Annotated in this window: 50 protein-coding genes (2 of these 50 only partly in view); 16 read left to right on the top strand and 34 right to left on the bottom strand. The window is 59.4% G+C overall.

Annotation, left to right across the window (positions count from 1 at the left end):
* On the bottom strand, nt 1-541 hold the 5' portion of the coding sequence (locus ACR0KJ_RS01545; protein ID WP_170451653.1) for a LysR family transcriptional regulator. 434 nt of this gene lie to the left of the window's left edge; 541 of the gene's 975 nt are visible here — the first part of the coding sequence; its start codon is at nt 539-541; its stop codon lies beyond the left edge, outside the window.
* 127 nt (nt 542-668) lie between these two features.
* A complete protein-coding gene (locus tag ACR0KJ_RS01540; RefSeq protein WP_480625822.1) occupies nt 669-3,104 on the bottom strand; it encodes a GcvT family protein in 2,436 nt (811 codons plus the stop codon).
* A 185-nt stretch (nt 3,105-3,289) separates the two neighbouring features.
* Between ACR0KJ_RS01540 and ACR0KJ_RS01535 the strand changes: the two genes are divergently transcribed.
* Together ACR0KJ_RS01535 and speB are read left to right on the top strand one after the other, a co-directional pair.
* Nucleotides 3,290-4,810, top strand: coding sequence for a trimethylamine methyltransferase family protein (locus ACR0KJ_RS01535; RefSeq protein WP_480625821.1), 1,521 nt, complete (start codon nt 3,290-3,292; stop codon nt 4,808-4,810).
* A 69-nt stretch (nt 4,811-4,879) separates the two neighbouring features.
* Complete coding sequence (gene speB / locus ACR0KJ_RS01530) at nt 4,880-5,848, top strand: agmatinase (RefSeq protein WP_480625820.1); 969 nt, start codon at nt 4,880-4,882, stop codon at nt 5,846-5,848.
* On the opposite strand, the gene ACR0KJ_RS01525 is transcribed toward speB, so the two are convergent.
* From ACR0KJ_RS01525 to ACR0KJ_RS01495, 7 genes are all read right to left on the bottom strand, one after another.
* Nucleotides 5,845-6,819, bottom strand: coding sequence for an arginase family protein (locus tag ACR0KJ_RS01525; RefSeq protein ID WP_480625819.1), 975 nt, complete (start codon nt 6,817-6,819; stop codon nt 5,845-5,847). The genes speB and ACR0KJ_RS01525 overlap by 4 nt on opposite strands.
* A gap of 53 nt (nt 6,820-6,872) precedes the next feature.
* Nucleotides 6,873-8,462 carry an ABC transporter permease gene (locus tag ACR0KJ_RS01520; RefSeq protein WP_480625818.1) on the bottom strand — a complete coding sequence of 530 codons (1,590 nt, stop codon included), beginning with the start codon at nt 8,460-8,462 and terminating at the stop codon, nt 6,873-6,875.
* Nucleotides 8,455-9,492, bottom strand: coding sequence for a quaternary amine ABC transporter ATP-binding protein (locus ACR0KJ_RS01515; protein WP_480625817.1), 1,038 nt, complete (start codon nt 9,490-9,492; stop codon nt 8,455-8,457). Before ACR0KJ_RS01515 ends, ACR0KJ_RS01520 begins: the two co-directional genes overlap by 8 nt.
* Before the next feature lie 83 nt (nt 9,493-9,575).
* Nucleotides 9,576-10,526 carry an ABC transporter substrate-binding protein gene (locus tag ACR0KJ_RS01510; protein WP_170517634.1) on the bottom strand — a complete coding sequence of 317 codons (951 nt, stop codon included), beginning with the start codon at nt 10,524-10,526 and terminating at the stop codon, nt 9,576-9,578.
* Nucleotides 10,527-10,898: 372 nt separating this feature from the next.
* Nucleotides 10,899-11,612 (bottom strand): hypothetical protein, encoded by a 714-nt coding sequence (locus ACR0KJ_RS01505; RefSeq protein WP_480625816.1) that lies wholly within the window; start codon nt 11,610-11,612, stop codon nt 10,899-10,901.
* Nucleotides 11,613-11,642: 30 nt separating this feature from the next.
* Nucleotides 11,643-12,425, bottom strand: a complete 783-nt coding sequence (locus ACR0KJ_RS01500) for a hypothetical protein (protein WP_170621550.1) — start codon at nt 12,423-12,425, stop codon at nt 11,643-11,645.
* 9 nt (nt 12,426-12,434) lie between these two features.
* Entirely contained in the window at nt 12,435-12,995 is a 561-nt protein-coding gene (locus ACR0KJ_RS01495; protein ID WP_170451674.1) for a hypothetical protein, read from the bottom strand.
* A gap of 230 nt (nt 12,996-13,225) precedes the next feature.
* On the opposite strand from ACR0KJ_RS01495, the gene ACR0KJ_RS01490 reads away from it, so the two are divergent.
* Together ACR0KJ_RS01490 and ACR0KJ_RS01485 are read left to right on the top strand one after the other, a co-directional pair.
* Nucleotides 13,226-14,008: a thioesterase II family protein gene (locus tag ACR0KJ_RS01490; RefSeq protein ID WP_480625815.1), complete on the top strand. Its 783-nt coding sequence runs from the start codon at nt 13,226-13,228 to the stop codon at nt 14,006-14,008.
* Entirely contained in the window at nt 13,974-19,259 is a 5,286-nt protein-coding gene (locus tag ACR0KJ_RS01485) for a beta-ketoacyl synthase N-terminal-like domain-containing protein (protein ID WP_480625814.1), read from the top strand. Before ACR0KJ_RS01490 ends, ACR0KJ_RS01485 begins: the two co-directional genes overlap by 35 nt.
* On the opposite strand, the gene ACR0KJ_RS01480 is transcribed toward ACR0KJ_RS01485, so the two are convergent.
* Nucleotides 19,252-20,058, bottom strand: a complete 807-nt coding sequence (locus ACR0KJ_RS01480; RefSeq protein WP_170621547.1) for a hypothetical protein — start codon at nt 20,056-20,058, stop codon at nt 19,252-19,254. The genes ACR0KJ_RS01485 and ACR0KJ_RS01480 overlap by 8 nt on opposite strands.
* 39 nt (nt 20,059-20,097) lie before the next feature.
* Nucleotides 20,098-21,222: a radical SAM protein gene (locus ACR0KJ_RS01475; RefSeq protein WP_480625813.1), complete on the bottom strand. Its 1,125-nt coding sequence runs from the start codon at nt 21,220-21,222 to the stop codon at nt 20,098-20,100.
* 167 nt (nt 21,223-21,389) lie between these two features.
* Between ACR0KJ_RS01475 and ACR0KJ_RS01470 the strand changes: the two genes are divergently transcribed.
* Together ACR0KJ_RS01470 and ACR0KJ_RS01465 are read left to right on the top strand one after the other, a co-directional pair.
* The gene (locus ACR0KJ_RS01470; protein ID WP_170517619.1) at nt 21,390-22,409 is read left to right on the top strand and encodes a hypothetical protein; all 1,020 of its coding nucleotides are present in this window, start codon (nt 21,390-21,392) and stop codon (nt 22,407-22,409) included.
* An 81-nt stretch (nt 22,410-22,490) separates the two neighbouring features.
* On the top strand, nt 22,491-23,567 hold the full coding sequence (locus tag ACR0KJ_RS01465) for a pyridoxal-phosphate dependent enzyme (protein WP_170621542.1): 1,077 nt from the start codon (nt 22,491-22,493) through the stop codon (nt 23,565-23,567).
* A gap of 101 nt (nt 23,568-23,668) precedes the next feature.
* On the opposite strand, the gene ACR0KJ_RS01460 is transcribed toward ACR0KJ_RS01465, so the two are convergent.
* Complete coding sequence (locus ACR0KJ_RS01460) at nt 23,669-26,812, bottom strand: efflux RND transporter permease subunit (RefSeq protein ID WP_480625812.1); 3,144 nt, start codon at nt 26,810-26,812, stop codon at nt 23,669-23,671.
* A gap of 12 nt (nt 26,813-26,824) precedes the next feature.
* Complete coding sequence (locus ACR0KJ_RS01455) at nt 26,825-27,985, bottom strand: efflux RND transporter periplasmic adaptor subunit (protein ID WP_480625811.1); 1,161 nt, start codon at nt 27,983-27,985, stop codon at nt 26,825-26,827.
* 87 nt (nt 27,986-28,072) lie between these two features.
* Here ACR0KJ_RS01455 and ACR0KJ_RS01450 point away from each other — a divergent pair, with 87 nt between their 5' ends.
* Entirely contained in the window at nt 28,073-28,714 is a 642-nt protein-coding gene (locus ACR0KJ_RS01450; protein ID WP_480625810.1) for a TetR/AcrR family transcriptional regulator, read from the top strand.
* Nucleotides 28,715-28,737: 23 nt separating this feature from the next.
* On the opposite strand, the gene ACR0KJ_RS01445 is transcribed toward ACR0KJ_RS01450, so the two are convergent.
* From ACR0KJ_RS01445 to ACR0KJ_RS01430, 4 genes are read right to left on the bottom strand one after another with little or no spacing between them, the layout of a single operon-like run.
* Nucleotides 28,738-29,508: an SDR family NAD(P)-dependent oxidoreductase gene (locus tag ACR0KJ_RS01445; RefSeq protein ID WP_480625809.1), complete on the bottom strand. Its 771-nt coding sequence runs from the start codon at nt 29,506-29,508 to the stop codon at nt 28,738-28,740.
* A complete protein-coding gene (locus tag ACR0KJ_RS01440; protein ID WP_480581797.1) occupies nt 29,505-30,443 on the bottom strand; it encodes an SDR family oxidoreductase in 939 nt (312 codons plus the stop codon). Before ACR0KJ_RS01440 ends, ACR0KJ_RS01445 begins: the two co-directional genes overlap by 4 nt.
* Nucleotides 30,440-31,342 (bottom strand): bile acid:sodium symporter family protein, encoded by a 903-nt coding sequence (locus tag ACR0KJ_RS01435; protein WP_480625808.1) that lies wholly within the window; start codon nt 31,340-31,342, stop codon nt 30,440-30,442. The genes ACR0KJ_RS01440 and ACR0KJ_RS01435 overlap by 4 nt, the downstream gene beginning before the upstream one ends.
* Complete coding sequence (locus ACR0KJ_RS01430; protein ID WP_480625807.1) at nt 31,339-32,715, bottom strand: flavin-containing monooxygenase; 1,377 nt, start codon at nt 32,713-32,715, stop codon at nt 31,339-31,341. The genes ACR0KJ_RS01435 and ACR0KJ_RS01430 overlap by 4 nt, the downstream gene beginning before the upstream one ends.
* A 47-nt stretch (nt 32,716-32,762) precedes the next feature.
* Here ACR0KJ_RS01430 and ACR0KJ_RS01425 point away from each other — a divergent pair, with 47 nt between their 5' ends.
* Entirely contained in the window at nt 32,763-33,443 is a 681-nt protein-coding gene (locus ACR0KJ_RS01425) for a TetR/AcrR family transcriptional regulator (protein WP_480625806.1), read from the top strand.
* On the opposite strand, the gene ACR0KJ_RS01420 is transcribed toward ACR0KJ_RS01425, so the two are convergent.
* Nucleotides 33,440-34,780, bottom strand: a complete 1,341-nt coding sequence (locus ACR0KJ_RS01420; RefSeq protein WP_170621527.1) for a serine hydrolase domain-containing protein — start codon at nt 34,778-34,780, stop codon at nt 33,440-33,442. The two genes, ACR0KJ_RS01425 and ACR0KJ_RS01420, sit on opposite strands and share 4 nt — an antisense overlap.
* Before the next feature lie 155 nt (nt 34,781-34,935).
* On the bottom strand, nt 34,936-35,370 hold the full coding sequence (locus ACR0KJ_RS01415) for a MarR family transcriptional regulator (RefSeq protein WP_170517589.1): 435 nt from the start codon (nt 35,368-35,370) through the stop codon (nt 34,936-34,938).
* 166 nt (nt 35,371-35,536) lie between these two features.
* Here ACR0KJ_RS01415 and ACR0KJ_RS01410 point away from each other — a divergent pair, with 166 nt between their 5' ends.
* Genes ACR0KJ_RS01410 through ACR0KJ_RS01400 form a run of 3 tightly spaced genes read left to right on the top strand, consistent with a single transcriptional unit; the run spans nt 35,537 to nt 38,323 of the window.
* Nucleotides 35,537-36,487 (top strand): MBL fold metallo-hydrolase, encoded by a 951-nt coding sequence (locus ACR0KJ_RS01410; protein WP_480625805.1) that lies wholly within the window; start codon nt 35,537-35,539, stop codon nt 36,485-36,487.
* Nucleotides 36,488-36,523: 36 nt separating this feature from the next.
* Nucleotides 36,524-38,137 carry an FAD-dependent oxidoreductase gene (locus ACR0KJ_RS01405; protein WP_480625804.1) on the top strand — a complete coding sequence of 538 codons (1,614 nt, stop codon included), beginning with the start codon at nt 36,524-36,526 and terminating at the stop codon, nt 38,135-38,137.
* A gap of 3 nt (nt 38,138-38,140) precedes the next feature.
* A complete protein-coding gene (locus ACR0KJ_RS01400; protein WP_480625803.1) occupies nt 38,141-38,323 on the top strand; it encodes a DUF2783 domain-containing protein in 183 nt (60 codons plus the stop codon).
* A gap of 36 nt (nt 38,324-38,359) precedes the next feature.
* Here ACR0KJ_RS01400 and ACR0KJ_RS01395 read toward each other — a convergent pair whose 3' ends face one another.
* From ACR0KJ_RS01395 to ACR0KJ_RS01365, 7 genes are read right to left on the bottom strand one after another with little or no spacing between them, the layout of a single operon-like run.
* Entirely contained in the window at nt 38,360-39,088 is a 729-nt protein-coding gene (locus ACR0KJ_RS01395) for a metallophosphoesterase family protein (protein WP_480625802.1), read from the bottom strand.
* 14 nt (nt 39,089-39,102) lie between these two features.
* Complete coding sequence (gene hpaH / locus ACR0KJ_RS01390; RefSeq protein WP_480625801.1) at nt 39,103-39,903, bottom strand: 2-oxo-hept-4-ene-1,7-dioate hydratase; 801 nt, start codon at nt 39,901-39,903, stop codon at nt 39,103-39,105.
* A complete protein-coding gene (locus ACR0KJ_RS01385) occupies nt 39,900-40,754 on the bottom strand; it encodes a fumarylacetoacetate hydrolase family protein (RefSeq protein ID WP_480625800.1) in 855 nt (284 codons plus the stop codon). The genes hpaH and ACR0KJ_RS01385 overlap by 4 nt, the downstream gene beginning before the upstream one ends.
* Nucleotides 40,751-42,148, bottom strand: a complete 1,398-nt coding sequence (locus ACR0KJ_RS01380; RefSeq protein WP_480625799.1) for a pyridoxal phosphate-dependent decarboxylase family protein — start codon at nt 42,146-42,148, stop codon at nt 40,751-40,753. The genes ACR0KJ_RS01385 and ACR0KJ_RS01380 overlap by 4 nt, the downstream gene beginning before the upstream one ends.
* 10 nt (nt 42,149-42,158) lie before the next feature.
* The gene (gene hpaD, locus ACR0KJ_RS01375; RefSeq protein ID WP_480625798.1) at nt 42,159-43,142 is read right to left on the bottom strand and encodes a 3,4-dihydroxyphenylacetate 2,3-dioxygenase; all 984 of its coding nucleotides are present in this window, start codon (nt 43,140-43,142) and stop codon (nt 42,159-42,161) included.
* Between the two features lie 41 nt (nt 43,143-43,183).
* Nucleotides 43,184-44,692: a 5-carboxymethyl-2-hydroxymuconate semialdehyde dehydrogenase gene (gene hpaE, locus ACR0KJ_RS01370; RefSeq protein ID WP_480625797.1), complete on the bottom strand. Its 1,509-nt coding sequence runs from the start codon at nt 44,690-44,692 to the stop codon at nt 43,184-43,186.
* Nucleotides 44,689-45,078 (bottom strand): 5-carboxymethyl-2-hydroxymuconate Delta-isomerase, encoded by a 390-nt coding sequence (locus ACR0KJ_RS01365; RefSeq protein ID WP_480625796.1) that lies wholly within the window; start codon nt 45,076-45,078, stop codon nt 44,689-44,691. Before ACR0KJ_RS01365 ends, hpaE begins: the two co-directional genes overlap by 4 nt.
* Before the next feature lie 108 nt (nt 45,079-45,186).
* Here ACR0KJ_RS01365 and hpaR point away from each other — a divergent pair, with 108 nt between their 5' ends.
* A complete protein-coding gene (gene hpaR, locus ACR0KJ_RS01360) occupies nt 45,187-45,663 on the top strand; it encodes a homoprotocatechuate degradation operon regulator HpaR (RefSeq protein ID WP_480625795.1) in 477 nt (158 codons plus the stop codon).
* A 12-nt stretch (nt 45,664-45,675) separates the two neighbouring features.
* Here the strand turns inward: hpaR and ACR0KJ_RS01355 are convergent, their stop codons facing one another.
* Together ACR0KJ_RS01355 and ACR0KJ_RS01350 are read right to left on the bottom strand one after the other, a co-directional pair.
* On the bottom strand, nt 45,676-47,028 hold the full coding sequence (locus ACR0KJ_RS01355) for an aminotransferase class III-fold pyridoxal phosphate-dependent enzyme (RefSeq protein ID WP_480625794.1): 1,353 nt from the start codon (nt 47,026-47,028) through the stop codon (nt 45,676-45,678).
* Nucleotides 47,028-47,840: an IclR family transcriptional regulator gene (locus tag ACR0KJ_RS01350; protein WP_170621502.1), complete on the bottom strand. Its 813-nt coding sequence runs from the start codon at nt 47,838-47,840 to the stop codon at nt 47,028-47,030. The genes ACR0KJ_RS01355 and ACR0KJ_RS01350 overlap by 1 nt, the downstream gene beginning before the upstream one ends.
* A gap of 161 nt (nt 47,841-48,001) precedes the next feature.
* Here ACR0KJ_RS01350 and ACR0KJ_RS01345 point away from each other — a divergent pair, with 161 nt between their 5' ends.
* Nucleotides 48,002-49,486, top strand: coding sequence for an aldehyde dehydrogenase (locus ACR0KJ_RS01345; protein ID WP_480625793.1), 1,485 nt, complete (start codon nt 48,002-48,004; stop codon nt 49,484-49,486).
* Nucleotides 49,487-49,504: 18 nt separating this feature from the next.
* Nucleotides 49,505-50,740 (top strand): Tm-1-like ATP-binding domain-containing protein, encoded by a 1,236-nt coding sequence (locus tag ACR0KJ_RS01340; RefSeq protein ID WP_170451739.1) that lies wholly within the window; start codon nt 49,505-49,507, stop codon nt 50,738-50,740.
* Nucleotides 50,741-50,803: 63 nt separating this feature from the next.
* Here the strand turns inward: ACR0KJ_RS01340 and ACR0KJ_RS01335 are convergent, their stop codons facing one another.
* From ACR0KJ_RS01335 to ACR0KJ_RS01310, 6 genes are all read right to left on the bottom strand, one after another.
* Nucleotides 50,804-51,946 (bottom strand): aromatic ring-hydroxylating oxygenase subunit alpha, encoded by a 1,143-nt coding sequence (locus tag ACR0KJ_RS01335; protein ID WP_480625792.1) that lies wholly within the window; start codon nt 51,944-51,946, stop codon nt 50,804-50,806.
* Between the two features lie 11 nt (nt 51,947-51,957).
* Nucleotides 51,958-52,890, bottom strand: a complete 933-nt coding sequence (locus tag ACR0KJ_RS01330) for a DMT family transporter (RefSeq protein WP_480625791.1) — start codon at nt 52,888-52,890, stop codon at nt 51,958-51,960.
* A 162-nt stretch (nt 52,891-53,052) separates the two neighbouring features.
* Entirely contained in the window at nt 53,053-53,517 is a 465-nt protein-coding gene (locus ACR0KJ_RS01325) for a GNAT family N-acetyltransferase (RefSeq protein WP_170451743.1), read from the bottom strand.
* A 58-nt stretch (nt 53,518-53,575) separates the two neighbouring features.
* Entirely contained in the window at nt 53,576-54,097 is a 522-nt protein-coding gene (locus ACR0KJ_RS01320; RefSeq protein WP_480625790.1) for a GNAT family N-acetyltransferase, read from the bottom strand.
* A 9-nt stretch (nt 54,098-54,106) separates the two neighbouring features.
* Nucleotides 54,107-54,364: a YjhX family toxin gene (locus tag ACR0KJ_RS01315; protein ID WP_170517540.1), complete on the bottom strand. Its 258-nt coding sequence runs from the start codon at nt 54,362-54,364 to the stop codon at nt 54,107-54,109.
* Between the two features lie 196 nt (nt 54,365-54,560).
* The gene (locus tag ACR0KJ_RS01310; protein ID WP_480625789.1) at nt 54,561-55,514 is read right to left on the bottom strand and encodes a GlxA family transcriptional regulator; all 954 of its coding nucleotides are present in this window, start codon (nt 55,512-55,514) and stop codon (nt 54,561-54,563) included.
* Between the two features lie 103 nt (nt 55,515-55,617).
* Between ACR0KJ_RS01310 and ACR0KJ_RS01305 the strand changes: the two genes are divergently transcribed.
* Together ACR0KJ_RS01305 and ACR0KJ_RS01300 are read left to right on the top strand one after the other, a co-directional pair.
* Nucleotides 55,618-56,793: a TauD/TfdA family dioxygenase gene (locus ACR0KJ_RS01305; protein ID WP_170451751.1), complete on the top strand. Its 1,176-nt coding sequence runs from the start codon at nt 55,618-55,620 to the stop codon at nt 56,791-56,793.
* Between the two features lie 94 nt (nt 56,794-56,887).
* Nucleotides 56,888-57,671: the beginning of an acetate--CoA ligase family protein gene (locus ACR0KJ_RS01300; protein ID WP_480625788.1), read on the top strand. Its footprint extends 1,271 nt past the window's final position; 784 of the gene's 2,055 nt are visible here — the first part of the coding sequence; it begins with the start codon at nt 56,888-56,890; its stop codon lies off the right edge, out of view.

Here is a 57,671-nt window from a genome sequence, read left to right as displayed (position 1 = left end):
ACCCACCGAAGGATTTAGGCAGAATGACAATGAACGGATCCCGCAGCAGCGGGTATTCGACCAGCCCATCGGTCTTGCCCGGTGGCCGGGTCGCGACGCCTGCATCCAGCTTATGTTCCTGCAGTTTCGCGATGATTTCGTGGCTGGGGCGGGTGAAATGGCGGAAATTGCATCGCGGCAGGGTTTGGGCGAGATAGCGAAACAGCTCGGGCGCGACCTGATTGTCGAAATCGTCGATCAGCGCCAACCGCAGGGATGTGGCATGCAGCCAGTTGCCGGATCGGATTTCCGCCTCTCCCCGTTTCAACACGGTCAGACCTTCGCGTACGTATCGAGCGAACACCTCTCCGGCGGGGGTCAGGCTCATGGGGCGTCGGGTGTGGTCGACCAGATCAATCCCCAACGCGGTTTCCAGACTACGCAAATGGTTCGAGACAGTGCTGATCGATAACCCGGTTTCCGAAGCCGTCTGTTGGATGGACCCGGATTTGGCAATCAGCTGGAACACCTCCAGCCAGCGCAGGCTCAGCGATTTCGACATAGGCGCGCCTCCTCCCGCCCCTTTCTTTCGGTAAAATCGAAACAGAGAATCGTCGGATCGGCAATGTTCAATTCGGAGTTCGGCCACCGAATGCAGCACGGTTGGCCAAAAACCGGGCCGTTTTCGCCTAGCTGCGCATCCGCTCGAACTGTGGATCATAGGGGGACGGGGCGATGATCTTTGCCTCGGCCCGCGTTCCGCACATGTCGATGTCAAACGTGGTATCGACGCTGGCCAAGGGCGCATCGACGAAGGCATAGGCCAGGTTCAATCCCGTCCGATGCCCCCAATCGCCCGACGTCACCGTCCCGACCACACGGTCCCCTTGCATTACCGACGCGCCTCCATGCGCCGGGGCGTGGGTGGCGTTGACCGCGAGGGGCACAAGGCATCGCGACGGCCCCTTGGCGTGTCGCTGGGCCAATGCCTCCCGCCCGATGAATTCACCCTTGTGCGGTTTCACAAAACGGGCCAATCCCGTCTCATAGGGATCAAATTCGGTGATCAGGTCGGCTTTCCAGTGCAGAAATCCCTTCTCCATCCGCATCGAGTCAACCGCGCGCGCCCCGAACAGGCGCATGTCAAACGCGGCACCTGCCTGTTGCAAGGCAAGGTATGCGGCATAAAGCGAAGCGTTGGGCACGTGAATCTCATAGGCCAGTTCACCCGAGAAACTGATATTCATCACCATCGCGGGTGCGATGCCCACGAAACACTCTCGCACGCTAAGCCAGGGGAAGGCGTCCGCCGACCAATCGCCCCGCGCGCAGGCAGACAGAACCGCGCGCGCGTTCGGGCCCGCCAGCACAAGGATCGTCTGGTCATTGGTCAGGCTTTTCAGATGCACATCCTCGTCCGTGCGCAGATGTCGGATCAGCCAGTCCATATCATGAAACTCGCTAGCCGCCGCCGAGCCGTACCAGACCCGCGCAGGGCCGCGATCGCTGGCGGGCAGGTTCGCAACCGTCGCTTCGCCTTTGATCATTCCGTGATGGTTCAGCAGATAACCCAGCCCGACCCGCCCCTCGCGTTTCGTCACCGTGCCGCAGAACATGCGATCCAGAAAGGCATGGCGATCCGCGCCGGTGATCTCGATCCGGTTGAACCCGTTTACCTCGGCCAGTCCGACATTTGTCTGGATGTTCTGCACTTCTGCGGCGACAACGTCGAACGTTTCGTCAAAATCGAAGCCAAGCGTCGGCTCAAACTCAGAACTGGGTTTTATGTAATCGACACGTTCCCACCCATTCACCACCGTGAATTCGGCACCAGCCGCAGCCAGAACCGGGGTCAGAGGCGTGGTCTTAGCTGGACGACCGGCAGGGCGGTGTTCATGCGGAAAATGAAACCTGAATTCGTTTTGATAGTCCTCAATCGCCTTCAGCGCCGTGAGTTCGACATTCGCGTGCCCGGTAAACCGGCGCGGATCGAGGCACCATGTGTCATAACACGCCTCACCATGCACGATCTGCTGGGCCAGCAGCCAACCGTGCCCACCACCCTCGCCCAACCCGGCGCGTAGCCCGATGATGCAGAACGCGTTGCGCTTGCCGGGTATCGGCCCGACTAAGGGCGCGCCGTCTATGGTGTAGGTGATCGGGCCATTGACGACCGTATGAATACCGACCTCCATCAAGGCGGGCATCCGCGCAAAGGCCCCTTCCAGAACGTCCGTCACCCGGTCCAGATCATTTGGGCACAGAGCATTGACGAAATTGGGGTCGATCCCGTCCATGCCCCAGGTTTTGCAATCCTGTTCGTAAAACCCCACCAGCAATCCGTTCTTTTCCTGACGGCAATAATAGTCGCTGATCGAACATCTGAGCAGCGGCATTCGGTGCCCGGCATCGCGAATGGCCGCGATCTCTTCGGTAAGGAAATACTGATGCTCCATCGAGGAAACCGGATGATGCACCCCTATCATCGCGCCAACCTCGTTCACACGATAGCCACAGGCATTCACGACGATATCGCAGTCGATATCACCATGTTCTGTCTTAACGGTCCAGGTGTCGTCGCTGTGCTGGATCAATCCGATCACGGGCGTGTTGCGATAAACCTCGGCCCCTGCTTTCCGGGCGCGTCGCGCCAAAGCCTGACACAGTTGCGCCGGGTCAATATCACCATCCAAAGGGTCCCATAGCCCGCCGATCAGGTTATCCGTGGAAATCAAAGGGTGCCTGCGGGCGCATTCCTCGGCATCGATCACCTCAAACTGCACATCCATCCCCCGCGCCATTGAGGCAAAATGGCGATAGCCCTGCATCTGCGCCTCGGTATTGGCCAGCCGAATGCCGCCATCACCGTGGTGGTAGTTGATCGGGTAATCGGGGTCTTCTGCCAGCTCTTTATACAGCCGGATCGAGTGGGATTTCAGCCCGACCATCGTCTGGTTCATGCCGAAATTCGTCACTTGCGCGGCCGAGTGCCATGTGGTGCCCGATGTCAGTTCGTTCCGTTCAACCAGAACCACATCACTCCACCCCTCTTGCGTCAGATGGTACAGGGTGGAACACCCGGCGATCCCCCCTCCGATCACAACGACCTTTGTGCGTGACTTCATCGCGCGCTCCTTCCTGCGTCGGTCAGATGGTGGGGACAAACAGGACTTCTCAGCAACGCGCCTTTTGTTGCTTTGAAAAAAACGAAACTGTGGTTTTAGATTTCGAAAGGCTGATTTCTGGTTTTGCGGGCCGCGATATGTGAGTTTTACGGTGGGACCAGACACGACGGAGGAGCGCCCCGCGCATGGCATCGGACGGAAACAGAAGAAGCGGTCGCAAGGCCCGTCATGCCCAACGCGCGGCCAAGCCCGAGGTTGATCCCTGCGCGCCCGGTCAGGTTGGTGGTTTCTACAAGCCGCTGACCGAGGGTGAGATTTCCCGGATCTTCGACACCGCGCTTCGTCTGCTGGAAACGCTTGGCATGGGCGAAGTCCCGGATCGTTTGCGCAAGGACCTGCTGGCAGCAGGCGCGTTGGAGGCTGAACATGACCGCGTTTTGTTCCCGCGCGCGATGGTCGAACGTGCAATCAACACGGCGGCAAAAACTTTCACCCTGCATGGGTGGGACGAGGCCCGCTCGATCGAAGTCGGAGGCGATCGGGTGTTTTTCGGAACCGGAGGGGCTGCGGTTCAGACGCTGGACCTTGAGAGCGGTGTTTATCGCCCTTCAACCCTTGCCGATCTGCATGATTTCACCCGCCTGCAGGACACGCTGGCCAATGTCAGCTGGTTCACCCGTTGCTGCGTCGCGACAGATGTACCCGATGTTTTGGATCTGGACGTGAACACCGCTTACGCGCTGGTCAAAAACACCACAAAACCCGTCGCGACATCGTTCACTCTGGCCGAGCATGTCGCACCTATTGTCTCGCTTTTGGACATTGCCGCAGGTGGCCCCGGCGCATTTTCCGAACGGCCGTTTCTGAAGGCGCATATCAGTCCCGTAATTTCTCCGTTGCGATACGGTGAAGATGCGGTGGACGTGGTTTATGAATGCGTCCGGCACAACATCCCGATGTCCTGCATCACCGCCGCGCAGGCCGGCGCAACAGCCCCTGCGACGCTGGCCGGGTTTCTGGCGCAATCGCTGGCCGAGACACTGGCCAGTCTGGTGATGGTCAATACGATCCAGCCCGGCTTTCCCATGGTGTTTTCCAACTGGCCCTTCATCGTGGATCTGCGGACCGGGGCATTTGCGGGCGGCAGTGGCGAGACCGCCATCCTGAACGCGGCCTCGGCCCAGATCATCAACTGGCTGGGCCTGCCCTCGGGCGTTGCGGCCTCGATGACGGACGCCAAGGCCATTGACGCGCAATATGGGGTTGAGAAGGGCATGACCTCGCTGGCGGCGGCTTTGGCGGGCGGCAACCTGATCTATGAAAGCTCGGGCATGACCGCGTCGCTATTGGGTGCGAGTTTTGAAGCCTTTGTGCTGGACAACGAAATGCACTCTCACACATATCGCGCGCTAAGGGGGATCGAAGTGACCGAGGAAAATCTGGGCTTCGAGGCGATCTGCCAGTCGGTTCTGGGTGATGGTCACTTTCTCGGCAGCTCTCACACCTATGAAGCGATGGAGCGGGACTATTTCTACCCTGCCCTTGCAGATCGAACCGAGCCGCGCACGTGGCAAGAGGACGGTGCAAAGGACGCCTGGACCAACGCCCGCGAACAAGCCATCGAGACCTTGCAAACACATCACCCCACCTATCTGACGCCCGAGCAGGATGCAGAGATTCGCAAGCGGTTTCGTATTCTCTACTGACCGCAAACTATGGATTGGCGACACACCGCCAGCCGGTTAGGGTCACACCGACACGGATCAGGGGGCACCATGGCAGGCGCATTTTTTCAACCGGTATCGGCGATGGACCTTGCCCGCTTTGCGGGTGTTCCAACCTTCATGCGCCTGCCGAACTTGACACCCGAGCATGAGCGATACAAAGACGTCGATCTGGCACTCGTCGGCATCCCATGGGACGGTGGCACCACAAACCGACCCGGCGCGCGGCATGGTCCCCGGCAATTGCGCGACTATTCCACCATGATCCGCGCCATGAACCCGGTGACCGGCGTCAGCCCATTTTCCTTGGTGAACTGCGCCGATCTGGGCGATGTTGCGCCCAATCCGGTCGACATTGACGACACTCTGGATCGCGTGACCAGCTTCTACGGTCGTCTTGTGTCGGATGGCATTACACCGCTTACCGCTGGCGGGGATCACCTGACCACCCTGCCCGTGCTGCGTGCGCTTGCTGCGTCCGGTCCGCTGGGTCTGATCCAATTCGATAGCCATACCGACCTGTTCGACACCTATTTTGGCGGCCACAAATTCACCCACGGCACCCCGTTCCGCCGCGCCGTCGAAGAAGGTCTGGTCGATCCGAAACGCTTTGTGCAGGTCGGCATTCGCGGCACCGCCTACAATACCGAGGATATCGAGTGGGGCGAGGCGCAAGGCATTCGTATTATCCGCATCGAGGAACTGTTCGACCGCGGCATCGACGATGTCATGGCCGAGGTCCGACAGATTGTCGGCACAGCCCCGACCTATTGCACCTATGACATAGACTTTGTCGACCCGACCTACGCCCCCGGCACAGGTACGCCTGAAATCGGCGGACCCAACAGCTTTCAGGCGCAGCAGGTCATTCGCCAGATGTCCGGCGTGAACCTTGTCGGCGCCGATCTGGTCGAGGTCGCACCCCCGTTCGATCCAAACGGGGGCACAGCGTGGCTTGGTATTTCACTGATGTTCGAACTGCTCTGTGTGCTGGCGCAGGCCGTGGATGCGCGGCGCTAGCTGACGTTTTCGGCAATCATCGAGATCATCTCGAACATCACCGCCGCAGCCGTCAGCGCGGTGATATTGTTCGGGCTGTCCTTGGTGGGCATCATGCAGACCACGTCTCCTCCGATGATGTTCAGCCCACGCGCGGCATGCAGAAGGCCCACTGCCTCATCAATATCGAAACCCTTCTCGCCGGGTTCCAGATTGGACACGGCAGGCGCAACGGTCGGGTCAAGGCAATCCAGATCGAAGGTGATATAGACAGGACGGTCGCCCAGCACCTCGCGCGATTGCGCCACCACTTCGGCAAGACCGCGCTGCCGAAACTCGCGCATTGTCACGATGTTATAACCGTAGTCATAAGATGGCTGGAGCCAGTCCAGACTGCGCGGATGCCCCCGCAGACCGATCTGCATGGAGCGGCTTGGGTCGACTTGCCCCTGATCGGCCAGATACGCCCCCCAATGCGCCGCCGATTTCTTGGCACCCAGAAAGTGATCCACCTTGGTAAACACATCCGTGTGGGCGTCGACATGCAGGAAACTTACGGGCTCGCCCCCCGCCAGCTTGCCACAGCCCAGCGCCTGAACAATACCACCGGTGATCGAGTGATCGCCGCCAATGGAAACCGGGCGCGCACCGGCGGCGTCAATGTCTTTGTAGAACTTGGTGATCTGCTCGATACAGGCTTCGTTGTCATTGGCGCGGGGAAAGGGCACGTCGCCCACATCCGCGATTTTCGCACTGGTCCACGGGTCGATCTGAAACAGGGAATGAACCCTGCGCTGCACGGCCGAGACGTGGCGCAAAGCGCGCGGCCCCAGATGCTGGTCCCGCTCGGTCGTGCCGTTACCCGTGGAATGCGGGACGCCGACCAAGGCGATGTCCTGCCCCTCGGGGCCTGTGTTGGGGCAGCGAAACAGCGTCGGCACACCCCACCAGTACAGATTATCCATCATGGATTGTTCGTAGCGATCTACCATTCCACTCTCCCTAAAAGAAAAACGCCCCCGGCGGGAACCGAGGGCGTTTGCATTCAGATTTTCTCGTCTTCTCGCCGGAAGGCACCCTGCACGATGCGGTCGATGACCATGGCGCAGAACAGGATGGCAAAGCCGCCCAGCAGGCCCGGCCCCTTGGCCGCGTATTGCAGCGCTTCAAGGATTTCCTTGCCCAGGCCTCCGCCGCCGATCAGTGAGATGATGACTACCATCGACAGGCACATCAGAATGGTCTGGTTTACCCCGGTCATGATCGAGGGCAAGGCCAGCGGAATCTCCACATCCTTCAGCAATTGCCATTTCGAGGCACCAAAGGCGACCGCAGCCTCTTTGATGCTGTCAGGCACCCCGCGCATCCCCAGCGCCGTCAGGCGGATCACAGGGGGCATGCCGAAGATGATCGTGGCCAGAATGCCCGGCGGGTTGCCGGTGCCAAAGAAGGCGATGATCGGGATCAGGTAGACGAACGCGGGGAGCGTCTGCATCAGGTCCAGCACCGGTTCCGCCGCACGGTAGGCGCGCTGAGATTTACCGAACCAGATGCCCAGCGGAATGCCGAACACCACGCACAAGATCACCGCTGCGCCCACCAGCGCAACCGTCTCCATCGCCACGTCCCAGTATCCCAACAGCGCGATATACGCCAAGGACGCCGCCGTGAAGATCGCGACCCGAGGGCCAGCCGCCCGCCATGCGGTGACGCAAATGACGAGCATGACCACCGGCCAGGGCGACCCGATCAGGGCAATGGTCAGCGCATCCAGAACGGATCGGACACCCGCCACGATCCCGTCAAAGACATCACCCCCGGCAGCCGCGGCGGCATCAATCTGCGCCTCCATCCAACTGGCAAGCGCTGAGAACAGCGTCCCACCATCCTCGCCCAAAAAGACAGCCGAGACCTCCTGTTCCGGGAAGGCGTCCAGCAAGGGCAGCGATGCGTTCACGGTGAACTTGTAGACGATCAAAGGCCCGATGGCGGCGATCAGGATCGCGCCCATCACGATATTCCGTGTGGACCGCCCACTTTCCGTCTTGTCAGGATTGATCCGCCAGTTCGAATACTGTTTCTCGTACACGCGGTCGGCGTAGAAGCCCTGAACCACCTTGAAAACCAACAGCATCAAAAGCCCGGTGATCAGGATGCCCGTCGCCTCGGATTGCGCGGCAAGCGCGCGTTCCAGGCTCGTGTCCGCCGCTTTCTGAATATTCTCGGCCAGTTTGGTGAAGCGGTCGATATCAGCCTGCTCAGTCGCCTCGGCAGCCCGACCCAGCAACTCGTCCGCGCGTTCCTGCTGACGTGCTGCCCGGTCGGCAAACTCCGCGCCCGGATTGCCCCAGGCTCCGCGCCCGATCTGGACCCAGGCGATGATTTCAAGGATCAGGAAGGTCCAGAACATGCCCCAGATGGCGCGCGACGCCGACCAGAACGGCCCCAGCACGGCGGCCCACAAGTTGAAGGTGTTCGGGATCGCGCTGGTCGCGTCGTGGATCTTGTGAAACGCGTTGACGTAATAGTCGCCGTTTGGCCCAGCGAATTCGTGGATCGAGCGATCCAGAGTCTCGCGGTCGACTTCGATATCCGAGGCGGCGGTGACCTTCACTTCCATGGCTGCATCAGTCATTTTTGCCCCCCTGAATTCCGCGCAGCAAGCGCGGCTTGGTAACGACACCCACATCCGAGCCTGCATCGGTGATGACCACCGGCATATCCGTGTTCACAGCCAGATCGATCAACTGATCCAGATCGGCCCCTTCATCTGCACGCGGCGCGCCATCCAGCGGACCGGAATAGCAGGCGACCGGCTCCATGATCGAATGCGCCTTGACCAGTTTCAGCTTCGAGATGCCCTGCACGAACTCGCGCACATAGTCGTCCGCGGGGTTCATGACGATATCTTCGGGCGTGCCGATCTGAACGATCACGCCGTCCTTCATGATGGCGATGCGGTGGCCGATGCGAATGGCCTCATCCAGATCGTGGGTGATGAATAGGGTCGTTTTCTTCAACTGCGCCACAAGCGCCTTGAACTGATCCTGCAATTGCAGGCGGATCAGCGGGTCCAGCGCCGAGAACGGTTCGTCCATCAACAAAATCTCAGGGTCCGAAGCCAGCGCCCGCGCAATCCCCACGCGTTGCTGCATCCCGCCTGACAGCTCTTTGGGCAGGCGGTCTTCGTAGCCGGTCAGGTCCACAAGGCCCAATGCGTGATCTGACACCGCCCAGCGTTTGGACTTCGACACTTTGCGAATTTCCAGCGGATAGGCCACGTTATCGCGGACAGAGCGATGCGGCATCAGCGCCATATGCTGAAACACCATTCCGATCTGTTGCGCGCGAATGCGGCGCAGTTCTGTTTCGGAAATGGCTGATACATCCTTGCCCAGAATTTCAATCTTGCCCGCCGTGGGTTCGATCAGGCGGTTCACGTGCCGGACCAGAGTGGATTTGCCCGATCCCGAAAGGCCCATGATGCAGAAAATCTCGCCGCGCGAGACCTCGAAACTGGCGTCCTGCACGCCGACCACACAGCCAAAACGCTCCAGAACCTGCGCTTTGGTCAGACCCTCTTTCAGGACGGCCTCCATGGCTTCGGGCGCGCGGTTACCGAAGATTTTCCAGACATGTTCAAGTTTAACGACAGATTCGTCCATTTGCCCCCCATAAGGCGCGGTTTCGCCAGGCAGATAGGAAAAGGGCCGTCGCGATCTGTCGCAACGGCCCGGGTTTCATCGGCTTAGTTGGTCAACCAGCCAATTACCGTGTCTTCGTTGTCGGCCACCCATTGCTGAGCGAAATCCGATGCTTCCATATTGTCCACGGCCAGCGCCTTGCCCATAGCGCTCAGGTCGTCGCCCTGCATCTGATAGTTGCGGAACAATGCGGCCACTTCGGGGTAGGCTTCTTCCAGTTCTTTCGCATAGTGCAGGTGCAAGGTCGCACCGTTCCAGGCTGTTGATGCCTCGGACTTGGCCAGCCAGTCCGGATCATCGGTCGGCTGGACAATCGTCCAGGTCGCCGGATCATGGGCGGGTTCTTCCAGCACAGTCAGGTCCTGCGTCACGAAGATGTAGTGCGGGCTATAACAGAATCCGATCCACGGATCGCCTGCCTTGGTCGCGTTGGCCAGATTGGCGTAAGCGATGGTCTCTTCGTATTCGGTCAGGTCGAAGATCTGATCATAGCCATATGATTTCGCACGAATTTTCTCGACCACGGTCGAGGCCCAACCGGGCGCGCCAATCCATACCTCAGGCGTGCCGTTACCGTCTGTGTCGAAAATGGCCATCTTGTCGGGATCGCTCAGGTCATCAATCGAGGTGATGCCGTGCTGTTCCGCTATATAGGTCGGGATACACATGCCCTGTTCGGCCTGAACCGGGTTTTCGTTCATCACGACGGTGCCGTTATCCTTGACATATGTGTCATGCAGGTTCTGCTGGTTCGGCATCCAGACCTCGGGGTGGACATGCATTGAACCGCTGTCCATCGCCTCGAACACGATGGGGTTGGTGCCGTTTTGCAGTTCGACATCCAGGCCCAGATTCTCTTCGATGACAACCTCAAGGATATGCGCCGTTGCGTTGACAGAGGCCCAGTTTGGTACGCCAATCACGATGTCGGCCGCAAAAGCCGGCAGGGCGACGACTGCAGAAGCACCACCCAGTAGCAACGATAGTTTTTTCATTAGATCTCTCCATGTTGAACTTTATGGGGCACGGTGTTTCAGCAGGTCCCACCCACCCGCGCCTGTTCTTTTTTGACAACACGTGTGTTTGCAGCTTGTTAGCCTGCACCCAGTGGCGATACACGTGTTGGAAAAGTGAAACATGCGAATGTATTGCGCATCAAGCGCGACACAGCAGAAACGAAGTTTGTTCGAAATTACGAAAACCAATATTCGAGATTTTCGGAATTACTTGCCGAATTGCGTAAGTCTTCGGCGAAAACCTCAGGGCAAAGGCAACGCTTTCCACAATTACTGCAGGTAAAGCGCAACGCGCCATGCACGCAAGGCACAGCTTATATCATGCAGTTGTCTGATTGCAGCGCGACCTGATCAGCAACAATCGCATTTGCACGTCGCGACGTAGCTGTCGCAATGGTTCGGCAATACGGCGACCGCAACCAGAACCGGGCGCGAAATGCAGCCATCGGCACTGACGCGGGCATAGGCGACCTCGCACCTGTCCACGTCCACAAGGCGTTGGTTATTGTCATCCTTGCGGGCCTTGGCGGCTGTACTTGCCGTACCTGCCGTGCTTGCGGGATCGTCTTTGTGGAAAACCGAACAATCGATATTTACGACAAGTTGAACCACCTTTTCCTCGCAAGGACCAAGCGTGAACTTTGTGTCCGACAGGGCCGCCGCCCAGCCAAGATCGCGCCCGCTGGCGGTTGAAAAGCTGCTCAGCGAAACGGTGACGTCACGGGTGCGGCGCGAGTCATTGGAGAAGGTCAGCGAGATAGCGCGTCGTTCAGAACAGCGCGCTTCGATCAGCACATCGCCGTCGCAGATACAGCAGTCGCAGCAACTGTCGTGCCCGCACGGGTCACAGTCGCAGCCACAATCGTCGTAATAGGACCGCCGCGCATCTGGGACGCCGTACAGGCTTTGGGTATAGGCTTGTATCTGCGTATACCCCTCGCGCAGGTTACAGAGATAGTCGTCGACGGTCATCATCCGCATGCCCTGCGTCCGGTAGCAGTAGCCATAAAACACCTCGGGGTTTCTGCCCTTCCCACTACCGCGCCGTGTCATGGTTCTTTGCATTTTCTTGCCTCCTCATCACAGACAGAGCGTTCAAACCGCCAGAATGTGCACTGTCACTGTTTCAGACAAAATCCGGATGGCCGCGTTGGCCTCGACCCCTTTGGGGATCGTGCCCGGTATCGTGAATTCCCACATTTGCGAGACCGTCTGCCCCGCAGCCACCGTTACCGGATCGTTCTTGACCTTGAGTGGTGTGAAGCTTTCCAACTCGGCATCATAGCTCAGCGACATGGCCTTCATGACGTCGTCCAGCGTCCGATCCGTATCGCGCAGTTTCTTCAGGGTCTCGCGCTGCGCCCGGCAATGCAACAGGTCCAGATCCAGTTGCACGGCCCCAATGGCGGGAACATCGACCGGCACATTGCCGTGGTTTCGAAACGCCATCAGCTTTTTGACCTTGGTTCCGGCGGCGCCGACCAGAAACACCTCATCTGGGTTGATCTCGAAATCCACCACCTCGGTCACGATAACCTCGGCCGGGTGGTCGGTGCCATCAACGGGCAGCGTCATCGCGTAGATACCCGGCGGGGTCGTCGGGCTGAGCGATACTGTAACCGGCACGGACTTGCTGGCCCCGGCCCGCAGTTTCACCCGCGGCAGGTCCACGGATAGTGTGGGTTTCGCTGCCGCAGCCCGCGACCCCCGGCCCGATGTGGGTTTGACCTCTGTCAGTTTCAAATCACGCAGGGCTTTGCGTTCCGCACTTGCGTTGCCCAGGTTCAAGGTGCCGTGCACCGCGCCGGGTGCGCCCACCAGAACAAGTGGCTCAAGAAGTGTGACATCCGGCGTCTTGGTCTTTGCAGCCCTGGCCATATCGCACCCCTATTTGATGTGAATTTTGACGCCGCCCGAGGATGGGCTGGGCTTAGCCGTTTTCGACCCACCGGACGGGGCCGAGCTTTGCGCAGGCAATTGGACCGAGGGGCGGAAGGGCAACTCTTCGTAGACCTGCTTGCTTTCGCCGCTATAGGTTACGCCGTAATATTCGACGCCCATATAAGTCACGCCGATATGGTGGTGATAGGGCTGGCGGATGATACCGGTCGGAAGCTTGCCGTAATTGACGGTCGTGCACAGATCCAGCGCCACAGGTTTCAGATCAATCGACAGCGGCTTGATCTCAAGCGTCAGGTCGGTGGTGTTTTCGCTGACGATGGGTTCCGAGATTTTCAGGTCCTGAACGCTCTCGGTCTTGATCGGATCGCCGCCTTCCAGCTTGGTCTCGGTCTTGATCGGGGTCTGCCCCCCGTTCAGCGTGACACCGATATCGTCGAGGCCGTTGATGGTCACATCGGCATCGGTGTCCGAGTCGATTGTGATGGGTCCGTTATTGACGTTTACGGTGCTGCGGCCACCGCCACCTTTGCCTCCGCCCCCTGGCATAGTCACCTCCAAATCCATTCCGGTGCAAGCCGCACCTGAGTAAGCGCTTGGCACGAAAACTGTGCAAAAAGTATCGCCAAGGTAGCATATTTTGGCCTCTGATTCACGGGTGAACCTGTGATCCGGCGGCTTGGACAGCGTCAAACCCCTGAATTCGTGATATGATAGGCGCTGACCAAAACGACGTCTGCGCGACGCGAACGAGGGTATCACCAAAGGTGACAGACGCTGTGAGTGTAGAAATCGCATTGACTCCGCAGAACCCTACCCATGCCGGGCTGTCGGGTCGGTTGGTCTGTTTCCCGCATGCAGGCGGCGCGGCAGAGCGCTTTCACGACTGGATGAGCGGATTTGCGCCGGTTCTGGATGTTCGGGCCGTCACCCTGCCGGGCCGGGGACGGCTTTTGGACCAACCGCCAGTGTATCAATGGCCGGATCTGATCGAGTCGGTTTTGGCCGGGATTCAACCACTGACAGATCGACCTTTTGCCGTTTTCGGTCACAGTTTCGGGGCCTTGCTGGCCTATGAAATCACCCGCGCGCTTGATCATCAGGGCAAGCCGCCCGACCTGTTGGTCGTGGCCGGGTCTGCACCGCAGATGGCCCGGCGTGATCGTGCTATTTCCGGGCTGCCAAGGTCGAGGTTTCTGTCCGAGATTGAGGCCATCAACGGCACGCCGCCCGATGTTCTGTCCAACGCAGACTTGATGGATCGGTTTCTGCCTGCCTTGCGCGCGGATTTTGCCCTGCTCGAAGCGTATGACGCGGACCGCGCCAGCAAGCACCCCCCGTTAAGCTGCCCAATCCTTGCGGTCGGCTCGGACAATGACCCGCAGGTTCCGTTCCACAGCATTCTCGGCTGGCGGCACCGCACGCGCAGCCGTTTTGAATGCCGCCTGTTTGCAGGCGATCACTTCTTTCCCTTTTCCAACCCGGATTTCGCCGACACTCTTTTCGACTATGTTGATGATGCCCTGAATGAACACTCAAAGGACCTCCATCGCGCCGGATGAGGCGTCGATTGCCATTATCGGCATGCAGGGCCGCTTTCCCGGCGCGGCCAGTGTGGATGAGCTGTGGCAAAACCTGCTGGCCGGGCGCGAGGCCGTCACGACGCTGAGCCCCGAACAAATGGAAGGCGCGCAGGTCCCGAAAGAGCTGCACGAGCTGCCGAACTACGTCAACAAAGCCACCCTGCTGGATGACGTTGATAAGTTCGACGCCGAGTTCTTCGGCTTCAGCCCGCGTGATGCGGAACTGACCGACCCCCAGCACCGCCTGTTTCTGGAATGCGCCTGGCACGCGCTTGAGGATGCGGGCTATGTACCCGACCGCTACAAAGGAGACATTGGTGTCTTTGGCGGCTGTGAGTTGTCGGGCTACCTGTACCTGATCAACCGCAATCTTGACCGTCTGGGCTTTCTGGACGGCATGCAGTTGATGATCACCAACGACAAGGACTACATGGCCACACAGGTGGCCTATAAGCTGAACCTGACCGGGCCTGCGATCACGGTTCAGACCTCATGCTCAACCTCGCTGGTTGCGACCTGTCTGGCCTGTCAGAACCTGCTGGAAGAAAGTTGTGATATCGCTCTGGCGGGCGGCGTTACGGTCAAGGTCCCGCAGCGGCGCGGCTACCTGTTTGCCGCCGGGGGCATCCTGTCCCCGGACGGTCAGTGCCGCCCATTCGATGCGGCGGCGCAAGGGACAATCGTGGGCAGCGGCGTGGGTCTTGTGGTGCTCAAACGGCTAGACAAGGCCCTTCGCGACGGTGATCGCATCCGCGCCGTGATCCGGGGGTTTGGGCATAACAATGACGGATCGAACAAGGTCAGCTATGCTGCGCCCAGCGCCGAAGGTCAGGCCCGTGCAATTGAAACCGCGTTTCAGATGGCGGGCATCCCGCCCCGCTCGGTCGGCTATATCGAGGCGCACGGAACCGCGACCATGCTCGGCGACCCCATCGAGGTGGCCGCCCTGTCGCGCGTGTTCCGCAAATCGACCGAGGACAAGCAGTTCTGCGCGATCGGATCGGTCAAAGCCAATGTCGGCCATCTAAGCTGCGCTGCCGGGGTAACCGGGCTGATCAAGGCCGCTTTGGTGGCCGAGACCGGCACGATCCCCCCCAACCCCCATTTCAACGTCCCTGCCCCGGGCATCGATTTTCCAACCAGCCCGTTCTACGTCAACCGTGACGCGACAAAGGTGGCGGCAAGCGACGGTCCGCGCCGGGCCGGTGTCAGTTCGTTTGGGGTTGGCGGAACCAACGCGCATATCCTGCTCGAGGAGCCTCCGAAACAGGCCCCATCCGGGCCGGGGCGCCCGCAGCAATTGATCGTCATGTCCGCACGCAACAAAGCCGCGCTGGATCGGTTGGCGCTGTCACATGCACGCCGCATCATGAGCGCCGCGCCCTCGGACCTGGCGGATATTGCCTACACAACCCAAACAAGCCGCGCGCGGTTTGCCCTTCGGCGCTATGTGCGCGTTGATGCCAAAAACCCTGCGGGCAGCGCTTTGGCCCTGTTGGCGAATAACAGCGACAAGGTCCGCACGATTGAGTCCAGCGGCGAGGATCGCCCCGTCGTTTTCATGTTCTCGGGCCAAGGCGCGCAATACCCTGACATGGGCAAGGGCCTCTATCGATCGGAACCAGTGTTTCGCAAAGCCTTCGACCGTTGTTGCCGCGCCTTTCGGGACAGCAGCGGGCTGGACCTGAAGCCCATCGTTTTCGCCAAAAAAGCGGATCGCGAACGCGCGGCTGAGCAATTGAAGCAGACGCAATACACCCAGCCTGCGCTGTTTGCCGTAGAATTTGCGCTGGCGCAGCTTTGGATGTCGTGGGGCGTTCGACCACGCGCCATGATCGGGCACAGCATCGGCGAATATGTTGCGGCAACGCTGGCCGGGGTAATGACATTAAAGGACGCGGCAAAGCTGGTGGCCCGGCGTGGAGCTCTGATGGCGTCATGCAAGCCCGGCTCGATGCTGGCAGTTCCGAAAGAGGAAGCCTATCTGCGCCCGTTGCTTCCCGACGATATCGCGGTTGCGGCTGTGAACGCCCCCGGAATGACCGTTGTGGCCGGACCGAGCCCGGCAATCAAGCGACTGGTGAAGCGGCTTGAGAACCAGAAGATCAAAGCGACGGTTCTGCGAACCTCACACGCGTTCCATTCAGCGATGATGGATCCGATTCTGGACGACTTCATCGACGCATTTCAGGGCATTCGCCTACGCGCGCCTCAGATTGACATCTATTCCAACCTCACCGGCACCGTCCTGACCAAAACCGCCGCAACCGACCCGGCCTACTGGGCCATGCACTTGCGCAGCGCGGTGCGGTTTGCTGACTGCGTCAAAGCCGGGCTGGACCTGCCTGACGCCGTTTTTCTTGAGGTCGGCCCCGGCCGATCCCTGACCAACCTTGCCGGGCTGCAACTGAGCGGAACCGGCTCGGTCGCCCTGCCCTCGATGGACAGCAAATCCGGCCCGCAGGTCGAGGCTGACATGGCCACCGACACGCTCGGCCAGCTTTGGGCGCATGGGGCTGATATCGACTGGCATCGCTATTATGCGGACGAAGCGCGATGCAAAGTATCCGTTCCGATCTACCCGTTCGAACGGGACAGCTATTGGGTCGGCGGTGCGGAAGATCCCAGCGTGGACGCGGCGGCAACGCGCAAAGCGATGGTCGATTGGGGGTATGTGCCCCAGTGGATGGACGCTCCGATCACAGACACGGAAGGTCTGCCCGACGATGCGCGTGTCCTGATCTTCAGCGACAAGGGGCAAGCAGCCAGAGTTTTGCAAAAAACGTTACGATCCAAGGGGATCGACGCTACCATTGTCACCGCATCTTCGCGGTTCATGCACCGCAAGGACGGGGCGTTCTCGGTTGATCCGAGCAATCCAACACACTTCACCCGGCTTGCAAGCGAACTGCGGGACAACGACAAGCCGATCACACATATCGTTTATCTCTGGCCTCTCGCGCTATTGGACGCCTCGGCCAATGTCATGGCGATGCAGAGCGCGGCTTTGGCCATCGCCAAAGCCAACGGACTGGCCAAGGTTCGGATGCTTTCGGTCACATCCCAGGCGCAACCTGCCCGAGCGGACGAGACTACGGGCGTCGAGGCCTCGGCAACACTTGCCTTGGCGAAGGTGCTGGGACAGGAGGTCCCCTCGCTGCGCGTTACCTCGGTCGACATTGCGGAAAACGACCGGAGCAAACCTGCCGCAGATCGCCTCGCAGGCTGGCTTTTGAACGAATTGCAAGCGCCAGAGTTCGCCCCTTCGGTTGCCTATATCGACGGGAAACGGTGCCGCCACAGCTATCAGGCGCAGCAGTTGGAACCCGTCGAAACGTCACCACTGTTCAAACGCAAAGGTGTCTATGTCATCACCGGCGGCTTGGGCAATATCGGGCTGGCAATGGCCGAGATGCTGGCCGAACGCTACAAGGCCAAGCTGGTCCTTCTGTCCCGTTCCGGCGGACCTGCGGAATCCGAATGGGAGGCGCTGGCCAACGGCCCCAACGAATTCGACAAAACCGCGATGCTGGCGCGCAGGCTGCTGGACTTGTCGCGCAAAACCGAAGTTACGGTTTTGAAAGCAGATGTGTCGGACGAAAAGACGATGCGCAGCGCCTTGTCCGAAGCCGCCCGAAAGCTTGGCCCTATCAATGGCGTCTTCCACATGGCCGGAAATGTTGGCAGCGGGTTTGGCAAACTCAGCGATCTGACAGCAGACGATCTGCACAGCCAGACTGACCCAAAGATCGGCGGGGCCCGCGCAGTTGCAAAGGTTTTGCAGGATCACAGCCCGGATTTCGTCATGCTGGGCTCGTCCCTGTCCGCTGTTCTTGGCGGATTGAACCTTGGATATTACGCCGTCGCGAACCAGATGCTGGACGCGTTCGCCGCCTCGCGCCCCTCCGATACCCGCTGGATTTCGGTCAACTGGGATCAATGGGCCTTTGCCGATCAGACGCATGGAGAGGACGCGATCTCGCCCGCAGATGGGGTCGAGGCGCTGCACCGTTTGTCTGCATTGAATACCAATCAGATTGTGATCTCAGCCACCCCACTGCAGGCACGTCTGGCGGAATGGGTCGAGTTCACGGCCAAGCCCAAAGCCACCGAAACCACTGCCACAGGTCATAGCCGCCCCAACCTCAGCAACCCGTTCGAAGCACCAAAAACGGATATGGAGACCATCCTCGCTGGCATTTGGGAAGATCTGCTGGGTCTCAGCCCCGTCGGCATCCATGACAAGTTTTTTGAGTTGGGCGGGCATTCGCTGCTGGCCATCGAAATGACCATGCGGATCGAGGAGCGCTTTGGCTTTAACCCCGAGGTCGGCCAGATCTTTGATACGCCCACAATCGCGGGTCTGGCCCCGATCATCGAAGCCAATATCGGCAAGACCACCGAAAAACCAATCCAGCCGGACATTGCGGCCCCACAGCCCGAGCCTGATCTGGACCTGGAAGGGGCCAAGAAAAGCTTTCAGGACATGTATGACGGCGTGACCAACCAGCTTGATAGCTCGGCCTTTGGGACTTTTGCGCATTTCCTGAACTACGGCTATGCGCCCAACGGTGCGCCCGAGGCGTCGGATGTTCGGCTAAGCGACACGATGATGAACCGAAACTCGGTCAAACTTGCGTTGGAGGTGATTGGAGCGCATCCAATTGACGGCACTTCCGTTCTGGACGTGGGATGCGGTCGCGGCGGTACCGCGCGGACTTTGGTGGAGTTCTTTGAGCCCGCCTCTGTCACCGGGCTGGATTTATCCGGGGCCGCCATCGCGTTTTGCCGGAAAACGCATACCGATCCCCGCCTGACCTTTGTGCAAGGCGACGCCGAGAACCTGCCTTTCGAGGATGGCCAATTCGACGCGATTACAAATATCGAAAGCTCACACACCTATCCGGCGATCCAGAAATTCTATGCCTCGGTCCTGCGCGTCCTGAAACCCGGAGGCGCGTTTCTTTACACTGATCTGCTGCCCGTCGGGAAACTGAACCAATGTCTTGAACGTCTGAAAGACCTTGGCTTTGACATCGAAGATGAACGCGACATCACGCCGAATGTTCTGCTGTCCTGCGATGAGATTGCCGCGTCGCGTCTTGGTGCCTTCGGCGGCGATCAGGAGATGAGCAACTTCCTCGCCGCGCCCGGATCGGCGGTTTACGAGTCGATGAAATCCGGGGAATGGAGCTATCGCATCTGGCGGCTCAGGAAGCCCTCTAACTGACGTCGATTTCCATGGAAATCAACTGATTGCGCGCCTGTCCTAACCCTACGATGACCAACGCTGTAGAGTAGCTATGCCCTGCGCGGTACAGTTCGGCGTCGACGGGAACCATGACCTTGACCAGTTGCTTTTGACCCGGTGCCAGATTGATCAGATCGGGGATCACGTCGATCATCGCGCCTTCAACTGCAACGCCGTCCTCGTCCAGAACCGGGGTGGTCGAAATCCGGGGGCTGACACTTGTCGCGGTGCTGTTCTCCACCTCGAAACTGGCCGACAGGGTGCTGCCAGCCGCGCCGCTCAATGAGATCGTGGCCGTCTGGGGTTGCGCGGGCTGCTCGGCAGCAAGCCCGTTTCTTCCCCGATTGTTCAGAAACTGGAACAGTTCGTCCGTATAACGCTTGGACAGGACCTGAGCCGAGGCCGCATAACGGATGGCAAGCTGCAACCCCTCTTGCGCAATCTCGGCCCCGCGCGTTTCGGTGAATTCCTTGTAGAGATCGGCCATGTCAGGGTCATAGCCCTGTTCCGACAATCGCTGATATTGCGTACCTGCGTCGGTGTATTGCTGCGTGAAGGCGGTATAGATCGATTGAAGCTGGCGATAGCTTTCCTCCATCGCTGCCTGCAATTCCGCCTGTTTGCCCAATCCGTGATGCGTGGGCGGTTCAGCGGCATGCGCAACCTCGACCTCCGGCTTAACCTCAACCGGTTCCGGCTTGGGTTTGGGCTTGGGCGCCGTTTGCTTTGCTTTGGGACGCGGGCGTTTTGCGGGTTGCTTGCCGGTTGCTTTAGCCATCTCAGCCCTCTGTCTGCTGCACTCGCCAATGCGGCCAGCTTACACCAAACTGTTGAAATTCGCCAATTTCGCCTCACCCGCCCGGCGGATAGCGGCCTGATACCAGGTTCCAAGCAGGGCGATATATCCCGTCAGATTGGTCGATGTCACGGTTCCGGCGGTATCATGCGGCCCGCGCAGCCCCCGTTCAACCGCCAGTTGGCTGTAATGTTCGATGACGCGCAGGATCATGGTGGGTTCGGCATAAGCCAGCGACAGATGCTCGGGCTCCCACACCGTGTTGAAATACAAAACCGCGCCCAGATCGTCGGTGAAATCCATCAGTTCGGACAGCTCCTGCCAGTTCACCGTCATGATACAGGCCGAGATGCCGATGGGCCGGTTATGATGGTGCGAATAGTCAGCCAGCCAGCGGGTGTTTTGGATCACCTCATCAAAATCCGCGTTGCGCCGGATCGAGCCATAGGTGTCACGCCGGACCGTATCGAGGGAGATACCGATATGCACGTTACCCCGCTCCAGCACGGACAGTGCCTGATCCGGCAGCAGGGTTGCGTTGGTCTGTATGGTAATCTCACAGTCCGGGTTCAGATTGATCATCTTCTCCCAAATCCGGTAGTAAAGCCGCATCAGGAACGGCTCACCACCATAGAAGGTCGTGCCTTCGAGGTACGGGATGAAATCCTCTAATTCCTCGACAAAACCATCGCCATAAGCTTGCTGCATGGGCGCACGCAGTTCCCTGTAGCGGCGAATGCGCGAGGACAGCTCGCCATTGCACATGATGCATTCAAGATTACAGGCATTGTGCAATTCGAAGGAAAACGAGGTCGGGTGGTCGGGATCAACGCTCCAACGATCGAAATGCTGCGCGACGACCGCGCCGTAGTTCCCGATTTCAATCTGCGAACCGCATCCGTTGCACCCTCCGCCAAGTTCGCCTTTTGCCACGCGCTGGCACAGTGTCTGACGCGGACGCCCCTGCCAGATTTCGTTGATGGACTGATCAGGGTACCGGCCCAAAGGCTCGCGATTGTAGCAACAGCTTGAGACATTGCCGTCCGTGCCGAAATACAGGCTGGTCGATGGGCTGTAACACAGGATGGGCCGGGGTCCGGCACGGCGCTGTTGATTGTAGTGATAGTTCTGAATCGGGTTGATCATGGCCCCACCAAAACTTGCTCGGGCTTGATCATAACACACCGTGGCCAAGCCATGGCCGAAAACTGCCGACATGCGTGGCCCGTGGGCTGAACCTCAGAAACGATGAAGCTGCTTCAAATCCGTGATATGCTTTGTTTTGTCATGATTTTTCACGCAGGGGGTCTGGCGTGCGCAAACGTCGAGTTGAACTGGTTTACTTTTCCATTGTCGCGCTGCCCATTTGCGTCTTTGCGGTCCATGAACTGATCCAGACCCATATGCTGTCAAAGGATCTGGACCTTTCCCCTGACATTCTGGTGCAGGACAAGGACTGGTTGGAGACGGTCGGCAGGTACAGGTTTCTTGCCGCCGCCTGGTTCTTTGCCGCGCTGGCCATTCTGCCCGTCGCAGTGCTGGCCCGCAACCTGATGCGCCCGACCGAACGGAACACAAGAGTTGCGGCGGTTCTGACCGTTCTGGTCGTATTTTTGCTGGCCATGATCCCGGTGATCCAACAGCACCTGACCGGAACGCCGCCGCAAATTTACCGGCAGGTGGGAAAAGAAGTGTTCGAGATGACCCTGTCCAAAGGAACCCTGCCCGGCTGCCAGAGCGTCGGCGATCGCTGGCTGATGGGCACATGCGGGGAAATTCCGGTGTTTTCGCTGTTCCGGCGTGTGATGGACATTATCACAGGGCTGGCGGGTCTTGCAGTCGGGGCTTTGATTGCGGGAATGATCCTGTGCCTGGCAACCGGCGAAAACGGCGATATCGAAGACACCGCTGTCCGATTGGCCCGCAACATACGCCAGATGAAGCAACAGCTTTACCTGTCCAGTCTGATCCTGACTTTCGGCATGTTCTTCGCCTCAAGCTGGATGTACTGGCCCTTGCCCGTGATCGCCGAGTCGGAAAAGTCCGCATTCACATCCTTGGTCACCGCATCGGCCTTGCTGACCGGCACCTATTTCTGCCTGCTGATGCTCAGCTTTTTCCTGCCTGTGGCTGTAATTCTGGACGGCCGCGTCACAAATCTGGCAATCGCCGCGCGCCAGAACGAAGGCGGTGAGGACGATTTTGACGTTCAGGACTGGCGCAAGGAACACGGGCTGTCAGATGGGCCCGGCGATTTCATGCGCGCGGGTTTTGCGCTGGCCGCCCCCATTTTGGCGGCTTTTGCGGGCGGCATCTCTCCGATCAGCGTCTGACCCCGCAGAACAACCAAGCGACGTATCAATCTGAGCCGACCTGTGGCACGGTTCGCAAACAAAGGAAACTGGGAGGACCTCATGGCTATTCGCAAGACTAAGGGGCGTGGACGCCTGTTCGACAGTGTTTTGGACACGGTAGGTGACACGCCCTGCATCCGCATCGGCAGGATCGCACCGGCGCATGTGTCCGTCTATGTCAAGTTCGAAGCGTTCAATCCTGCCGGATCTGTCAAGGATCGTCTGGCCCTCAACATCATCGAAGCAGCCGAGCGCGACGGTCGCCTGAAGCCGGGTCAAACGGTTGTCGAGGCGACCTCGGGCAATACCGGGATCGGTCTGGCGATGGTTTGTGCGGCCAAAGGATACCCGCTTGTCGTGACCATGGCAGACAGCTTCTCGGTCGAACGGCGCAAGCTGATGCGGTTTCTGGGTGCAAAGGTTGTTCTGACGCCACGGGCGCAGAAAGGTTTTGGGATGTATACCAAGGCCAAGGAACTGGCCGAGCAAAACGGGTGGTTCCTGGCCAGCCAGTTCGAGACCGCCGCCAACGCGGATATCCACGAAAACACAACCGCGCAGGAAATCCTTGGCGATTTCGGTAGCGGACGGCTGGATTACTGGATCACGGGGTATGGAACGGGCGGAACGGTGTCCGGCGTTGCACGCGTGCTGCGCAAGGAACGCCCTGACACCAAGATCATCCTGACCGAGCCTGCGAATGCGGCCCTTGTCGGGTCGGGCTATGTGAACACCCGCAATGCGGATCATCAGCCAACCGAAAGCCACCCCGAGTTTGAGCCGCATCCGATTCAGGGCTGGACGCCCGATTTCATCCCGTGGGTTCTGCAGGAAGCAATCGATCAATCCTACTATGACCAGTTGATCCCCGTTCCGGGCAGCGAAGGCATCGCATGGTCGCGCCGTCTTGCCGCCGAGGAAGGTATCTTTACCGGGATCTCTGGTGGTTCGACTTTTGCGGTGGCGATGAAGGTGGCCGAAGATGCCCCCGAAGGTTCGGTGATTTTGGTCATGCTGCCGGATACGGGCGAACGCTATCTCTCGACACCTTTGTTCGAAGGGATCGAAGACGAGATGACGGACGAGGAACAGGCAATTTCGATGTCCACGCCGTCTGCGCAAATGGTGGCCGAGTAGGTCTCTGCTTTTATTGGCGCGTATTGAGACGATCTGTTCCTGATCGTCTCAAAATAGGTTGGCGAAACCGAAAAGAACCCTGCCCTCAGGCGTCAGAACTCTTATTCGGCGGCAAGCGGGACTACGGCATTGCCAGGCTCGGATTTCCGGCTGGCAGGCAGGCATACCGCGCTGGCCCGTCTTCGATACAGCATCGCAAAGACGGGCGGCGTGAAGTAAAAGGACACCACGGTCGACAGCAAAACACCCCCGGCGATTGCCACGGCAAAGGGCGGCCAAAACGCGCCCCCGCCAAGGATCAGCGGAAGGAACCCGCCGAACGTGGTGATGGTTGTCGAGATGATGTGGCGGCTTGATCCCGACACAACCCGCGCCATGGCACTCAGGTCGCCCCGGCTGGCCTCCGGGTCCTTTTGCAACCCCGTTAGAATGATGATCGCCGCGTTGATCGACACACCGATTGACCCAATCACACCAATGATCGCGGTGATCCCGAATGGGAATTGCATGACGGCCAGTGACAGCATCGAAAGCCCGGCTGACAGAATGCACACGACCAGCGTTACAACGGTCAGGCGGAAGGAATTGAAGGTCAGCACAATGGTGGCAATCGACAAGGTGACAATCAGGCCGACAGACGCCAGCAGATTGCCCACGGTGTTTGACCGCGCGTCGCTGTCCCCGCCCAAAGACATCGAATAGCCTTGCGACAGGACAAATCCGGATGCGTCCAGCGCTTCCAGCACGTCCTGCAACGCCTCTTCCGGCAACACGCCCGGCACGATGAACGCCTGAATGGTGTTTTCGCGCACGCCATCTGTCCGGGTGATGGTGCTTTCGGCAGGTTCCAGAACGGGCCGCGCCAGTTCTGACAACGGTACCGCAGGGAAAACCCCGGTGGCCGAAACCGCAGGGGCATTCGGCAGCAGGATCGGCATACTGACAATCGCGCTCAGGTCCGAGCGGACTTCGTCGCCCAGCCGCACGCGCACAGGCAATTGCTCGGTGCCCTCGATCAGCGACCCGCCGGTAATTCCTACAAGTGCAGTATCCAACTGACCGGCAATATCGGCCACGTCCAGCCCCAGCAGGCGGGCCTTAACCTCATCAATCTCGAACCGGATCTGAGGGTTGCCGCCATTGACGCTGGCCCGTGCCTGCGTCACCAAATCCAAGTTCGCCATGATCGAGCGAACTTCGTCGCCCAGATTGCGCAGAACAGTGATGTCCTGCCCCTGAATTTTGACCTCGACCGGGGCGTCAACCGGCGGGCCTTGCACCAGGTTGCGCACGATGATCTGGGCATCGGGGAAATCGGTATCCAGACGGCTTTGCAACGCGCCGACAAGGCGGGCTGCATCATCGGCGGTGTCGGTCGTGATCATGGCCTGCGCAAACCCCGGCTCGCGTGAGCGGTTGCCGACAATGTTGTAGTAAAAGGCCGGGCCGGACTCACCCACGGTCCAGTAGACGCTTTTGACGCCTTCGTCGGCCAGCAGCATGGCGTCGATCTGCCGCGCTGTTGCTTCGGTGGTGGCAATGGATGTGCCGCCCGGCATGTCGACCTCGATATAGAACTGGTTGCGGTCGACGCCCGGAAAAAACTGCGCGGTCAGTGTCGGGAAGGCGGCAAACCCCAGCACGGGCAGAACCAGCGCCAGCGCGATGGATCGGACCGGGTTGGCCACCGACAGGCGAATGGAGGCTTCGAACAGGCGGGCAAGCGGCGGGATGCTGATCCCCCGGCTCAGCATTCCGGCATCCGGGCGGTCGGACAGAACCCAGCCCGCAATCGCCGGCGTCACGGTCAGGGCAACGACCAGAGACCACACCAGCATCAAAACCACCGCGATGGCGATTGCGCCCACAAAATCCCCGGCGGGTCCGGGCAGCAGTATCATAGGTGTGAAGGCCAGCGCCGTGGTGACCGTCGATGCCAGCAACGGCGCGGCCAACCGGCGAACGGCGTCCTGCACGGCGGCAATGCGGGCCATCCCGTCTTGCAAGCGTCGTCGGATTTCGTCTGTCATGACAATGGCCGCGTCCACCAGCAGACCCAAGGCCACAATCAGGCCGGTGACAGACATCTGATGGATCGGCAGGCCGATCATGTTCATCGTGGCCAAGGTCGCCAGTGAGACGACAGGCAGCACCAAGGCCACAATGGCCGCAGCGCGAACGCCAAGTGTGATGAACAAAACGGCCACAACCAGCGCGACGCCAATGGCCATATTGATCCCGACCTCGGTCAGACGGTCCGTTGTATACTGGCTTTGATCGAACAGCAGCACTTCCTGAACGCCCAACGGCACCGACGGCGCACCTGCCGCAAGTTCTTCCCGAAGGAAACCGGTCCAACGGTCGATCTGCACGCCGTCTTGTGCAAGCACGCCCACCAGCACGGCGGGCTTGCCATTGGCAAAGGCGATTGAGGATTGCGGATTGCGCGCACCGCGATCCACGCTGGCGATATCGCCCAGTTGCACCACCGCCCCTTCTTCACTTTCCCGCAGGACGATGCTGCGAATGCGGTCCAGCGTTTCGATTTCACCGCTGATGTTGATGGTCAAATCCACGTCGGATTGCAAACGACCCGACTGGACCTTGCCATCCGCCTCGGCAATGCGCTGAGAGATCTCGGCAGCGCTCAGCCCCAAGGCCGCTGCCCTGTCCATGTCCACACTGACCAGAACTTCCTCGTCTGGCTGACCAAAATACTCAATGGCCCGCGTTGCAGGGATTGCGCGCAGACGATCCCCCAAGGCTTCGGCATGGCGCGACAACAATGTGACCGGGAAATCGGGGCTATCCGCAGCGACTGCGATGACCGCTGAATAGGCCGAAATCCCCTCGGCATCGAAGACCGGTGGCAACACACCCGCCGGGAAGGTCTGGCGGGCATCCTCGACGGCATCGCGCGCCTCGGCCCACACCTGCTCGATAGTGGCTTCGTCCAGCGTTTCCAGCAACTCGACCGAGACCACCGAAACGCCCGAGCGGGACACAGAACTGATCTCATCCACCTCGGCGATTTTTCGCAGTTCTTCCTCGATCTCTGCCGTAACCAGCGCTTCGACTCGCTCGGGGTCAGCACCCGGAAACTGCGTTGTCACGGTCGCAAAAAGGTTGGTGATCGTAGGGTCTTCCTGACGTCCCAGCGACAGGAAGGATGACAGGCCCGCAGATACCAGAACCAGAATAATCAGAGCAACTAGGCGGGGGTGGCGAAAGGTCAGGGTTTCCATGGGACCGCTCCGTTACTCGCCGGTGCCGAAGGCGACACGCTGCCCAACGGTGACACGTTGTGGCCCCTGATCGATCAGAACGGTTCCGTCCGGAAACTGCCCGCGCACAAAAACCCGGTCATCTTCGGCATGCAGCACCTCGACCGTTGCAAGCCGCACGGTCTTTTGCGCATCGGCAACCAGCAGCGTCCACTGCCCCCGCGTCCCTTCCTTTAGGGATGTCGTGGGCACCCATGTCCCGGCACTTTCCACCGGATCAAGGACATGCACGCGTGCAGTCTGCCCGAACGCAACATCCGGCCCGTTTTTCAGATCGAACAGTGCCGTCCGCGTACGGGTCACCGGATCAATATCGGGGCGCAGGGTTGCAAGTTCTGCCAGGTAGCTCTGACCCGCGATTTCGATCTCAACATCCGCCAGCAGCGCCGGATCGACATCCAGCGGGATTCCGATCCGAACCTGAGGCGAGACAAGCTCGACCATGCCCAACACCAACTCACCGGACCGGAGCGTTTCCCCGCCATCCACGTGCCGCGAGGTGATCTGGCCCGCAAACGGGGCCTCGATGCTGGATTTCTCGATTCGCACCGTCACATCCCGCAAACCAGCGTCAAGCTCACCAATCCGGGACAACAGTTCATCCTGCTGCGCGACGGCCTCGTCCAGACGGGCCTGGCTGGTAAAGCCCTGCCCGATGAGTTTTGAGTTTCGATCAACCGTTTTCTTTGCGAAGGCAAGCTGCGCGGCAATGGCATCTCGCGACGCGCTCAGGCGATCGCGTTCCACCTCCAGCAGCGCAATGTCCAAGGTCGCAAGAAGCTGCCCTTTGGCCACTGCATCGCCCTCATCCACAAGAATCTGATCCAGCCTGCCATTCAGCTCGAACGAAACATCAGCCGAGCGCTGAGGTTCGACCTGCCCGATGAAGACCCGATCCACCGTATAGGCGTTTTCAGAGATGATCGGAGTGACGGATACCGGGGTCACTGCGGCGGCGTCTGGTGCAGGCACAGCATCCGCCCTGCGCGTCAGTTCCGCGGTTCCGACGTAAACAGCCGCGGCTGCAACGGCGATCACGCTGACGGTCAATCCAAGCCGCACTGTGCCACGCAACACGCGCGAAAACAGACCTTGCTTGGCAGGTTCAGAGGGGGATGTCGCAGGATTCGGCATTTGGGGACCTCATCAAGTTAGCCTCTCTAACATATGTTAGAACTTCTTACTTTGACAAGGGGTACGCGATCTGGCAGATGTTGGATCATGACGAGCACAGAAAAAATTCTCGCGCCAACCAGTGGCGCTGACCGCCAGGCCGTGGGCAAGAAAGCCTATCATCACGGTGATTTACGGGCCGCTCTGATCGAAGCGACCCGGCAATTGGTGGAAGAAAAAGGCCCCGACAGTTTTTCCGTATCGGAAGCCTGCAGGCTGGCCGGAGTATCCACCGCTGCGCCTTACAAACACTTCAAGGACAAGACGGAAATGCTTGTCGCCACCGTTCTCGAAGGGATGGTCCGGCATCGCGAAAACATGCTGGCGGCGCTCGAGGGCATCCCCGAAGGCTCGCCCGAACGCATCACCGCAATCGGCATGGAATACATTGCCTTCGCGCTGAACGAGCCGGGGATTTTCCGGCTGAAATTCGGCGGATTCACGGACCGCATCGCCGACCAGCGCCTTGAAGAAGGTGGGCAGCAGAGCTTTGGGATTCTCTTGGCCGAAGTGGCGAAATGTCTGGGTGAATCGGAAATCACAGAGGAGGTCCGCCGCCGAGGCTTTCTGTTGTGGAGTTTCGTTCACGGGTTGTCCTTCATCCTGAAAGACCATGCGCTTGCAGAGAAAGGCCAGGATTTCGATTTGCACGATCTTCTGGAAGACGTCTCGCAAAGAATGCTGAGTTGACCCTGCACCAGCCTATGGGCGCTTCAACCCTTTCCAATCCTTCGTATCATCTGGCGCAGGTAAAGCGTTGGGGACACGCGGTTCAAAATGTTCGAAAGCGTGGCCACACGCCCAACGGGAACAAAATCCTGCTGCTTTTGCACACCGCGAAGAATGATCCGTGCTGCGTCCTGAGGCGCAATGTACTCGATACCATCAGCCGCAGAGCCCGGACGCACAAAATCCGATTGGTTGGCATGCGGTCGCCCGATATTGGTCGCGACAAAAGACGGGGCCGCGATGACCACGTTTACCCCATGAGGCAATTCCTCGGCCCGTAGCGATTTAAAAAACCCCTCCATCGCGTGCTTGCTGGCGGCGTAGGCGGTGCGGTGCAGCAACGGCGCGAACCCGGCGACCGAGGATATTGCCAGATGGGTTCCTTTGGCCAAGCGGACGGGTTCTAGAAAGTGTTTTGCACACTCGACGGCTGCAAAATAGTTGATTTCGAACAGTTTCCTGTGCGCCTGCATGTCGCTGTCGGCAAAGGCCGCTATGTGCGAAACGCCCGCGTTGTAGATGACCAGATCGACCGAGGGTCTGTCACTAATGATCTCGGCGCAGGTCGCCGCACAATGATCTGGCTTGGTCAGATCGCAGGCGTAGACGCTAACGTTTTCCAAAGCCGCCAGTGCATCAAGTTCAGGGCCGGGAAGGTCGATCAACGCCGTATGCCAACCCTGATCCCGCAGCGCCTTGGCAAGGGCCTGCCCTAGCCCGCCTGCCCCTCCGGTTATGACGGCGGTCTTTGTCATGTCCTGCTCTCCCACCAGCGCTGGAACGTTTCGGCGCTGGAAAGGCTGGGGTGATAGCCAAAGTCGGATTTCAGGGATGCGTTGTCCAGCACGGGCCGATACTGCAAGAACCTGACCTGCTCGGGTCCGTAACGGCTCAGACCCAAGGGCCGGGCCACGGTCAAGGCCAGTTTGATCAGCCTCGGCGGCAGCCATCGCACGGTTTTACCCATTGCATTGGCGATTTCGGACAGTGTCAAAGCGCCATCACCCGAAACGTTAAAAACACCCGCTGGCCCGTCGGTTGCAGCCCGCAGCAAAATCTCGGCAAGGTCCTGATCCCAGATGAAAACAAAGGGGCTGTCCGACCCCCTTAACCCGAGCAATCGCGGTTTATGGAACAGGGACGTGATCTGGTTCTCGACACCTTCGCCCAGCACCGTACCCACGCGCAGAACGACCTGTTGCAGATCGGGGGCGTTTTCTCTGGCCTCGGCCAACATCTCTTCGACCAAGCGCTTGTGCCAGGAATAGGCAAACTCCCGATTGCCCCGGATCGCGTCCGTTTCACACAGCGGTACAGGGTTGTCGGCGTGATAGCCATAAGCCGCGCCCGAGGACGTGACCACCAAACGCCGCACCCCGGCTGCAATGGCCGCGTTCAGCACATTCCGGGTGCCTTCGACATCGACCTGATATTCGATCTCTCGCGTTGACTCGGGGCCCGGAGTTACAATCGATGCCAGATGCACAACGGTATCGGGGCGTTCTGCAAGGATGATGTTCTGCGGGTCGTCGCCTGTCACGTCCATCGTCAGAAAACGCGCGTTGGGCGGCAAGTCCTCAGGCTTGCGAATGTCGGTCGCAACCACATCCAGTTCCGGGCGTTCACCAAGGCGCCGCAAAAGCGCGGCCCCCACCGCCCCGGCTGCGCCAGTGATCAATATCCGGGTCATGCCGGAACCGCTCGCCGTGCGAAATAGCGCGCCAGTGCGATCCCCGAGATCGCGTGCCATATGCCCCAAAGGGCCGCTGCAACGGCCATCCCGCCCAGCCCCCCAAAGAAGGCAAAGATCAGGATCAGCCCAAGGCCCGAGTTCTGAATGCCGGTCTCGATGGTCACGGACCGGCGATCCCGTTCGGACAGCCCCGCCACGGTCGCGGTGACATACCCGCCTAAAAAGGCCAGCGCGTTGTGGATTATGACAAGGCCGATGATCGCCCCGGCAAAGCTTAGGAAATGGGCCCAGTTCGTGGCCAGCGCCAATGCGATGAAGGCCACGAAAATGCCCATCGACACCCACTGCATTGGTCGGCGAATACGGTCGGCAAATGCAGTGAACCGCGCGTTCACGACCATTCCCAGGATCAGCGGCAGGATCAGCATGAACCCAACCGTTATCGCGACCGAGACCGGATCGATTTCCGTACGCTGCAAAATCTCGCGCGTCGGGCCATAAAGATTGCCCCAGAACGCAATGTTTATCGGTGTGATGACAATCGCCCCGACCGTCGCAAAGGCCGTCATGGAAACGGACAGCGCGACATTGCCCTGCGCCCGATGGGTCATGAAGTTCGAGATATTCCCGCCGGGACAGGCCGCAACCAGAATAAGGCCCATCGCAACAGATGGCATGGGCCGAAGCACAAGGATCATCAGAAATGTCAGCGCAGGCAGGATCAGAAACTGCGACGCCAGCCCAACAATCAGTGGCTTGGGTCCGCGCACAACGCGGCGAAAATCGTCAATCCGCAAATCCAGCGCAATCGAGAACATGATGATCGCCAGAACCGCATTCAGAACCCTGAGGTTTCCGGCATCAAAGTTCAGCGCAACCTGATCGATCCCGTTCATCGCTCAGCCGCCCGCATCGCCGCGATCTGACCGGTGACTTCTTTGCGATAGGTTGCCTTGTCGACGTAATACGCCATGCGCGGCAGGTCGATATAGTTCATGCCCCCTGTCGCCCGCTCAAACCCTTCGGATTTGGTGGCACGGATCGCCTTGGCTGCCGCGTTGCCCGAGCGCAGACCAGCGATATAGCGCGCAACCATCTCGGCCTGCTCATGGCGACCCTGCCAGCCCAACCCCGACGCCTCGACCATGCCGAGAATGAACAGGTCATCCCGGTCCGGGTGCATGCAATTGAGGTACAGGTCCGGGGCGTCGCCCTTCCAGTTCAGCAAGTCCTTTTCGATGAAGGGATAGTGCAGCGAATACCCGGTCGCTGTCAGGATCATGTCATAGTCGGCTGAACTGCCATCACGGAAATGAACCGTCTTACCCTCGAACCGTTCCACATCCGGGCGCACCTTCAGGTCCCCGTGCCCGGCATGGAACAGGATCAGCGAGTTCACAACAGGATGGGATTCATAAAGCGCATAGTCCGGTTTCGGAAACCCGTATTTCTGCGGATCACCGACGAACCATTTCAGGATTGTCCCGTCAACCTTGCGCTTCAGCCACATGGGCAAGCGGATCTTGCCGCCCATCGTGTCCGCCGGAACGCCAAATACGTATTTCGGCACAAAGTAATACCCGCGGCGCATCGACAGATCGCAGGACAGCCCGTGGTGGATGGCATCCACCGCAATGTCGCATCCGGAATTCCCCGCGCCGATGACCAGAACACGCTTACCGGCGAATTGGGTCGGATACCGGTATTCGGACGCGTGGATCAGTTCACCTGTGAACTCGCCCTTGAACTTGGGCATGTTGGGTTCCGACAAGGTGCCATTTGCGATCAGAACACCCGCAAAGGTCTGGGTCTGTTCGACCCCGGCCCTATCGCGCCAGGTCACATCCCATCCGCCATCCTGCAAAGGCTTGGCGCTTAGAACTTCTGCACCGAAGTGAAAGTGCCGATACAGGTCGAAGGCGTTCGCGAATTCCTGAAAATAACGCTTCATCTCGCGATGCGACGGGTATTCTGCCGTGTCCTCCTGCATGGGGAAGTCAGTGAATTCCGTCATCCGCTTGGAGGATATGAGGTGGGCGGTCTCGTACATCGTGGACCTGGGTGCATCGATATTCCAAAGACCACCCACATCATCTGCCAGTTCAAATCCCTGAAATGGCACTCCCTGCTCGATCAGTGTCTTGGCCATTGCAAGACCCATGGGCCCCGCGCCGATCAATGCAAAACACTCTTGGGGGCGGGCCTTTACCTCAACCGGTTGACCCGCTCTTACCTGCCCCTGTTCCATCCGCGCCTCCTCCTGCGACATCTCTTATCTTGAACGAACGTTCTAAATAAGGCAAACTGGTTTTTGAGATGGCCCAACATGCTGTAAAAGAACGAAAAAGAGCACCCTCGCAGCGATCGCTCGCTGCGAGGGACCGAATCCTGGACGCCGCCGAGCTGGTTTTTGCAGAACGGGGATTCGAAGGGGCATCGATCCGGGACATTGCCGAGCGGGCGCAGGTTCAAAAGGCCAGCGTGAACTTTCACGGCGGCCCGAAAGACGAGTTGTTCGAGCGTATCGTGGCGCGTCGAGCCGCCGAGTTGTCGGAAGAACGCCTTGCGTCCATCAGGGCGCTTGAGGCTCAGCAGGACTGGAGCGTTGGCGACCTGATGTCAGCCTTCATGCTGCCACTTGTGACCCGCGCCTTTGGTGGCGATCCTCAGTGGCTAGCCTATGCGCGCATTGTGGCAATCGTTTCAGCTGACACGCGATGGCGCGCGCTGGCCAATACGCATTTCGATCCGGTGGCCACACGTGTCGTGCAGTTGCTTTGCGCGCGCTTCGCCGTCGCGGACCCGGCGCGCGTCGCTGGCGCGCTGGTGTTTGCGGTGTCGTCCATGCTGGCGCTCTGCACCTCTGACTGGCGGATTGCCGCGCTCGGCGGCATGGGTGACGAACCGCAGTCTGACGACATGATCCAAAATCTGCTGTGTTTCTGCGAGGCTGGCATTCTTAGCAGCGTGGATCAGAACCTCCCGCTACAAAGTTAGTTTTCAGCAAAGGCCGCGATCAGTTCCTGCGCCAACGGCAGCGAGGAATACCCCAGTTTCGAAGGCGTCAGACCCAGCCGGACGACGACCATGTCATGGGACGGGAAAATGCCGATGGTCTGTCCGTCGTGGCCCTGTAACCAGACCGAATCTTCGAAGGACGGCACGCCACCCGGGGCCTCGATCCAAAGGTGCCCTTTGGCATAGGCACCATTCGACGCGGCCACCGGCTCAAACATCCAATCCGTAAATCCTTCGGGCAGTATCTGCTGCCCATCCCAGACGCCCTTTTGCAGCAAAAACTGCCCAAACCGCGCCCAGTCCCGCGCCGTAGCGTACATATAGCTGGACCCGACAAACGTATCCGCAGCATCTGTTTCCAGCACGACCGAGGTCATGCCCAACGGCTCGAACAATGCCTCCTTCGGATAGCTTAGCCCCCCGTCGCCAACCGCGTCTTGCCACACGCGGGACAGTGCAGTGGATGTTCCGGACGAATAGTTGAAGTCGGTGCCAATTTCGCTCTCTGCTGGACGACCTGCCGCAAATCCGGCCATGTCATCACGCAGATAGAGCATTCTGGTGACGTCAGAAACATCCCCGTACTCTTCGTTCCACTCCAGCCCGCTTGCCATCGACAACATATCGGCGACAGTGATGTCCCTGCGGCTGTCATCGGCCCATTCGGGGAAGCTGTCGATCAGTTTATCATCCAACGCCATCTGGCCGGACTGTATCAACGTACCAATTAGGCCCGCCGTCACGGTCTTGGTCATGGACCATCCCAACAGTGGGGTGTTTTCGTCGAAACCCGGCGCATAGCTTTCCCCAACGATGCGACCATCTCGCACGACAACGACAGCGCGATACCCTTCGCCAAGCAAGGTCTCGTCGGACAGAATGCGTTCTATTTCAGCATCTTGAGACGGATTGACGCGGTTTCCCTTCGGCCAGATGCCGTCCGGCAATGACGGCGACGCAGCAAGGGTCTTGTCGCTGAGTTCGGATGTGTACAGGTTCGCACATCCCAACCCCTCGCGGTATTGAGAAGTTGCAGGCGCAAAGAACCGGAAAATCCGTGCCTCGACGTTTTGCGCTTCGCGGTCCACTTTGATCGAGATTTGCCGCAGCAATGGATGCCCGGGGGCTTGCACGTCAACCGACAGAACCTCATCCGGGTCGCGCCCCGCGATGAACACGTTGGAACAGACGATCTTGGCCGAGTAGTTCGTGCCGACCTTCAGCAAATCGGGCGGTGCAATCAACAGATACCCTGTCAGACCGAGTGCGCCGGCGACTGCCGCGCCCGCGAAGATCTTTGCCGCTTTTACCAACATCGCCCCTATCAGCCGGTGTGCCCGGCCCTCCTCTCAACCCGATACCTGCCCTGACTAGAGTATAAGCGCACGCAACTGGCCACAGTTCCGTTGCGTTTTTCCCGGGGCGCGACCACGCCCTTCCTGCCGCGTTGCGCCAAAAAGGCCAACGGTCTTCAATCCGCCAACCTATCCAGCGCGGAATAGAGCGCGTCTTTTTCCGCCCCAAGCTTGCGCTCCAGATCTGCCTGAAAGGCCGAGGCGATCGGGATCAGTTGACCAAGGACCAAGGCCCCCTCTTCGGTCAGTTCAAGCTTCACCAGACGCCGGTCCTTGGGGTCGACCGTCTTGGAAACAAGCCCGCGCGCCTCTAGCCGCGCCGCTGCCCGGCTGACCATCGATTTTTCCAAACTGACCCGTTTTTCGATGTCCCGCACCGATAAGTTCTTTGCGTATCCAATGTTTACAAGAACCCGCCACTCGGGAATCGAAATGCCAAACTCACTTTTATACTGCTGCGCCATGTCCATACTCAGACGCGCAGCCAGAACTGTCAGGCGGTACGGCAGGTATTTCTCCAGATCGAACTCGGGCAAAGTGTTTGGCGTCATCCGGCAACGTCCTTTTTTCCGTATGGAGGCCAAATATTCATTGCAAATGCAACAAAAATATTGACACCGTTGCAAATGCAACGATTATCTGAGTCGATTTCCTATACACTCGGACCAGAAGCGCCCCGGGGCCTTCTTCGTCAAAACAGCAAAAGGACCGATCCTCGTGGCCAAGGCATTTGCATCGCAAGGCGATCTGACCGAAAAGACAATCACTTTTGATGAGATTGGCGAAGGGCTGTACGCGTTTACCGCCGAGGGCGACCCGAATTCTGGCGTCATCATCGGCGACGACAGCGTCATGATTGTCGAGGCGCAGGCCACCCCACGACTGGCCAACAAAGTGATCGAATGCGTCCGGACCGTGACCGACAAACCAATCACCCACGTTGTGCTGACTCACTATCATGCCGTTCGGGTGCTGGGCGCGTCGGCCTTTAATGCGCAGCAAATCATCATGTCCGATGTCGCCCGCTCGATGGTTGTCGAACGCGGGCAAGAGGATTGGGATAGCGAATTCCAGCGCTTCCCGCGCCTGTTCGAAGGACACGAAAGCATCCCCGGCCTGACATGGCCCACGACGACCTTCAGCGAGAGTATGACGGTCTATCTGGGCAATCGCCGCGTGGATATCAAACAGATCGGCCGCGCCCATACGGCAGGTGACGCGGTGATCCATGTGCCCGACCAAAACGTGATGTTCACGGGCGATATCGTCGAGGATCACTCGGCCTGCTATTGCGGCGACGGGCATTTCGCGGATTGGGGCGGAACGCTCGACGCGATCAAGGCCTATGACGTGGACGCAATCGCGCCGGGTCGTGGTGCGGCATTGGTGGGCAAGGACGCGGTGGACCGCGCCATCGAAAGCACGCGGGACTTCGTGAACTCGACCTACACCCCTGCCCAGCGCGTGGCGATGAAGGGCGGAACGCTCAAGGATGCGTGGGACGCGGTGCGTGAGGCCTGCGACCCCAAGTTCAAGGACTACGCCATCTACGAACACTGCCTGCCCTTCAACGTCAGTCGCGCTTATGACGAAGCACGCGGAATCACCCACCCCCGCATCTGGACCGACAAACGCGATCTGGAGATGTGGGAGCAGTTGCAAGGCTGATCCGATTACACCCAATTCGGCACGTCAGGTATTCAGATGCTTCAGGACAGATATTCGCTCGCGTTTCGGCTTTATCCCTATCGGAAATCCGCTGATCAGGACGCACCACATGCCAGGCGCCATCCGGTTGTTATCGTTGGCGGCGGCCCGATCGGGCTGGCCATGGCGCTGGATCTGGGACGGCAAGGCATTCCCGCGCTGGTTCTGGACGATCACGAAGGGATCGGCATGGGCAGCCGCGCGATCTGCTTTGCCAAGCGAACACTGGAGATCGCAGACCGCTACGGGTGCGGCGCACCGATGCTGGACAAGGGCGTGGTCTGGAATGTCGGCAAGGTGTTTCAGGACGACCGTCAGGTCTATGAATTCAACCTTCTGCCCGAAACCGGCCATCGCAACCCGGCGTTCATCAACCTGCAACAGCCCTATTTCGAGAAGTTCATCTTCGAGGCTATCTGTGCCGAACAGGAGCGCGGAGCGCCCATCGAAATCCGTGGCAGGAACCGGGTTGAAGCGATTGATGTCAAAGACGACCACGTGACCGTGTCGGTCGAAACTCCGGATGGCCCTTACCAGATCGAGGCGGACTGGCTGATCGCCTGCGACGGCGCGGGGTCCCCGACGCGGGACATGCTTGATCTGGGGTTCGAGGGGCGCGTGTTTCAGGACAGCTTCCTGATCGCTGATATCAGGATGAAAACCAGCGAATTCCCGACAGAACGCTGGTTCTGGTTCGAGCCTTTCTTCAAATCCGGGGCCTCGACTTTGCTGCACAAACAGCCTGATAACGTCTGGCGCGTGGATTTTCAGATCGGCTGGGATGTGGACCGCAAGGAAGAACTGAGAGAGGAAAACATCCGCAGACGGCTGGATGCGATGCTGGGCGACGACGTCGAATATGAACTTGTCTGGTCCTCAATCTACACCTTCCAGTGCCGCCGCATGCAGAACTTCCGCCATGGCCGGGTGATCTTTGCAGGAGATTCAGCGCATCAGGTGTCCCCGTTTGGCGCGCGCGGGGCCAATTCGGGGATGCAGGATGTGGACAATCTGGGCTGGAAGCTTGGCCTTGTGATTGCGGGAAAGGCACCGGACAGCCTGCTGGACAGCTATGATCAGGAACGGGTGTTTGCGGCGGATGAGAATATCCTCAACTCGACCCGTTCGACCGATTTCATCACCCCGAAGTCCAAAACCAGCAAGAGGTTTCGCGATGCAGTCTTGAAGCTGGCCGAAACGCACAGCTTTGCCCGGCCTCTGGTCAATTCGGGGCGGTTGTCCGTGCCCTGCACCTATGATCATTCATCCCTGAACGGCGAGGATGCCCTGCCCGACGGCCCAAGCGGAACGCGCGTCGGTGCGACATGTGCAGATGCGCCTTTGGGCGATGGCTTCCTGCTCGACCGGCTTGGGGATGAGTTTGTTCTTCTGGCGATCAACACGGATGCACCGGCACATCTGGACGTGGATGGGATCACCCTGCGCACCGTCTCTGTCCAGACGACCGATGCCTTAGCTGCCCGCTATCTTGGGGCGAACAAACAGGCCGTTTATCTGATCCGCCCGGATCAGCATGTAGCGGCCCGCTGGGTGGCGTTTGATGAGGCGGCGACGCGCGCGGCGGTTCGCAAAGCCTGCGGAAAGGAATAGCACATGCCGTTGATTACCGAGCCAAACCTGCCATCACCGGATGATTTCTACGCCGATCTGATCGCCGCCCATGACGGGCTGTCGGATGAGGATAGCGAAGCGCTGAACGCCCGACTGATCCTTGTGCTGGCCAATCATATTGGGGATCAAGAAACGCTCAGGCAGGCCCTGCAAGCCGCTGCTTGAAAAGCTTCAGACCCGGCGACAGATCCGAAATACAGCTTAGGGCACCAGTCGATTGCGGCCCTGAGCCTCCAGCACCCAACAGTCCGTGCCTTCGAACACCACCGCAGTCAGCGGGTGGCAATAGCCTGCACCGGTGTCGATATTGATCCGATTGCCCCGGTGATCCGGCGCAGATACGTGGCTGTGGCCGTGTACCACCAGCCACGGATGCTGGCCTTCGTGGTTCAGAAACTCATCGCGGATCCAGATCAGGTCGTCGGGGTCTTGCTGCTCTAATGGCACACCGGGTCGAATGCCTGCGTGGACAAACAGCACATCGGTGGTCAGGTGATAAGGCTGCAACCGGGTCATAAAGTCGATATGCGCCTGTGGCACCGCCTGTTTCGCCTTGGCGTGAACCTGATAGATGCGATCTCCGTCCTCTACCCCTACCCCGTAAGACTGCAACGTCTCGACGCCGCCAATCCGGGGATGCAGCCAGTGATAACCGATCAGAAGTCGGGCATCATTGCGCGGATACGCCTCAAGGAACATCGCGTACATCTGGTCGTGATTGCCGCGCAGGAACGTCCAGTTCCTGCCCTCGGCCTGCCCTTTGATCAGTAAATCCAGAACCTCGCGGCTTTGTGGCCCCCGGTCGGTGTAGTCACCAATGAACACCACTTTGGCATCGGGGCCGCCGTCGCGTTCGATCCGCGCCAGGGCGTCCTCCAGCATCCCAAATTGACCGTGAATGTCGCCTATTGCGTAGATCGGATCGGGCATCTGTTACGCTCCGTTCAGGCGAAAGAAATATCGACCGAGCCAAACGCGCCGAAATCGGCGTGGATGTCAGCGCCTGACGGGCATTCGACAGGTCGGATGAAGCTGCCGGACAAGATGACCTGACCCGGTTCGATGCTTTGGCCGTACTGCACCATGCGGCGGGCCAGCCAGACAACGCTTTCGATAGGATCGTTCAATACACCGGCCCCCAGCCCTGTTTCCTCAATCTCGCCATTACGGAAGGTCAGTGCGCCCACCCAACGCAGATCAAACGCATCAATTGCATGGCGTTCATCGCCCAACACGACGCCCGCATTTGCCGCATTGTCGCTGATCGTGTCAAACACAGTGCGCGCCTTGCCGGTCTCGGGGTCCATGCGCTGAATACGGGTGTCGAGGATTTCGATGGACGGTACGACGTAATCCGTTGCGGCGATGATATCCTCACGACGGACGTCCTCGCCCCCCACGGCGGAGTGCATGACAAAGGCAATCTCGGCCTCGATCCGGGGTTGGATGAAACGCCCTGCCGGGACAGTGCTGCCATTCGCGAACACCATATCATCGAACAAAATCCCGCTGTCGGGGATGTCGATATTCAACGCATATTGCATCGCTTTCGAGGTCAGCCCGATCTTCCAGCCAATCACCCTGCGCCCTTCGGCCAGTTTCTGACGGTAGATCGCCTTTTGCACCGCATAAGCGTCGTCCATGCCCATCTCAGGGTGGCGCAGGCTCAGCAACCCGATCTGTTCGCGCGTCCGTTCAGCCTGCATCAAATCAGCAGCGGCGCGGTCGTGATCTTCGGGGGTCATACCTGTTCATCCTCGACCGTGTTGCGCAGCGTGCCGATGCCATCGACAGAAACCTCTACAACGTCGCCGGGCACCAGGTATCTTGGCGGATCGAACCGCGCGCCCGCGCCGGTAGGGGTGCCGGTGACGATGATATCGCCGGGCTGCAAGGTCATGAAGGTCGAGATATATTCGATCTCGCGCCGGATCGGGAACATCATGCGGTTCAGCGTGTCATCCTGCCGTAGCTCGCCATTCACGCGGGTCTGGATGCGGGCGTCGTCCAGTTGCGCCGCATCGGTGAAAGGCACCAACCACGGGCCGATTGACCCCGATTTGTCCCAGTTCTTTCCTTGCGTGACATTGAACTTGGCATGCCGCACCCAATCCCGGATCGTGCCTTCATTGCATAGCGTCAAGGCCGCGATATGGTCATACGCGTCTTGCTGAGCGATCCTGCGCCCCCCCTTGCCGATCACAATGGCAACCTCGCCTTCGTAATCCAGCGTGTGGTTTTCGGGCGGTCGGATCAATGGACGGTCATGGCCGGTAAAGCCACTGGCAAAGCGCGGAAACAGCGACATGTATTTGGGCTGCGCGCTGCCGTCTTTATATTCCGCGTTTCGGTCCGGGAAGTTGACGCCGACACATAGGATACGGCGCGCATCCGGCATCACCATCTCATAGGTGAACTCGGTATGGGTGACGGGCCTGCCTTCGGCAGCCTTGGTCAACTGCCCGAATGCACCCGAGGCGATCACCTCATACAGGCTGGCACAGTCCGGGAACGCATCGTTCAGAGCGATAGCGCCGTTGTCCGTTATGGGCCCAAAAAACGTCTTGTTATCTGCTGTGTAGGTGGCAAACTTCATGTAATCTTTCCCCAGACGTCACGGATGACGTCCGCCGCCATCAGCACGTCTTCGCGCGTTGTATCGAATTGGCCGACCTGAAAGCGGATGATCTTGCAACCGTCGAACAGGCCTTGAGTCAGGTAAATCCGGCCATCATCGTTCAGCGCATCCACCAATCGCTGTTGCATCTCATCATCGCCGGGACAACGGAAGGAAAACAGGCTGAGGATCGGGCCCGTCGTCACCTCAAACCCCTCCATCGCGCCAATTACCTCGGCAAGTTCAGCAGCCCAGGCGACATGGTTGCGGATGCGTTTGCGCAACCCCTCCAACCCGTATGAGCGCAACAGGAACCAGATCTTCAGCGCCCGGAACCTGCGCCCCAAGGGGATCGTCCATTCCGAGTAATTCGTGACCTCTGCCCCGGTTGTCTTGAGGTATTCGGGCTCGATCTTCAGCGTGTTCAACTGCGGTGTGGCGTCCCTGAGGAATTGAATGGCGCAATCGAACTGCGCACCCAGCCACTTGTGCGGGTTGAAAACAATGCTGTCATAACGGTCGGCCCCGGCCCAAAACGCCTGACGAAATTCCGGGCAGATCATGGCCGACCCGGCCCATGCCGCATCAAGATGCGTATATAGGTCGTGTTTCTGCGCCACATCGGCAACCGCATTGAGATCATCGCATGCCCCCACCCCGGTGCCCCCGGTGATGGCGATGATCCCGGCGGGCACATGACCGGCGGCGATGTCGCGCTGGATTGCGGCCTCCAGCGCATCCGGGTCAATCGCAAAGGTCGGGCCATAGGCGGGCAGTTTGACCAGATTGTCCTGACCGATGCCCGCGACCCAGCAGGCCCGGTCAATCGACGAATGAACCTGATCCGAGCAATAAATCCGCAGCGCCCCTTTGGTGTTCAACCCTTCACGATTGCCGGTAAAACCCGTGGCCCGTTCGCGCATGGTCAGCACCGCCGACAAGGTGGCCGAGGACGCGCTGTCCTGAATGACCCCGGTCATGCCTTCGGGCAAGCCCAGCGCCTGCCGGAGCCAGTCAACCATAACCCCTTCGACCTCGGTCGCGGCCGGAGAGGTCTGCCACAACATGCACTGCGCCGCGATTGTAGTGACCAGCATCTCGGCCAGCATCGACGGCGGCGCGGCATTGGCCGGGAAATAGGCAAAGAAACGCGGGTGCTGCCAATGGGTCATCCCCGGCATCACGATCCGTTCGAAATCGGCCATGATGGTGTCCATGGCCTGAGCATGCTCGGGCGGCTGCTGGGGAAGCTGCGCGGCAATCTCACCCGGGGCGGTTTGCGCGCGCACCGGCAGGTCGGGCAGAGCCTTGTGATAATCCGCGGCCCAGTCGGATATGCGTTTGCCCCAGTGGCCAAACTCGTCCCAGTCCATTCCCGCCTCCTCAGGGTGCGATGATTGGGGTGGCTTTCAGATCCGCCTCGGCCACGTCAACGCCTGTGAACCGTGACCCATGTTCAAACCAGCTGCGCGGTGCGGGCGCACCCCATAGGGTTTGCCGCTGGGGATCTTTCAGATCCCATTTCAGCGGTTCATGATCAGGATCCAGTGTCTGATAATCCGAGCTGTAGATTTCGATCCGGTGACCATCCGGGTCAAGGATATACAGAAAGAACGCGTTGGAAATACCGTGCCGCCCCGGCCCGCGTTCGATGTTTTCGACGTAACCCGTGGTCGACATGACATCCAGAAGATCGATGATGTGCATCGGGTTGGCGACCCAGAACGCCACATGGTGCATACGAGGCCCGGTGCCGTTGGTAAAGGCCATGTCATGCACACCGCCTTTGCGATGCAGCCACGCCGCCCACAACCGCTTGCTGTCTTCGTCTTCGGTATATTCCGTAACCCGAAATCCCATGTCGCTGTAGAAGGCGACGCTGTGATCGACGTTTGGACTGAAACAGTTGAAATGGTCTATCCGCAAGGGACGCACGCCATGGTATCGGGCATAGTCCTGATGGATCGTCGGCAGCCTGTCCATCTTGTTATAGAATTCCAACGGGGTACCGAAATTGTCCGAGGTCAGCAACGTGCGCCCCTGAAACGGGCGTTGGATCCACTGGGTCGGGCGGCCTTTGGCCTGAAACCAGGCTTCGGCGCGATCAAGATCAGCCTCATCAAAGACTTTGAACCCCATGACATCGACCGTGCCGGGCGCATCGGATTTCTGCAAAACCACGCTATGATGCCCACGCTCCTCCAACGCGCGCAGGTAGATGTGGGTGTCGGTCTCATGCGTCACCTGCAGGCCGAACATGTCAACGTAAAACGCCCTGGACACCGCCAGATCCCTTACGTTCAGGCAAACATGGCTCAGGCGGATCGTGTTGAAATCCGGGTAGAGGTTCGGAGCGGGTACAGGCATTTCAAACTCCTAAGTACATTGGATTGTCAGGGCGACGCGCGTCAGGTTCCGAGGCGAGTGATCTTGTGCTGACCGGTGGCAAAGCCGATGTGCTTTTGTTCCATGTAGAACTCAAAGCTCCAATCGCCGCCGTCCCGACCGATGCCCGAGGCTTTGACACCACCGAACGGCGTCGGCAGATGGCGGACGTTTTCCGAGTTCACCCAGATCATCCCGGCCTCAAGCTTGTCGGTGAAACGCAAGGCGCGGGTCAGGTCGTTGGTCCAGACGTAGCCGGTCAGACCGTAGGGTGTGTCGTTGGCGATTTGCAGCGCCTCATCCTCGGTCGAGAATGGAATGGCGGTCAGAACGGGGCCAAAGATTTCCTCGCGCGCGATGCGCATCTGGTTGTTTGCGTTGGTGAAAAGGGTCGGTCGTACAAAATAGCCGGTCTCCCCGACCGTCGTCCCGCCCGCGGCGATGGTGGCCCCGTCCTCTTTCGCGACCTCAAAGTAGCTGGTGACCTTGTTGTAATGTTCCTCGCTCACCAGCGGTCCGATCTCGGTCGCCGGGTCCAGCGGATGGCCGACCTTGATCGTGTTCACGCGCTCGACAAGCTTGGCCTCGAACGCGTCCTTAATCGTGTCCTGCACCAGCAAACGCGACGAAGATGTGCAGCGCTCGCCATTGATCGAATAGATCATGAAGATCACCGCATCCAGAGCGCGGTCCAGATCGGCATCGTCGAACACGATAACGGGGTTTTTGCCGCCCAACTCAAGATGGTTGCGTTTGAGCGTATCTGCCCCCTGCTTGGTGATCAGGCTGCCTGTGCGGCTTTCGCCCACAAAGGCAATGGCGCGGATTTTAGGATGTTCGCACAGCGCCTTTCCCGCCTCTTCGCCAAAACCGTTCACCGTGTTCAAAACGCCTTTTGGCAGACCGGCCTCTTCCGCGATTTCGACCAACAGCTTTGCCGTCAGCGGGCTGGCCTCGGCCGGTTTGTGGACCACTGTGCACCCGGCCGCCAGCGCAGGTGCAATTTTCCACGTGGACAGCATGAAGGGCGTGTTCCAGGGCGTGATCACACCGACCGGGCCAATCGGGACGCGCGTGGTGATGTTCATCAGGGTCGGCGATTTCAGATGCTGACCATCCCGCGCCTGCACAACCTGATCGGCGAAATAGCGAAAGTTCTCGGCCCCGCGCAGTGCGGCCTTCGACATGAATTTCAACGCCTGCCCAGTGTCCCAGCATTCGCACAAGGCGATCTCCTCAGCGCGCGCTTCGATGCCTTCAGCCACACGGATCAAGATCTTGCGCCGCTCGGTTGCGGGCATGTCACGCCATTCGGGAAATGCACCTGCCGCAGCATTGGCCGCAGCGTCGATATCGTCCGCATTGCCCTGGGCAACCTCACAAATCACGCTTTTGTCGACCGGAGACGTGGTTTGGAACCTGCCTGCGGACCCGTCCCGGTCCTTACCCGCAATCCGGTTTTTGATCCCATCCTTCCGGAACCGCGCCAGCAACCCGTTCAGCTTTTCCAGGTTCTGCTCCAAACTGCTCATTTCGGGTCCTCCAGATGGTCGCGGATCGTGCCGCATTTTGGGGAAAGACGGGCGTCGATTTCCCGCAATTCAGACGACAAAGCGATCGAATGCGTGTCCATTGCGGGTTTCAGAAAGACCCGCGCGGTGTCGAAAATCTGCTTGATGACGTTCTGCTTGACCTCATCCGCCCGTCCTTCGCGCAGGCGGACCGATATGTCGACAAACCCGTGTTTGGGATCGCCATCCGCGATGGAATAATGATCGACGCGGATCGCCCGCACACGCAAACCGGGCATGGGCAAGGCGTCGATCCGGGCCGCAGATTGCCTTAACGCATCACACAGCCCGGCCATATCCACGACCTGTTCCAGGTTTGCGGAATATTCGATGTGGATATGCGGCACGTCTCAATCCATTTATTTGATATGTTAAGTAATATTATACCTATCGAACGTTGCGGTCTCGAGTCAAACAATTTATTTAACATGTGATGTAATTTTGGGATCGGACAATTGCCAGACACATCGCGAATCAAAAAACCCACCGCCCTGCCCCCGACGGCGCAGTCACTTCCGGTGTCGCTGATCCGCGCGCGTGAGGCCGTAATGGCCCCGATCCGCAAGATGTTGGCCAAGGCGGGCATCACCGAACAGCAATGGCGCGTTCTGCGCGTGCTCAGCGAGGGCGGAAAGATGGACGCCGGCATGTTGGCCAATCGCGCGGCGCTGATGTCGCCAAGCCTCAGCCGGATTGTGCATTCGATGGAGAAAGCCGGGCTCGTATCCCGTGAGGCCGACGCGACAGACCGCCGTCGCCAGCACATTGCGATCACGGCTGCAGGGCAAGCGATCATTGATGATCATATGGCCGAGGCCTCGGACATCGCCTCCCATTACCGAAGCATCCTTGGGGATAACGATCACGACACCCTGTTGGCGCTGCTGCGAAAGCTTGCCGTTGCGATTGAAGATCAGGATTCAACCCCTTGAAAGGCCGGGGCATCAAACTGCCCCCAGCCCTTTGCCCAACGCCGAAATCAAAGTGTTCACGTCCTCTTCGCCCAGCACCAGCGGCGGGGACAGAATGATGTTGTTTCCCGACACACGCACCATGGCCCCGGCCTCATAGGCCGTTTTTTGCACCTTGCCGATCGTGGCCTTGTCGATGGGCGTTTTGGTGGTTCTGTCCGAAACCAGCTCTAACGCGCACATCAGGCCATACCCCCCGCGCACATCGCCGATCAGGTCGTATGTCTCGCCCAGCGCCTGAAGGCCCGCATGCAATTGCGCCCCACGCTGCGCGGCGTTGTCCTTGACGTTCAGACGTTCGGTTTCCTTCAGGCACGCAATCGCGGCAGCCGCACCCACGGGATGGCCGGAATAGGTATACCCCGACCCGATTGCCGCCTTGCCCGAGCGGTCACCTTCGAACACATCAGCCACCGCATCGCTAATCATCACGGCACCGAACGGGAAATACCCATTGGTTATGGCCTTCGCCGTGACCGCCATGTCGGGCTTGACGCCAAAGCGGCGCGATCCGCTCCACGCCCCCGTCCGGCCATAGGCTGTGATCACTTCATCCGCGATCAGCAGGATACCGTATTTCGAGCAGATCTCGCGCACGCCGGGCATAAAGGTTTCATGCGGCGGGATCACCCCACCCGCCCCAAGAACCGGTTCCATGATCATTGCGGTTATGGTTGAAGGGTCCTGAAACCTGATCTCATCCTCAAGCTCCGCAAGGCACAGTTGCGCCAGCTTTTCCGGATCGGTTTCGCCAAACGGATTGCGATAGGTGTAAGGCGATGGAATGTGATGGCAGCCGGGCATCAGCGGCTCGTACTGGGTTCGGAAGTTCGGGTTACCGTTCACTGACGCGCCCAACGTATGGGTGCCGTGATAGCCTTTCTTGAGGCTCAGGAATTTGACGCGCCCGGCCTCGCCACGCACCTTATGATATTGCCGCGCAAGGCGCAGCGCGATTTCAACGCCATCCGACCCGCCGGATGTAAAGAAGGCGCGCGACAGCCCGTCCGGGGCAAAGAATTCGCGCAGCATCCAGCTGAGTTCTATGACCAGATCATTGGTAGTGCCCCGGAAAATCGAATAATAGGGCAGCCTGTCCAGCTGTTGGGAAATTGCATCCTTCACCGGCTGGCACGAATACCCAAGGTTTACGTTCCATAGCCCCCCGACCCCATCGACAACCGTATTCCCATCCACATCTGTGATGCGCACACCGTCACCGCCGACGATAATGTCAGGCGGGTTTGCAAGGCTGTCCGCCGGATGCGCCATCGGGTGCCACAGGTGGCGCGCGTTGTTTTCTTTCAGGAAATTGCTGTCCTTCATCACATCACCTGTTGTGTCTTGGTTTCATCGCCCCAGTCCGGCGGCAGGGCTTCGAACCCTTGTGGAAACGCACCGCCCAGCGCAGTCGAGGCGCGGTCGGCCTCATTCAAAAGCATTTGGGCAATGTCGCGCAGTTTCTCCGGCCTGGCCCGCACGCTTGGGACGGCAACGGCCAAAGCGCCCAGAACGCGCCCACCTTCGCCGAAGACGGGGCATCCGACCGACGTGACCCCTTCATCAAACCCACCGGTGACTGACGCCACGCCGAACCGCCGGACGCGGTCGATCATGCCTTTCAGGTCCGCCGGGTCCGAGATCGTTTGGTCGGTATATTTCGACAAGGGCCGTGCCATGACGCGGGCTTGCCAATCCTCGGGGCAAAAAGCCAGGGCAGCGATGCCGGACGATGTCGCGTGCAGGGGCAACATCTCGGCAATGTCAAAGTTCACCTGAATGCCGTGCAGGGCAGGATCCGCGTGGGCGACCGGCGACAGCGCCTCGCCCTGCAGCAGACTGGCATGGGCCAGTTCGCCAACAGCTTCGGACAATTCGGACACGATGGGCTGCAACAGCTTTCGCACGGGGAACGCCGCCTCACGCAAGGCCGACAGGCGCAACAGCGCCGGACCAAGCCGATAGGCGCGCGTGTCAGGGTGTTGCTCCAGATAGCCGTTTTCCGCAAGCTCGGTCAGGTGGCGATGAACCGTCGCCTTGTCGCGCCCGGTAAGGCGCACAAACTCACCCAGCCCGATTTCTGCGCGGTCGCGCGCGTACAGGGACAGCAAGTCCAAAGCTTTTGTGATCGTTCCCATCTGATACCTTTTGATAGGTTTAATATTTGAACCACTGGTATCAGATATTTTGATCTGGTTTCCTCCTCAGTCAATAGAAAATCAATATTGACAAATGTCGGCATTTGATCAGACACTTTTTTGATACCCATGGTTCACTATTTAAACCGATGAGGCGTGATTTGGACAGAGCGATAATTGACCAACTCCGGTCCCAAAGCGTACCGCCCGCCCGCCATGTGATCGACGGCGCGCGGTGTGATGCCTCGGACGGCGGCACGCTTGATGTTGTGTCACCCATCGACGGATCGACCCTGACGACCATGCCAAAAGGCACGCGGGATGATGCCCGATTGGCAATCCGTTCGGCGCGCGCAGCTTTTGACGACGGACGATGGTCTGCCCTCGCGCCTGCTGCACGCAAGAAAATCATGCTGAAATGGGCGGATCTTATCGAAGCGCAGGCGGCAGAACTTGCCGTATTGGGCGTGCAAAACAACGGAACCGAGATCGGAATGGCCTACAAAGCCGAACCACTCAGCGCTGCCGGGACGATCCGGTATTTTGCCGAAGCCATCGACAAGATATATGGCGAGATCGCCCCAACCGCCCCCAGCGCGCTGGGGCTGGTGCATAAACAGCCCGCAGGTGTTGTGGGTGCAATCGTGCCGTGGAACTTCCCCCTGATGATCGGCAGTTGGAAGCTGGGCCCGGCCCTTGCCGCCGGTTGCACCGTGGTTTTGAAACCGGCCGAGACCGCCTCGTTAACCCTGATCCGCCTTGCCGAACTGGCGCTGGACGCTGGTCTTCCCCCCGGCGTTTTCAACGTCGTGACCGGCGAAGGCGCGGTTGTCGGGACTGAGATTGCCGAGTCTCACGACGTGGACGTACTGGTATTCACCGGATCTGGGGCAACGGGGCGTCGGCTGATGGAGGCATCGGCGCGGTCCAACCTCAAACGTGTTTATCTGGAACTTGGTGGCAAATCCCCAAATATCGTGTTTGCAGACGCCCCCGATCTGGCAGAGGCCGCCAAAGTCTCGGCTGCGGGGATTTTCCGAAACTCGGGTCAGGTTTGCGTTGCCGGATCGCGACTGCTGGTGCAACGCGAAATCCATGACGACTTCGTCGCAATGCTGGTGAAAAACGCCGAAGCCATGCGTGTCGGCGACCCGCTGGACCCTGATACCGATGCCGGTGCGGTGAATTCGGAACGACAACTGGCGCAGAACCTTGCCTTTGTGGACGAGGCCCGCGCCGCCGGGCGCACCGTTGCCACCGGGGGCACCCGGATACTGCAGGACACAGGCGGCACATACATGGCACCGACCATCATTACCGGCGTGCAACCCAACGACCGTGTTGTCTGTGAAGAGGTGTTTGGCCCGGTTCTGACCGTTCAGGCCTTTGACACCGAAGAGGAAGCCATCGCCCTTGCCAACTCCACCGAGTTCGGATTGGCCGCTGGCGTGTGGACTGCAGACCTGTCGCGCGCGCATCGGATGATCGCGAAAATTCAGGCCGGAGTCGTGCATGTCAACACGTATGGCGGGGCGGACATCACTGTGCCCTTGGGTGGCGTAAAACAATCCGGAAACGGGCATGACAAGTCACTGCATGCGTTCGACAAATACCTTGACCTGAAGACCGCGTGGATCAAGCTCTGAACCGACAGGAGGATGCCAATGACCCGAAAAACGATCCTGTTGATTGGCACATACGACACAAAAGAGCCCGAGATGCGCTTTATCGAAGGCGTGGTCCGGGCGCAGGGGGCCGACGTGCTGACCATGGATGTCTCGGTACTGGGTGATCCGGGAAACGCGACCGATATCAGCAAGCACGAGATTGCAGCCGCCGGGGGCATGACCGTTGATCAGGTCATCGCGCAAGGCGACGAAAACAAGGCCTTCCGCGTGATGTCTGCGGGGGCCGCAAACGTCGTCGCCGAAGCACATGCCAGGGGGCGCTTTCACGGGATGCTCGCAATTGGCGGCACGATGGGCACTGATCTTGCGCTGGACTGCGCACAGGCGTTGCCGATGGGCGTTCCGAAATACATCGTTTCAACCGTCAGCTTTTCACCCCTGATCCCGCCGCACCGGCTGGCCCCGGATATTCAGATGATCCTGTGGGCGGGCGGTCTGTATGGCATGAACTCGATCTGTCGGTCCTCGCTTAGCCAGGCTGCGGGGGCGGTGGTTGGGGCAACCAACGCGGCCATCGAGGTTGATCGCAGCAAGCCCTTGATCGGGATGACCAGCCTCGGCTCATCCTGTCTGCGCTATATGAAGACGCTGAAACCTGCGCTGGAAAGCCGTGGCTTCGAAGTGGCCGTGTTCCACTCGACCGGTATGGGCGGCATGGCGTTCGAGAAGCTGGCAGGCGAAGGCGCATTTGTATGCGTGATGGATTTCTGCATGCAGGAGTTCGGGAACCTGATGGCGGGCTCAGTGGTCTCCAGCGGGGAGGATCGCGTGACCAATGCAGGCCGCGCGGGCACCCCGCAGATGGTGGCCCCCGGCGCGTTGGACCTGCTGGACTTTGCAGGCTGGCAGGACATTCCGGACCAATACGCGGACCGCCCGTTTCATGAACACAACCGCCTCATCAAAAGTTCGGTCTTCACGGGTGAAGAACGCCGCGCCTGGGTGCGAGAGCTTGCCAACCGGCTGGAAGCTGCAACCGGACCGGTTCACTTTTTCCTTCCTGTTCAGGGGGTCGAGGCCTGGGACAAGGAAGGCGAAGAAGCATACGACCCCGAAGCGTTGGCCGAAATGGTGGACGAAGCGCGCACCACCATGTCCGGTCGCATCCCGATGACCGAGTTGGACGCCCATATCAACGACCCCGCTTTTTGCGACGCGGTTTTGGCACAGTTTGATGCCTGGGTTCAGGATGGAACGGTATCTGCCCAGTGAACGGCGTGTATTTACCCTCGGCCCGCTGTCCGAACTAAAGGCCCAAAAGGTCGACCAGCTGAGCTAGCCTGTCAAACCCGTCCACTTGCTGCTGTACCAGCGTGCAAAGGCGGCCACGTTGGGTTCCAGATCCGGTTGAAACCGGCCGGGCCGCGCGTCCGGACAAGCCAGCCCGCGTTGTTGATTTTCCAGCGCCTCGATATCCTCATCCAGCGCCGCATCCATGCGCCGGAGATACGCCTGAGATTTTTCGGCGAAATCCGGCAATGCGATGGTCTCTGACGGAAAGCACGAGGTTTGAACCACCCGACATCTGGATGCGCCAACCGGATAAGCCTCGTAACACCAAAGCGCGTCGCGGTTCGCGGCGAAAGTCATATTTGGGAAGATCCATGTATAACGCGCACCCTCGCGCGCCTTGCCTTTCAGGCCGGGAATTTCGGGAAGAGATTTGTCCTGATCGCTTTCCAGCAGTCCTCCGGTCCCTTCGGTCGCGCCGAATTGGCTAGCAAAGGCGCCCTTTACGGCATCGGCTGCATCCGGTCTGTCATAGACACTGTCGATCGATTCCGCATGCACAAACGGCAGATGGTAGTATTCGTTGAACACTTCGAGGAAGATCTTCCAGTTGCAATTCACTTCGACCTCTTGCCTGCGGACCGACACAAGGCGGTCCATGGGCCAAGGGCTATGGAGTTCGGCAATATCCCCCAGATAGGCATCAATATCGGGCGCGTCCCGAGACAGACAGACAAAGGCAAAGCCCAACCGCTCGGCCACCTGATAGGACACAAGGCCATAGTCCGCCTTGTCGAAGCCCTGCGCCCGCTCCATATGCGGTGCGGCGACAAGCTTGCCGTCCAGACCGTAGAACCACGAATGAAACGGACAACGCAGTCCCTTGCACCTGCCCTGCCCGTCTACCAAGCGGGCCCCGCGATGACGGCAGGTGTTTGCGTATGCGCGCAACTGACCCGTCCTATCGCGCAGAAGGATGATGTTCTGCCCGGCCACATCCATCGTGATGAAATCACCCGGATTGGCAACGACATCGGCCCGACCAACGCCGATCCAGCCTTGGCGGAACACCAGATCCATTTCGGCCAGGGCGTGACTGCCCGAGGTGTAACAGACCGGCGGAATGGAAAAGGCCGCCTCGACTGGACGGGCGCAATCGGCCAGAGCGGGGTCATAGGCTGAGTTCATCGCTGTACTCCTTACGGGGCGGTAATCGGCGGTGGCTTACGACGCTGCCCGGTCAGGGCATTTCCGGCAATTGCGGCAAGCAGGATCGCCCCGCCGATCAGAGTATTGACGGTCGCTGTTTCACCCAGAAACAGCCATACCCAGACCGGGCCAAGCAGAACCTCGGCCAGTGAAAGCAACGTCAATTCAGCGGCGGGCAGGCTTCTTGATCCAATTGTATAAAGGATCAACCCGGCCCCCACCTGAAAGACACCCATGCCCATCGCCACACCACCGTCATTCAGGCTCAGGACGAGGGATAGGCCCTGTAGCTGGCAGATCGTAAAGGTGATTGCGACGCCAAACAGCCCGGACAGAAAGACCGAGGGCAACATCTCGGACGTGCGCCCCCAGCGCAGTGCAACGGTAAAGACCGCAAAGCCCAATGCCGATCCAAGCGCGGCCAGACTGCCCTTCAGCGCCACGCCCCCGGACTTGTCCGCAACCATGACAGCAATGCCGATCAGGGCGATCCCGATGGCAACCCAGGTGGCCCGGCGCACAGGCTCGCGCAGGACGACCCAACCCAGAACAGCGGTCAAAAAAGGAGCCGTCGCAAACAGCAGCATCGCATTCGCGACCGAGGTGTTCTGGATCGCGTAGATCGCACCGGAATACGCCGCCAGCAGCGACAGCGCGGCGACAACGGCGGGAAAACCGGACCGGCGAAGTTGTACAAACGGGTTTTCCCGCGACCGAATTCGTATGACCGCGTACAGAAAAAGCGACATCGCAACCGACCGGTACAGCAGGATTTGCCAAACGCCCGCCTCTTCTATCAGCCGGATGCCAAGCCCGACCGTTGACCACAGAACGCCAGCCGCAAATACAAAGAAAACGCCGTATCTGTGGGCGTCTTGTGAACTGGGTATGTTGGCTGTCGTCGTGATGGCGCTGTCCTTCAAATCTCGGGACAGTGTAGATGCGCGACAACAGGCCCGCAGGCCCGTTTGCGACAAGGCTGACGTTTCACGGCGCAACGCGCGGAATTGGTCGGCGCACAGGTCCGGCCTTTCCCATCAACAAGTGCGCCCCTCGCCAAGTCACTGGCGAAGGGCAAAGGTTGATTACAATGCCTTCCGGAAGATCACCTTGTCATCCCCGGCTGCCCAGAAATCGCGAATTCGCGCTTCTTCCTCATAGCCGTTGCGTGCATAAAACCTGCGCGTCAGTGCAAAGTCTTCGGTCCCGGATGTATCAACGATCAGCAACCGCTGACCCTTGGCTTTCAGACGTTGCTCCGCAGCTTCGACCAGAGCGGTTCCCAGTTTCTGCCCCTGAAGATCAGGTCGCACGGCAAGCGCAAGCATATTCCACGTGCCCTGCGCCAGTTCCTCGGGGACAGAATAACACAGTCCGACGGCTGCGCCGTCCAGATGGCAGGTCAGCCAGATCGCCTCGGCCTTATGATCCAGCGCGGGTTGCAGCATCTCGGGCAGCATTTCACTGGGAAACAACTGCGTTTGATCCAGCACGGTTTGCAACGCTGGAATATCACCCTTGGTGGTTTGTTTAACTATTGGTGTTTTCATCGGGTATTCTCATTCAGTGTCGCGTTTCAGGACAGGTTCTTGCGGGGCGCGTGTGGTTTCAACCATATGCAGACGTGTCCCAATACTCGGGCCGCATGATCGGCGCGACGGCAGTGGTTTTGCCGCCCAGCACCTTGGCGGACCCGGGTTTCAGCTCAAGCTCCATCCAGGATTCCGGCATGGTCAAAAGGTCCGGATAGGGCGTTTGTTTGTCCGTCGGAACAAATCCGTATTTCGGATAGAAGCTGGGCACGCCCAAGACATACACAGCGTCAGCATTGACCGAGGTAAGATGCGCGATGCTCGTCTCCATCAGTTCCTTGCCGACACCCTGCCCCTGATAGTCGGGCACCACCCCGCACGGGGCCAAGAGGAAACACTTGGCCTGCAGGTGATCCTGGAACAGGAACGGAGTGAACAGCACATTCCCCGCAATCTTTCCATCGCGTGTCGCGCTGATCGAAATTGTGTCCGCAAGCGCCAGAAAGCCCTTGGCAAGCTGCACAATCTCGGGGCCTTCGTCTTTGCCGAACGCATCAAGGTGAACGCGTGTTATGGCTTCGATGTCTGTATGGTTCATTGCTTTTTCCTATCTTTGGTTCATTTGCGCGCGCACGGATTTGATGCCCAACGCAGAGGCGCGGTAGGGGCTGCCATTCTTTGACCGTATGAAACGACGTTTCAGCAGGCGTTTGAAGACGCCCATGGTGCAGTCGGTCAGAATGAACCCGTCGCGCGTGTAACAGGTGACGTCATGGATTTTACCGTTCTCCAGACGTTGATGATGGATCGACCCGCCAAGGGCGAGTTCGTGCAAAACACGTTGTTCGTGCTTTGAGATATTCATTGGGATGTCTCGATTTTACGAAAGCACAGAAACAGGTTCACTCAGCATCGCGCGTGAGTGTGCCTATCAGTGTTGGTGTTCCTGAATTTGGGTCGCCAGGAACGGGCGTTAGGCCCGGGTCTCTTTCATAAAATCTCCGTTGCACGAGGCTGACTGCCTCAGGCGTGATCGGAAGTATTCATCAATCCTCGATGTGTCAAGTCGCATCGACATTATATACTAGCCCTGCCCTGTCTTCGGATGCGGTCAGACCGAATTGTCGCCTGTAGGCTCGGGCAAAGCTTTCTGGGTTTTCAAAGCCGCACAAGGCCGAGATGTCACTGACACGCAAACTGGAGTTGCGAATAAGGTTGCGGGCCTCAACAAGGCGCAAACCACGATAATAGGAGGCGGGCGAGCATTTCAGATAGTGCTTGAACAACCGTCCAAGGGTCCAGATCGGCACCCCAACCCGGTCGGCAATTTCCGAGATTGGCAAGGGTTGATCCAAAGTCGCCAGCATCAGGTCCACCGCCCGCGCAAGGGTTCGGTCAAGTCGGGCAAGCGAAGTATCCGTCAGCAGTTTCTGCTGCGGCCCCTCATGCACTGTCGGGCGATAGGTCAGAATCTCCGCCACTCGTTTCGCCAGACCCTGTCCGTTGAACCGCCCGATCAGTCCCAGCGTCATGTCGAACGTCGCCACCCCGCCTGCGCTGGAACAGCGATTGCCGGTGATGGTGAACAGCCGGTCCACGAACATCTCATCGGCAAACTGTTCGCGATACCCGCGCAGGGCTTCGAAATGCACCGCTGCCGGTGCAAGTGACAACAGCCCGGCTTCGGCAAAGATCAGGGCACCTGTATCGACGCAGCCCATCACCGCCCCGGCACGGGCGCGGCGTTTCAACCAAGTCAACAGCCTCGGCACCAGCGACGCCTCGGGGTGATAAGAGGACAGCAGCAGAACAACGTCGGCAGCCTTGTCGTCCAACGGCTCGGTGTTCACCTGCATCCCGCTGGAGCTGAGCATCACGCCCCCTTCGATGGACAAGAAGCGCCAACGCCACAAAGGCTCGGTGCTTTCCCGGTTTGCCACGCGCAGGGGTTCCGTCACCAGTGTCAGCGACAGGATCGGAAAGTTCTCGGTCAGTACGATGTCGACACTGGGCAAGGTTGGGCCTTCTCAATTTGCAAGAAATCATCAAGAAATTGCCAATTCAGATCAAGAGAAATTGCGGGACAGGCAGTACCGTTTAAGTAACGGAGGACACCCCATGACCGAATTGCCCTGGACACCGGATTTCGACACCTGGCCCATTCTCCATACCGTGATCGCTGTGACGCATACCAAGGATGTTCTCAGCATCACCTGGTCGGACGGGGCCACCAGCCAGTACCACGCGCTGCTTTTGCGGGAAAACAGCCCCGACCCCGAGACAATCCATCCCAAGGCGCGCGAAATGTGCGTGTCGCCCAGCGCGATAGATGGCGATCTGGGTATACGAAGTGCACGGGTCGAAGCAGGCGGCGCGGTCTCCGTCGATTTTACAGACAGCAAAACCAGCCGGTTCCATCCCGGCTGGCTGCGCGGGATCGCGTGGTTCGGCGCGGATGACACGCCGCAACCCATCCTTTGGCGAGGCGAGGATCAGCCAGAACCGCCCAGCTTTGACGGCCCCGAGGCGCTGAACAATCCGCGGGTGTTTCTGCAATGGCTAGAGGCCTTGCGCGACTACGGCGTGGCCCGCCTGCGCGGATTGCCCCAGCAGGACGGCCTGCTGGAACAGATCGTCACCCGCATCGGTCCAATCCGCGAAAGCAATTTCGGGCGGCAGTATACGTTAGAGATCAAGGATGATCCTGACAGTCAGGCCTTCACCTCGGACATGCTGTTGCAGCATATCGACCTGCCAACGCGGGAAACGCCGTTTGGCCTTCAGTTTCTCTATACCCGCGACAACACGACGACGGGTGGCGAAGGGATTTACGTCGATGCATACCGCATTGCCGAAGACCTGCGGGTCGACGAGCCCGCGCATTTCCACTCGCTGACCACGGATATCTGGGAATACAGCAACCGGGCGCGCGGCTCGGATTATCGCGGTTGGGGGCCTGTGGTTGAGACCGATGAGACCGGAGGCATCACCGGCGTTCGGTACAACACCTTCCTGCGCGCGCCGCTGCGGGCTCCGGTCCATATCCAGCGCCGCGCCTATCAGGCATACCGGGCGTTCTGCGAACGGGCCCAGGACCCGCGCTATATGATGGTTTTCCGGTACGAGCCGGGCGATCTGCTGGCCTTTGACAACCGTCGCGCCCTGCATGGCCGCGCCGGGTACGAGGCCAAAGGCAGCACACGGTTCATCGAAGGTATCTATTCCGACCGCGACGAACTGCATTCCCGCATCCGCACGCTGCAACGCCAGTTCCGAGCTGAGGCGCAGTCATGATCTTCAAACGAATGGCCGCGATACAACTGACCGAGCGGACCCGGAAAGTCATCAGCACCTCAAGATTTGGCAATCAGGTCACGGAGTGCAACCTGTGACAAAGGCGGATCGTCTGAAACGAATGCTGTCGCCTGCGCGCGTCGCGTGGATCGGCGGCGGGTGTATTGCGCCCGCGATTGAGTACATGCAGGCGGGCGGGTTTTCCGGTGACGCCGTAGCCGTGAACCCGAAACGGGCCACGATCGCGGGCGTTCCCTGTGTGGCGTCGGTTTCTGAACTGCCATGGGTGCCGGATGTCGCAATTCTGGTGATCCCCAAGGACGCGGTGATCGAAACCGTGCGCGCGCTGTCGGCGCAAGGATGTGGTGGTGTTGTCTGCATTACTTCGGGCTTTTCCGAAAGCGCCGATGGCGCAGCCCGGCAGGCGGATCTGATCGACGCCGCCGGTGACATGCCGGTGATCGGCCCCAACTGTCCCGGTATCGCCAATTTCCTGGATGGCAGTGCCTTTATGATGGATCACTTCGGCACTCATGCACCCGGTAAGGGCGTAGCCGTGATCTCAAACGGTGGCGCATACCTCAGCGACCTTGGCTGTGCCGACCGCTCGCAACCCATCGCCTATTTGATCGGGTTGGGCAATCAGGCGATGGTCACGGTTGCCGACATGCTGGATGTAGTATTGGACGACCCACGTGTGACGGCGGCGAATATTTATTTCGAAGGCATTACCGATGCGGCAAAGCTAAGCCGAGCCGCCGCCAAGGCCGCCCGCAAGGGCATCCCTGTTGTGGCCATCAAAGGCGGTCGCAGTCAGGCAGGCACCCGAGCCGCACAGTCACACACGGCGTCGTTGTCGGGGGATGCGGCCGTCGCCT

It is taken from the genome of Ruegeria sp. AD6, assembly GCF_056542325.1.
The sequence above is the reverse complement of the archived record's forward strand: the minus strand, read 5'-3'. Positions and strand labels throughout refer to the sequence as shown.

Bases quoted from the DNA above. Each gene is read 5' to 3' on its own strand.
- ACR0KJ_RS01540 (WP_480625822.1), bottom strand. From the start codon at position 3,104: ATGAAGTCACGCACAAAGGTCGTTGTGATCGGAGGGGGGATCGCCGGG.
- ACR0KJ_RS01535 (WP_480625821.1), top strand. From the start codon at position 3,290: ATGGCATCGGACGGAAACAGAAGAAGCGGTCGCAAGGCCCGTCATGCC.
- speB (WP_480625820.1), top strand. From the start codon at position 4,880: ATGGCAGGCGCATTTTTTCAACCGGTATCGGCGATGGACCTTGCCCGC.
- ACR0KJ_RS01525 (WP_480625819.1), bottom strand. From the start codon at position 6,819: ATGGTAGATCGCTACGAACAATCCATGATGGATAATCTGTACTGGTGG.
- ACR0KJ_RS01520 (WP_480625818.1), bottom strand. From the start codon at position 8,462: ATGACTGATGCAGCCATGGAAGTGAAGGTCACCGCCGCCTCGGATATC.
- ACR0KJ_RS01515 (WP_480625817.1), bottom strand. From the start codon at position 9,492: ATGGACGAATCTGTCGTTAAACTTGAACATGTCTGGAAAATCTTCGGT.
- ACR0KJ_RS01510 (WP_170517634.1), bottom strand. From the start codon at position 10,526: ATGAAAAAACTATCGTTGCTACTGGGTGGTGCTTCTGCAGTCGTCGCC.
- ACR0KJ_RS01505 (WP_480625816.1), bottom strand. From the start codon at position 11,612: ATGCAAAGAACCATGACACGGCGCGGTAGTGGGAAGGGCAGAAACCCC.
- ACR0KJ_RS01500 (WP_170621550.1), bottom strand. From the start codon at position 12,425: ATGGCCAGGGCTGCAAAGACCAAGACGCCGGATGTCACACTTCTTGAG.
- ACR0KJ_RS01495 (WP_170451674.1), bottom strand. From the start codon at position 12,995: ATGCCAGGGGGCGGAGGCAAAGGTGGCGGTGGCCGCAGCACCGTAAAC.
- ACR0KJ_RS01485 (WP_480625814.1), top strand. From the start codon at position 13,974: ATGAACACTCAAAGGACCTCCATCGCGCCGGATGAGGCGTCGATTGCC.
- ACR0KJ_RS01480 (WP_170621547.1), bottom strand. From the start codon at position 20,058: ATGGCTAAAGCAACCGGCAAGCAACCCGCAAAACGCCCGCGTCCCAAA.
- ACR0KJ_RS01475 (WP_480625813.1), bottom strand. From the start codon at position 21,222: ATGATCAACCCGATTCAGAACTATCACTACAATCAACAGCGCCGTGCC.
- ACR0KJ_RS01465 (WP_170621542.1), top strand. From the start codon at position 22,491: ATGGCTATTCGCAAGACTAAGGGGCGTGGACGCCTGTTCGACAGTGTT.
- ACR0KJ_RS01460 (WP_480625812.1), bottom strand. From the start codon at position 26,812: ATGGAAACCCTGACCTTTCGCCACCCCCGCCTAGTTGCTCTGATTATT.
- ACR0KJ_RS01455 (WP_480625811.1), bottom strand. From the start codon at position 27,985: ATGCCGAATCCTGCGACATCCCCCTCTGAACCTGCCAAGCAAGGTCTG.
- ACR0KJ_RS01450 (WP_480625810.1), top strand. From the start codon at position 28,073: ATGACGAGCACAGAAAAAATTCTCGCGCCAACCAGTGGCGCTGACCGC.
- ACR0KJ_RS01445 (WP_480625809.1), bottom strand. From the start codon at position 29,508: ATGACAAAGACCGCCGTCATAACCGGAGGGGCAGGCGGGCTAGGGCAG.
- ACR0KJ_RS01440 (WP_480581797.1), bottom strand. From the start codon at position 30,443: ATGACCCGGATATTGATCACTGGCGCAGCCGGGGCGGTGGGGGCCGCG.
- ACR0KJ_RS01435 (WP_480625808.1), bottom strand. From the start codon at position 31,342: ATGAACGGGATCGATCAGGTTGCGCTGAACTTTGATGCCGGAAACCTC.
- ACR0KJ_RS01430 (WP_480625807.1), bottom strand. From the start codon at position 32,715: ATGTCGCAGGAGGAGGCGCGGATGGAACAGGGGCAGGTAAGAGCGGGT.
- ACR0KJ_RS01425 (WP_480625806.1), top strand. From the start codon at position 32,763: ATGGCCCAACATGCTGTAAAAGAACGAAAAAGAGCACCCTCGCAGCGA.
- ACR0KJ_RS01420 (WP_170621527.1), bottom strand. From the start codon at position 34,780: ATGTTGGTAAAAGCGGCAAAGATCTTCGCGGGCGCGGCAGTCGCCGGC.
- ACR0KJ_RS01415 (WP_170517589.1), bottom strand. From the start codon at position 35,370: ATGACGCCAAACACTTTGCCCGAGTTCGATCTGGAGAAATACCTGCCG.
- ACR0KJ_RS01405 (WP_480625804.1), top strand. From the start codon at position 36,524: ATGCTTCAGGACAGATATTCGCTCGCGTTTCGGCTTTATCCCTATCGG.
- ACR0KJ_RS01400 (WP_480625803.1), top strand. From the start codon at position 38,141: ATGCCGTTGATTACCGAGCCAAACCTGCCATCACCGGATGATTTCTAC.
- ACR0KJ_RS01395 (WP_480625802.1), bottom strand. From the start codon at position 39,088: ATGCCCGATCCGATCTACGCAATAGGCGACATTCACGGTCAATTTGGG.
- hpaH (WP_480625801.1), bottom strand. From the start codon at position 39,903: ATGACCCCCGAAGATCACGACCGCGCCGCTGCTGATTTGATGCAGGCT.
- ACR0KJ_RS01385 (WP_480625800.1), bottom strand. From the start codon at position 40,754: ATGAAGTTTGCCACCTACACAGCAGATAACAAGACGTTTTTTGGGCCC.
- ACR0KJ_RS01380 (WP_480625799.1), bottom strand. From the start codon at position 42,148: ATGGACTGGGACGAGTTTGGCCACTGGGGCAAACGCATATCCGACTGG.
- hpaD (WP_480625798.1), bottom strand. From the start codon at position 43,142: ATGCCTGTACCCGCTCCGAACCTCTACCCGGATTTCAACACGATCCGC.
- hpaE (WP_480625797.1), bottom strand. From the start codon at position 44,692: ATGAGCAGTTTGGAGCAGAACCTGGAAAAGCTGAACGGGTTGCTGGCG.
- ACR0KJ_RS01355 (WP_480625794.1), bottom strand. From the start codon at position 47,028: ATGAAGGACAGCAATTTCCTGAAAGAAAACAACGCGCGCCACCTGTGG.
- ACR0KJ_RS01350 (WP_170621502.1), bottom strand. From the start codon at position 47,840: ATGGGAACGATCACAAAAGCTTTGGACTTGCTGTCCCTGTACGCGCGC.
- ACR0KJ_RS01340 (WP_170451739.1), top strand. From the start codon at position 49,505: ATGACCCGAAAAACGATCCTGTTGATTGGCACATACGACACAAAAGAG.
- ACR0KJ_RS01335 (WP_480625792.1), bottom strand. From the start codon at position 51,946: ATGAACTCAGCCTATGACCCCGCTCTGGCCGATTGCGCCCGTCCAGTC.
- ACR0KJ_RS01325 (WP_170451743.1), bottom strand. From the start codon at position 53,517: ATGAAAACACCAATAGTTAAACAAACCACCAAGGGTGATATTCCAGCG.
- ACR0KJ_RS01320 (WP_480625790.1), bottom strand. From the start codon at position 54,097: ATGAACCATACAGACATCGAAGCCATAACACGCGTTCACCTTGATGCG.
- ACR0KJ_RS01315 (WP_170517540.1), bottom strand. From the start codon at position 54,364: ATGAATATCTCAAAGCACGAACAACGTGTTTTGCACGAACTCGCCCTT.
- ACR0KJ_RS01305 (WP_170451751.1), top strand. From the start codon at position 55,618: ATGACCGAATTGCCCTGGACACCGGATTTCGACACCTGGCCCATTCTC.